Below are 54,160 nucleotides of genomic sequence, written 5' to 3'. Positions count from 1 at the left end.
AAGCAGACTCCTCAGCATCAGCCGCAAGCAGTTCAGCGTCAGCAGCGGATAGCTCAGCGACTAAAGCAGATTCATCAGCATCAGCCGCAATCAGTTCAGCGTCAGCAGCGGATAGCTCAGCGACTAAAGCAGATTCATCAGCATCAGCCGCAAGCAGTTCAGCGTCAGCAGCGGATAGCTCAGCGACTAAAGCAGATTCATCAGCATCAGCCGCAAGCAGTTCAGCCTCAGCCGCCGATAGTTCAGCAACTAAAGCAGATTCATCTGCATCAGCGGCAAGCAGCTCAGCCTCAGCCGCTGATAGTTCAGCGACTAAAGCAGACTCATCAGCGTCAGCCGCAGATAGCTCAGCAAGCAACGCTGCATCAAGCGCAACCGCAGCCGATAGTTCTGCGACATCAGCAAGCAATTCTGCGACGAGTGCAGCAAGTTCTGCAGAAGAGGCCAAACAATATGGCTGTCGTTCTGACGGTGGCGAAGAGGCCACAGCTTGTGGTAACGGTGCAACCGCAACCGGTGATAATTCAACGGCGGTAGGTCAGCATTCAACAGCAAGTGGTAATAATTCAACCGCAACAGGTCAAGGATCGCAAGCCACAGGGGCTAATTCAACAGCGAATGGTCAAGGTGCGACAGCGAGTGGAGACAACAGTACTGCGTTAGGTCAAGGTGCAACAGCAAGTGCAAGCAATTCAGTTGCTTTAGGTGCCAATTCTGTGGCCAATGAGGCGAATACCGTTTCTGTGGGCAGTGCAGGTAATGAACGCCGTATTACCAATGTAGCGGATGGCGTGAAAGCGACCGATGCGGTCAATAAAGGCCAGTTAGACAAAGTGTCTAGCGACTTACGCAGAACCGATCGCAAATTGCGTGCGGGTATTGCGGGTGCTGTTGCTGTAGCCAATATTCCACAAGTCACCAAACCAGGTGGTACGCTTGTTGGTGCGGGTGTTGGTAACTACAATGGACAAAGCGCTGTGGCAGTGGGATTATCCAAAGCCTCTGATAACAATAAAGTTATCTTCAAAATGAGCGCAGGCGCCACTACTCAAGGCGATTACAATGTGGGTGCTGGTATTGGTTATCAGTGGTAAGACTTTTTACTAACCCATAACATGAATTTCAGCTATACTTCGGTATGGCTGAAATTTTATCTATTAAGCACAGGAATAAAATATGGAACGCAAATATAAAGTGGGGATCACGTTTAATTTAGAATCAAAAGTGACTGATATTTGGGCCAATGGGGCCAATCAAAATGTGATCTTTCTCTATGAATTATTTAAACATTCTAAATTGGTCGAAGATCTTGTTTTGGTCTCATGGGGACCTGAAAAACGAACCACGCCACCAACAGGGTTTATGTTGGATGATTTAGACTTAAAATTTGCCTATATAGAAGATGTGATTGATGATCTTGATGTGTTAATTGAGGGAACCTTAAGTGTTGAACCACGCTTTAGAAACCGTATAAAAAACCATGGTGGCAAGGTCGTTTGTTATAAAATGGGCAATGACTATGTGATGGATATGGAATATTTCTTGTTTGATAAAAAAGCAGGACGGACATTGAATGGCATGGTTTTTGATGCCAACTGGATGATTCCACAACACAGCAATACTTGTACTTCGTATCTTACCATTATGAACCGTTGTCCAACCCATGAAGTTCCTGCTATTTGGTCACCGTTATTTTGTGATAAGGTCATCTCTAGGCTAGAAGAAAAGCACCATTTAACCTTTGGTTATCAGCCCAATACGGAGAAAACAGGCAAACGGATGGCCAGTTTTGAACCCAATATGTCGGTGCTAAAAAGTTGTTTTACGCCAGTGTTGATTTATGAACAATCCTATCGCACCGCACCAGAAAAAATTGAGCATGTGTATTTGTGCAACACCTATGAGAAAAAAGACAATCCGACATTTTTTAATTTTATCGGGCATACGGATTTGGTGAAAGATAAGGTGATGACTGTAGAAGGACGTTATCAAATGCCAGATTTCTTAACGCGTTATGTAGATGTCGTGGTGGCTCACCAATGGGAAAATGGCTTGAACTATGCTTATAATGATGCCTTATATGGGGGCTATCCATTTATACATAATTCTAAATTATTGCCGAAAGGGGTAGGGTATTATTACGATCAATTTGATGCCTTTGACGGTGCCAAAGTGTTGTTAGATGTCATAGAGAATCATGATAAACAACATGCTGACTATGTAAAACGTGCTAATGAATATTTGGATTCTTTGTTGCCAACAAATCCGATGAATATTTATTTATACGAGAAAGAATTGAAACGTTTGTTTGATGAATAAAAGGCTTAGTCATAGGAAAAAGTGCGGTAAAAAATACCGCACTTTTTTGTGATTACAGAATATCCAACAATTCTACCTCAAACACCAACACGCTAAATGGCGGAATGGATTGACCGGCACCACGTTCGCCGTAGGCTAAATTGTGCGGAATGGTTAAACGCCATTTGGAACCCACTGGCATTAATTGTAAGGCCTCTGTCCAACCCGCAATTACGCCACTGACAGGAAATTCTGCCGGTGTGCCACGGACCACAGAACTGTCAAAGGTCGTACCATCAATCAGTTTCCCCGTGTAATGCACACGGACTTTGCTGTCACGTTGTGGTTTGTCGCCTTTGCCCTCGTTGATAATTTCATATTGTAAACCGCTTTCCGTCACTTTTACGCCATCTTTTTTCGCATTTTCCACTAAAAACGCACGGCCTTCTTCTTCAATTTGTTGAAATTGCGCTTGCGCTGCAGCTTGGGCCTCTTGTTGAATTTGTTGTAAGGCTTTGCTCACTTCTTCTAAAGCAATGGCCGGCTTGTTTTGATTTAACACATCATAAATCCCTTTCGCCACGGCTTCAGCAGACACCTGCATACCGCTGTCAGCAAGCTGTTGGCCGATTTGTAAACCGATTCCGTAACCGCCTTTTTCTGCGGTGCTTTCTAATTTTACTGTATCAAAAATTGACATGATTTTTCCTTTTTGGTTAATAAATTATTTTTTGTAAGCCAACACTTGGCCGACTTGGGTGACCGTATCGACAGCTAAATTATCCGCTAAACGCACTTGATTGGCTTGGAATAAATTGATCACCGTTGAACCCAACTGGAAAGCGCCCATTTCTTGCCCTTTACGCAAAGTTGGCGCATTGTCGCCGGAATAATCCCAACTTTTCACTTCTTTTGCTCGGGGTGGATTAATCACGCCCGCCCAAGCGGTGCTAATACTGGCGGTGATGGTGGCGCCGACTAAGATTTGAATCATCTTGCCAAAGGCGGTATCAAACACACAAATTACCCGCTCATTGCGTGCTAACAAATTCGGCACATGGGTATTTAAAAATGGGTTGACCGAAAACAGCTCGCCTGGTACATAAATCATTTTGGTGAGCGTGCCATCACAAGGCATATGCACACGGTGATAATCCCGTGGCGACAAGTAAGTGGTGGCAAAGGTGCCATTTTTGAAATCAGCCACTAATGCCTGATCGCCTGCCAGTAAATCTTCAAGGCTGAAAAAATGCCCTTTGGCTTGTAATAATAAATTGTCGGCAATCTGCCCACATTGGCTAATTCGTCCGTCTGCGGGCAGACAAAGTGCGGTGCTTTCTTGATTAATTTTTCGAGCCTCCGCCTTTAATGGACGGATAAAGAATTCATTGAAACTGGCATAAGCGGTAAACGCTGTTTTTTCCGCTTCTTGCATATTCACCTGATATTTTTTCGCAAATAACTTAATGGCAAAATGCGTGATGGCGCCCCATTTTTGTTTGGCAAACCAACCCGCTAATTGGGTTAAATAAAGCTGTGGCATCACATATTGAAAGGCAATCTTGGTACGTTGCCAGTAGGTTAATTGTGCTGTCATATTGTCTTCCCTTTAAAATGAAAAGGAGGATTATAGCATTATCTTGGCGATTGGAGAAATGAAATCCGATGGTGTTATAGCGGTTAACGTCAGGCTTAATCTTTGTGTTGATAAGAATAGAATTTAAATCGCTATAGAAAGCTGATTGAGACCTTCTGGCATTTTTAGCTAATTCATTATCCAATGATTTAATTTGTTGCTCATTCATAATAAAAATACCTGTTTTTATTTATTATCTTCAGGAAATAGGTATTTACACAAATTTTGTTATAGGCTCGTGCTATTTCAGGAAAGTTTGCATATAATCTTCCCAACCCAATAAAAAAAGGAAAAAAATCATGCAACAAAAATCAATCTGTTTTATCGGCGGTGGCAATATGGCACAAGCTATCGTGTTTGGTTTGTTGAAAACAGGCTATCCGGCTAATTTGATTACGGTTTGTGATCGCAATGCACCGAAACGAGCCTTATTTGCTGAACAAGGCGTCTTGGTTTCGACGGATAATGTAAAAGCAGCGGCTGCAAGTGATGTGGTGGTGTTAGCGGTGAAACCGCAAGGTGCAGCGGAAGTGTGTTCTGCGTTAAGTGTGGTGGATTTTTCACAAAAATTAGTGATTTCCATTATGGCAGCCATTTCTGTGGAAAAAATCACCGCACTTTTACATCACGCCAACAATGTGGTACGAGTTATGCCGAATACGCCAGCTTTGGTGTCGCAAGGCATGTCAGGGTTATTTGCCCAAAACAGCGTGAAGGAGAATTTTAAAAAATTCGCCGATGATTTATTGCAAGCCGTAGGCAAAACCTGTTGGGTAAAAGATGAGCAAGATATGCACCTTGTTACTGCGGCGTCGGGTTCCAGTCCTGCGTATTTCTTTTTGTTTATGGAATCCATGCAACAAGCCTTGTTAAAGATGGGATTAACCGCAGAACAAGCCCGTTTATTGGTGCAACAATCTGCGTTGGGCGCAGCACAAATGGTGGTGGACAATCCTACTGTTGAGTTGGCGACGTTACGTCAAAATGTGACATCAAAAGGTGGCACCACGGCAGCTGCGTTAAATGTGTTTAATGAGAAACAGTTAGGGCAAATTGTGGAGCAAGCGATGTTGGCTTGTGTGGAGCGGTCGAAAGAGATGGAAAAATTGATGGGGTGACCCTCACCCCAACCCTCTCCCATAGGGAGAGGGGACTGTACAGAGGGAATGGTTAGATCGGCTATAATACCAAATATCGTTCCCTCTCCCTTTGGGAGAGGGCTAGGGTGAGGGTAAAAATTACTGCCGATATCCGTCCAAAAATCTCGCTAATCGACCCAACGCATCTTCCAACGTAGAAACATGCGGTAAGGTCACAATGCGAAAATGGTCAGGCGCATGCCAGTTGAAACCACGTCCATGCACTAACAACACTTTTTCTTGACGTAACAAATCCAATACCATTTTTTCATCATCATAAATATTGAATTTTTTAATGTCAATTTTCGGGAACATGTACATGGCGCCGTTCGGTTTAACGCAACTTACCCCAGGGATTTGGCTAATTAATTCATAGGCTTTGTTACGTTGTTCCAACAAACGCCCACCGGGTAAAATATACTCGTTAATGCTTTGATAACCGCCCAATGCCGTTTGAATGGCATGTTGCATTGGATGGTTGGCACACAAACGCATAGAGGCCAACATATCCAAGCCCTCAATATAGCCTTGCGCATGATTTTTCGGGCCGTTCAAAATCATCCAACCTTGACGGAAACCCGCCACTCGATAGGCTTTGGATAAACCGTTGAAAGTGATGGTTAATAAATCGGGAGCAAGGGCCGCAATATGATGATGAACCGCATTGTCGTACAAAATTTTGTCGTAGATTTCATCCGCAAAAATAATCAAACCATGTTGACGAGCCACGTCGACGATTTGTTCCAGTAATTCCTTACTGTATACGGCGCCTGTCGGGTTATTTGGATTAATCACTACAATGGCTTTGGTGCGGGCGGTGATTTTGCTTTTAATATCCTCAATATCAGGGAACCAATCAGAGGATTCATCACACACATAATGCACGGCTTTACCGCCTGCTAGCGTGGCTGCCGCCGTCCATAAGGGATAATCAGGCATCGGGATCAACACTTCATCACCGTTGTTTAACAAGGCTTGCAATGACATGGTGATTAATTCCGACACACCGTTACCAATGTAAACATCATCCACGGTGGCACCTAAAATATTTTTCGATTGGTAATATTGCACAATGGCTTTACGTGCAGAGTAAATGCCTTTGGAATCGCAATAACCTTGGGCAGAGGGAAGATTGCGTAAAATATCCACTAACACTTCATCCGGCGCCTCAAAGCCAAAAGGGGCGGGGTTTCCGATATTTAGTTTTAAAATTTTATTGCCTTCTTCTTCAAGGCGAAGTGCCTCTTTGTGTACGGGGCCACGAATGTCATAACAGACGTGTTCTAATTTGTCGGATTTTGGGAAAAAGTCCATATCATGTCCTTGGCTTGCTTAAAAATAACAGAAAATTAACCGCACTTTACCCTGATTTTGAACAGAATAAAAGATTTACTAAAAAAATTTTTTTATTTGCGGTAGAATAGACGCCATTTAACGGATATTTTACATAAATTTAATGGAAAACCTGTGTGCTGGCTTAATTGAGCAGATTCAAGCCCATCAATTATCAACACAAACGACGATTACGCATTTTGTTTCTGAGGCGACGGTTAGCGTGGCGTTATTGGCGTGGCTGAAAGGGCAACAACTGTACCCACAATTTTATTTTGCTTATCGTGATGAACCCGTATCGTTGGCTTGTGTAGGCAAGGTGCGGTGCTTTTCGGATGCGAATGTGGCGCAGCAGTTTGTTCAGCAACAGGATTTAGCGCTTGTGGGCGGCTTGACTTTTGATAAGCAAGCGATGTTTTGGTTGCCAAGATTGTTGTTGGAATGCGAGGGAGAGACCCTGTTTATTCATGTTTATTGGGATAATCAGCAAGATTTTGAGGCAGAACAACAGGCTTGTTTGCAAGCGGTGAAAACCTTGGAAAATATCACCGCACTTCAGACCACGAATCAAACCTTGTCGCAATCCGTACAACAGGCGGCACAGAAAGCAGATTTTGTGCAGTGGACGAATTGGGTCGGGCGTGCTTTGCAGGCGATTGAACAAGGGCAATTTAGCAAAGTGGTGTTGGCGAACCAAACGACGTTTTCCGCTGAACATGAGATTAACGCCTATGATTTTTTAGCGGAAAGCGAGCGGAAAAATATTGGCTGTTATCATTTTTTATTGGCGCAACAGCCCGAGCGTGTTTTTGTCGGTTCCAGTCCTGAGCGTTTATATGCACGTCAAGGGCGTCAACTTCAGACGGAAGCCTTGGCTGGTACGGCGACGATTAGTGAGAATGCAGTAGATAACCAACAACAAGCGGATTGGTTATTAAATGACAGCAAAAATGATCATGAAAATCGCCTAGTTGTGCAAGGAATTTGTGACAATTTACAGCCTTATATGAAACATCTTCAAGTCAGTGAGGTGGAACTGAAAAAATTGCGTCAAGTGCAACATTTACGCCGTTGCATTCAGGCAGAATTAACCCCACAGGCAACCGATGCAAACTGTTTACAAGCGATTCATCCTACGGCTGCCGTGTCTGGTTTGCCGCAGCAAAGTGCGGTGCAATTTTTGCAAAAAATGGAAAATTTTGACCGCACTTGGTATGCAGGCACCCTAGGTATGATGCGCCATACGCAGGCAGAATTTTGTGTTACGATTCGATCTGCGTTTATTGAACGCAATCAGCTATCGGTGTTTGCAGGCGCAGGGATTGTGGCGGGTTCTGAACCGTTGTTAGAATGGCAAGAAATCGAACGCAAAGCGTCGAGTTTGTTAAGTTTATTACGTATTGAAGAATAGAAAAGAGAACAAGAAATCATAAGAGAGAGCCTATGTCAGCCGTGAGTACCTTTAATCGTTGTTGGTCGAAAGTTATTTTAGAAACCCTTGTGCGTCAAGGCGTGCAACATTTTTGTATTGCACCGGGGTCACGCTCGACACCCTTGACGTTAGAGGCTGTGCGTTTACAAGAGCAAGGAAAGGCCTATTGTCATTCCCATTTTGATGAACGAGGATTAGCCTTTTTTGCCCTTGGTTTAGCCAAATCCACATTGGCGCCAGTGGCGGTGATTGTCACTTCTGGTACCGCCGCAGCGAATTTGTACCCAGCGATTGTTGAGGCTCGTCAAAGTGCGGTGAAATTGGTGATCCTAACCGCAGACCGACCCGATGAATTGCTAGAGTGCGGTGCAAATCAAGCCATTTTACAAGCCGATATGTTCGCCCCTTATCCTGTGGCAACCGTAAATTTACCTCGTCCAAGTCAAGACTATCCAGTGAAATGGTTGGTGTCTAGTTTAGATCAAGCAGGCTATCAACAGTACAAACAAGCGGGCGTGGTGCATATTAACGTTCCTTTCGCAGAACCCTTATACGATGCACAAATCAACGACATTGATAGCCATCCTTGGTTGGCGCCAGTGCAACGTTGGTTAACCCAAAGTAAACCTTGGGCGCAACATCAAGAGGTGCAACAAGAAGTGATGATGCACGAGCATTGGGATGATTGGCGCACCAAAAAAGGCATTGTGGTGGTGGGGCAGTTGCCACAAAAACAAGCCATGGGCATTCGCACTTGGGCGGATAACATGGGGTGGATTTTGTTAACTGATATCCAATCCAATGTAGAGCCAAGTTTACCTTATGCCGATATTTGGTTGGCGAATAAAACCGTGCGTGAAAAATTATTACATGCGGACATTGTGGTGCAATTTGGTTCACGTTTTGTGAGCAAACGTATTCATCAATTTTTAGCTAATTTCAACGGTGCATTTTGGGTTGTGGACGAACATGCCGAACGGGTGGATCCGCATCATCATCAGCAAACTCGTTTTCATGCCAAAGTGCATCATTGGTTGCGAGCGCACCCTGCGTTACGCCAAAAACCTTGGTTACTTGAGCCTTTAGCCTTGTCCAATTTCTGTGCCAGTTTTATAGAGCAGCAAGTGGGGGGGGGATTAAATGAGGCCGCCTTAGCGCATCATATTGAACGGATTTTACCGAAAAATTGCGCCTTGTTCCTTGGCAACAGCCTCTTTGTTCGTTTAGTCGATGCGTTGGCAAAATTATCTGACAGTTACCCTGTTTACACCAACCGTGGTGCCAGTGGCATTGACGGCTTATTAGCGACGGCTGCGGGTGTCGGTATTGGTGGCAACCAACCAGTGGCAGTGGTGTTAGGGGATATTTCAGCCTTGCATGATATTAATTCTTTGGCATTATTTAAGAAAGTTAATCAACCAACGGTGATTTTTATTATTAACAATAACGGTGGGGCGATTTTTGATATGTTGCCCGTGGATCAAGAGGTGAAAAATGCGTTCTATCGCTTGCCACATCAAGCCGAATTTGCGCAAGCCGCCGCCATGTTTGATTTAAAATATGCCCGTCCTTATACTTGGGCGGATCTCGGTTCGGTATTAAAACAAGCCTATTCACGCAAAGAAACCACGGTGATTGAAATTAAAGTCAATCCAAGTGATGGTAGCAATACTTATAAGCGTTTGATTGAGCAGATTAGTTATGCAGTGATTGGTGCCTAAATATTCATTGATAGATATTGGCATAATGGACAAAATGGTTGCTATTTAGCATTTTCTTTAACTGAATAGCAACTTTTCGGCATAGTAGACAAAATAGTTGGCACTTTTTTATACACTATGCTCTAGTAGACAAAATAGTTGGTTTTGGTTATTTTAAATAATTAGAATCAACTATATTTATTCAAAAAATCTTTTATAAACATAATCTTATTCTTTTTAGATAATCCGTGATGAACAATAAGTTTTTCTTTCAGTTTACCAAATAAATTTTCTATACGATTCGTTGTCTTATCCATATTTAATTCAGGATATTTCTCAAGGGTAAATAAATAATCTTATGACCTTTTTCTCTAAGACGATTGATTGCTACTGCGTAATATATGGCTTTCTCTGTTTTCACAATCTGATGATAAATTACTTTCTTCGTATGTGAGTCCATAAAGACCATTACACCAAACTTTCTACCAAAGAATGTCGTATCAATAATCAAGTTTAGATATTTGTTTTCGGCTGGATTTAATGAGGTTTTAGGTGATTTTAATAAATATCTTTGAATAGTTCTGACTGAACAATGATATTTTTCTGCTAATTGTTTATAGGATTGTATTCCAACAGTATAATCTTGCCAAATTCAGCTTAAAACGACATGAAAATGTCCTGTTTACTTTTGAGAAATATCCTGAACTAAAGATTGAAAAAACAACAAATCGGATTGAAGGGCTATTTAAAGAACTGAAGAAGAAATTAGCTACACATAGCGGTTTAAAAACAAAGAATAAGATCTTGTTTATACAGGATTTTTTAAATAAGAAAAGTTGCTATTTAGTTAAAGAAAATGCTAAATAGCAACCATTTTGTCCATTATGCCCAAAACCTCGTACGGTAGTACGAGGTTTTTTATACTAGGCTGTGATGGCACTAGAAAAGTGCGGTGGAAATAAGTCATTAAAACCGCTTACTTAACTCTAAATACACCTGATGTTTATCATAAGTATAGAACACATGGTTACTTTTAGTTTTGTGATAGCTGTAAGTTAAGCGTGGCGTGATGCCTTTGTAGTGGATGGCACGATGCCAGATAGAGAACGCCGCACCGTATTCTTTATTACGTTGGGTAATATTAAACACGGGTAATGGACCTTTATAATTTTTCTGACCGTAACTTAAATTGACTCGGGTCGATAAGCCTTTGCCCCATTCTTGCACCCAACCGAGATTGATTGCACGGCGCACATAGCTGTCGTCACTGTCACGAGTACTGGTGCGGTTGTAACTGAGGTTGAGATACCAATATTGCTGGGCATTGCGTAAATAGCTTAGGCCGCTAGAAATATAATGGGTGTTACCGTTTAAGTGTTTACGGTCAGTGTAGCGTTGTTCGCTATACTGATAATTTGCCCGCCATTGCCATTTTGGGTTGAGCCAATAGTTAAAAGCGAGGTCGCCACCGCCAGATTTGGAGAAACGTTTCAGGCTTTCACTGCCCTCACGCCCACCTGCGTAAAGGGTTTGTTCCCAAAATGGAATCAGGCTGAGATCAGATCGGCCAGTTTGGTAGCCAAGGCCAAGGCCTCCGTGCATGGTCATTTCATTGTATTTTTTATTGTTCCAGTAATATTTACCATACAGAGAGAGGTCTAACTGGTGGTAAAATCCATTGCCCCACGACCATTTTTTACTGGTGTCTAAGTTATAACCAAAACCTTGTGCAGACTGACGCTTAGGTGCGCTCCAGTTGCCGTAGGTGGTACCTGATTTGGGGGCATTGTTAATATTTGGATCGTTTAAATAAGTCAAGCCGCCACCAAAACTCCAACGGTCTTTCTGATGAATGGCGTTGATATAAGTATCAATTAAACGTGCGACTTCTGGGGCAACTTTTTCACTGCGCAATTTCTCAAATTGTCCTTCTGCGGCATCGTATTCTTTGTTTTCAAATAACACTGCTGCAAGCTGTAAACGTGCGGGTAAAACATCATTATGTTGCGCTAAAATTTCTCGATAAAGGCGGATGGATTCGCTGTAATGTTGTGCTTTACGAGCCAAAATAGCTTGTTGCCATTGGGTTAACAATGGATCTTGCCATTGCGTGTCGATTTTCTGATAAATAGGATATAAAATCGCCACCGTTTCCGCATTGCCTTGCGCCACGGCGGGCAGTAAGGCTCGGATCACCAATTCTGGCTGATGGACTAATTCTTCTTTGCTAATGGATAAGGAATGGCTATCCGTTTGTGGGAGCGCTTGTTTTTCTTGTTTTGCTTGCTTGGCTTGTAATTGATAGTCGGTGTCTTTGCTGTTCATGCGTTGATCGTCAAAATGACGATCAATTTCACGCTGTGCTTGCGAGGCTGAACCCTCTTCTGCGGCGAAAAGTGCGGTGGGAAAAACAGCAATTAATGCTAACGCTAGTGCGGAACGAGAAAATAAAGTCGGTGTCATTGTTTGTCCTGAATATATAATAATGAAAATAGTTTACATTTATTTAATTGTCAGTGCAAATGTAAAATCGCCCTGTTCATGCTTAAGCGTCGATTAACCCCGCATTTTGCAGAAAATGCGCAATGCCGTCTTGCTCAATATGGTCGGTGACAAAATCTGCCACCGCTTTTAATTCATCACAAGCGTTACCCATAGCCACGCCAACCCCAACGGTACTTAACATTTCCAAATCATTTAAGTCGTCACCAAAGGCCATCGCATTTTCTTTTTGTAAACCTAAGTGGCGCAATAAGTGCAAAATTCCCCGTGCTTTGGAACCTTGTACATCAAATAAATCCACCGATTGTTCATGCCAACGTACGGTTTTTAAACCTTGTAAAATGCCAGAATTTTGCACCAACTCGTCTTGGCTTTCATCATAAAATGGTAGAATTTGGAACACCTCGTGATGTTGATAGTAGTCTTTGTCAATATGATAAGCGGTTTTCAACGGATCAACCGCACTTCGCACTTGATCTGTAATGCGAGATACCGCCAAATGTTCATTAGATACAAAGGCATAATCAATCTGTTGTTGCTCAAAAAAGGCGACGACTTCGGCAATCTTTTGCGTCGGAATGGGTAATTTATCCACCACTTGACCCTGATGTACCACATATTGCCCGTTCATGGTGACAAAGGTATTCAGGCCAGTTTGTTGCACTAAGGCTTTTATTTTCGGTGGGAAACTGCAAGGCGAGCGACCGGTGGCAATGGCAGGAATAATGCCTTTTTGTTGTAATTGTTGAATCGTTGGCAATACGCTTTCTGGCAAATAATCTTTATCTTTGACAATCAATGTTTCATCAATATCAAAGAACACAATTTTAATTTCATCAGTTAAATGGGTTAAATCCATACAAAATCCTTGAACTCTTTTCGCTAATACGCCATTATTATGAATGAATTTCGTCTTCAGGTTAAGTATTATTCCATAAATTAAGGAGAAAAAATGAGTAACGTAACTTTAGCTGGCAATCCCATTGATGTGGCGGGTCATTTTCCCGGAGTGGGCGACACCCTTGAAAATTTAACGTTCACTAACAGCAAACTGGAATCCGTGTCTTTTGCTGATTTTGCGGGTAAACGTAAAATTCTGAATATTTTCCCGAGCATTGATACAGGGATTTGTGCGACGTCGGTACGCAAATTTAATCAACAGGCTGCAGATTTAAATAATACCGTGGTGTTGTGTATTTCCGCCGATTTGCCTTTTGCTCATGCTCGTTTTTGTGGTGCAGAGGGGATTGATAACGTGCAAACCCTGTCTACGTTCCGTGATAAATCGCTACATGAAAAATTGGGCGTGGATATTACTAGCAGTGGGTTGGCGGGATTAACTGCACGTTCGGTGATCGTGTTAGATGAAAATAACAAGGTGCTACATGCGGAATTGGTCAGCGAAACCAAAAGCGAACCCAACTATGAAAAAGCATTAGCCGTTCTATAAAAATGTAGGGCGGACCGATGTGTCCGCCCGATAGCATTTAATCCAACTGCCAAACCCCATTCACCGCAGTATTCACTACTTTGAAATCATGGGTAAACACAGTCAAGTTGGCAATTTTGCCCACTTCAATGGAACCTAATTTATCCGCCACACCAATGGCTCGAGCAGGGTAAAGGTTACACATTCTGAGGCTTTCTTCTAACGGAATGCCCACTTCTTTCACTGCATTTTCCACGCTTTCAATCATGGTAATGGAGGCGCCGCTTAAAATGCCGTTGGCATCTACGCATTTGCCATCACGCACATAAATGGTTTTACCTACAAAGGTAAATTCTTTAATGTCCGATCCTGCCGGTGCAATGGCATCAGTAACGATACAGAGTTTATCGCCTTTGGCCCGTTTCGCAATTTTGACGTTGCCGAACGCCACGTGTAAGCCGTCGACGATCACGCCCGTGTAAATGTCATCACTGTCCAACACCGCACCGACCACGCCCATATCTCGTCCAGAACTCACTGGCGACATGGCGTTGTGTAAGTGCGTGGCAAATGTAATACCTTTTTTGAACGAATCTTTCGCTTGCTCATAAGTGGCATTGGAATGCCCCAAGGACACAATGATCCCTGATTTCACAAAATCAGGCACATGTTCCACCGTTGGATTGTCGGCCGCTAAGGTTAATTTGGTGATCACATCTGCATTTTGACACAAGAAATCTTTCATTTCTGGCGAAATTTCACGGATATATTCTGGCTGATGGGTGCCTTTTTTCGCTACGCTGATATACGGCCCCTCCAAATGCAAGCCGAGGGCTTGATTTTGGTGTTTAGCCAAATATTCTCGCATAATTTTCACCGCACTTTTCATGTCTTCATCGGGTGAGGTGATAAAGGTCGGTAAAAAGCTAGTGGTACCAGAACGTACATTGGTTTCTTGCATGATTTCCAATGTTTCTACGCTCGTTTGGTCATTAAACATGACCCCGCCGCAACCATTAAGTTGCAGATCGATAAATCCAGCAGTGAGGTTATTACCTTTTAAATCAAGATGTTGAATGTCAGTAGGCACCTGTTCTTGACGAATAATATCAACGATTTTGTCATTTTCGACAATCACCGCATAGCCATAAAGTACGTCATGGCCCGTATAAATTACCGCATTGGTCAGTGCATATTTCATTTTCGTTTCCTTAGTTAATCATTCACCACGGAATGAATGGCACGAGATTCTAATTCCGTAAAATATTTCACGGTTTTTACTTTAAGCTCTTGAGTGGCCGGTTCGTCACACACCAAAATATAATGACGATGTTGCTGTAACGCACTGATGGTCCAGAAATGGTTGATTGAACCCTCCACACCTGCTTGTACCGCTTGGGCTTTTTGGTGACCAGTGGCGAGAATCATCACTTCCTCGGCATCTAATAATGTACCAACGCCAATAGTTAAGGCATATTTTGGTACTTTATTGACATCGTTATCGAAGAAACGAGAGTTAGCAATTAAGGTATCTTGTGTCAGCGTTTTAATTCTTGTACGAGAGGCTAAAGATGACGCTGGTTCATTGAACGCAATATGACCATCAATACCCACACCGCCCATAAATAGATTAATTTTGCCGTAAGATTTGATTTTTTCTTCGTAGCGGCGGCATTCTTCATCATGATCATCGGTATTGCCGTTTAAGATATTGATATTTTTTTCTTGGGCATCTACGTGATTGAAGAAATTAGTATACATAAAGCTGTGATAGCTTTCAGGGTGTTCTTTTGGTAAGCCCACATATTCATCCATATTGAATGTGACCACATGTTTAAAACTCACTTCGCCTGCTTGATAGAGTTTGATTAATTCTTTGTAAGTTTGTTGTGGGGTGCCGCCTGTTGGTAAGCCGAGGACAAAAGGACGATCTTCCGTTGGTTTGAATTGATTGATACGATCAACAATATGACGAGCAGACCATTTTGCCACTTGCTCAACACTTTGTAATGGAATTAAACGCATAGTATCTCCTTAAAATATTTTTAGTTTTTTGTACCGCAGTTTCTTTAACACGGTATTGAACTTTGTACTGAATACTGTATTGACACTGTAGGGGCGTATTGCATACGCCCTAATGAGTCGATCGTTTGATGCTTGGCTACAAGGGCGTATGTAATACGCCCCTACAGACATAACAAACATAAAACTAAGTAAAACTGCGGTGTTTTTTAATTATTTTTTACTTATTTAAGAAATTGCTCATACAATTCTTTCGCACGAGCCTCTTGAGCCGCAGTGGCTTTCGATGTCATCGGCTCACGGCAGTAACCCGCATCCACACCTTGTAATTTCAAGATTTCTTTGATGGTTAAGTATAAACCGTTACCTAAAATACCTTCGATTAAATCGTTGGTGACATGTTGAACTTTCAACGCCTCTTCAATTTTGCCCGCTTTGGTCAATTCAAAAATTTGTCTTGCACGGATACCGTTCACGTTAAAGGTTGAACCAATCGCACCATCGACACCAAGGCTTGATGCAGGTAACATCATTTCATCGAAACCAGCCCAAATTAAATGATTTGGATAGGCTTTTTTCACACGTTCAAGTAAGTAGAAGTCGCCCGCCGTGAATTTCACCCCGATGACTTTTGGATTTTTATAAAGTTCGCCAAACTGTTCTACGCCCAAATTCACTCCAGTTAAGAACGGAATGCTGTATACGATCATGTTATTGCCAGTTTCTGCAATAATAGTTTCGTAGTAGTGTTTGATTTCTGGGAAACTGAATTTGTAGTAGAACGGTGTCACGGCAGATAAGCTGTCATAACCTAATTCAGTGGCGTATTTACCTAATTCCACCGCCTCTTTTAAGTTGACGCTACCCACTTGAGCAATTAACGCAATTTGGTCTTTGGCCTCATCTTTCGCAATGCGGAAGATTTGTTTTTTCTCTTCGGTAGAAAGCATAAAGTTTTCACCGGTAGAGCCGCCGACATATAAGCCGTCCACTTTCATTTTATCAATGTTGTGGCGAATGATTTGGCGTAAGCCTTTTTCATTCACAGAACCGTCTTCGTTAAAAGACACCAATAACGCACTGAAAATACCTTTCAAGTTTTTCATAAAGAAATTTCTCCTATATTATTTATCACGTTGCTGCACAATGACATCAACAGTTTTTTGCTTAGATTGTGTTGCTTTTTCTTGTTCGGCTTGCACTAAAAGTGCATAAATTAGGTCAAGCACGAATAATTGGGTGATTTGTGTACCGACAGAGTCGCCCTGCAACTGCCCTTGGCGATTGCCGTTGTTAAGTACATAATCAGAAACTTTGGTAATCGGTGAACGCAAATTATGGGTAATCGCCACCGTGACCGCCCCCGCCTCTTTTGCAATTTCCAAGGCTTTGGTGGTTTCGGGTGAGGTGCCTGAATGGCTGATCCCGATGACCACATCGCCTTTGCGCATCAGCGAGGCTTGCATATACATAAAATGATTGTTGTTTTCAGCGTCTACCTGAAAACCAATACGCATTAATTTATTTTTTGCCCCATTGGCAATCACGCCCGAGGAGCCGACACCAAATAAGAAAATCCGTTTGGCTTGACGCATGGCTTTCACCACTTTATTCAATTCGTCAAAATCTAACAAATTAATGGTTTCGCCAACCACTCGATTAATCACATTTTGCAACTTGGTGGCAATTTGTCTGGGTTTGTCTTTCGGCCCAATATTGGTGTCTAATAACGCCACGGGTTGTTGGCTTTGGGTCGCAATTTCAATGGCAAAATCCAATTTAAAATCACTAAAGCCCTTAAAGCCAAGACTCCGACAAAAGCGAATAAAGGTCGCCTCACCAACGCTTAAGGTGCGTGCAATTTCCGATAAAGAGGATTGCGCCAATAATTCTGGTGTGGCCAAAATTTGTTCGGCAATCCGCTTTTCCGTTTTGGTGAGACTATTTTGTAACGCCCCGATGGTATCGAGGATTTTTCGACCGTCATTAGATTGAACCATAATATGTTCTCCCTAGATTAAGGTTGTTTCGCTAATTCCAATTCGCCCCAGTAGGCTGCACCAATTAAACCTGCATCACCGGCATATTTTGCGTTGGTTAACTCGCAGTGATAAAAATGCGGCATGGCTTGCACGTAGTGTTTGACCAAAGGCAAATAGCCTTCCGCTAACCCGACACTACCACCAATCACCACTTGTTGAATATCCAATGAAATCACCAAGTCTGCTACTAAATTGGCAATAGCGTTGGCGGAACGATGTATTAGTGCGGTGGCTTTTTCGTCATTTTTTCTAAAACGTTCAAACACTTCTTTTGGCGAACAAGGGTTATCCCATTTTTGCGCATCACGCTCAATGGCACGTCCTGCCGCCACCGCCTCCACGCAACCACGACGGCCACAACCGCACATTTCACCATGGGGATCGGCCAAACTATGTCCAATATGCCCCACCACGCCATTTGGCCCCGTTTGCAATTCACCGTTTAAGATGATACCGCCACCGACACCAGTAGAAACCACAATAAAGGCAAAATTTGGCACTTTTTTCGGATCCAATTCTTGGTATTCTGCACAAGCCGCCGCTTGTACATCATTGAGCAAGAAAATTGGTTTATCAGTATGACGAGCAATGCTGTCTTTTAACGGAAATTCCGCTAATCCGCCTAAATTTTTTGGATTAAGTGCGGTTAAAATGCCGTTATTAATAATGCCTGTGGAGGCCACTGAGACGAAATCAAATTGGCCAGCATATTGTTGCACCAACGAGCCTAAGGCCTCGTGCATGGCATTCACGGCATCATCTTGTGGGGTGACAATTTGCTGACGTTGTTGGATTTGGTTATTTTCCACTAACGCTGCTGCAATTTTTGTGCCACCAATATCGAGGGCTAAACAACGCATATAAGCTCCTTTTTTACCCTCACCCTAGCCCTCTCCCAAGGCGAGAGGGGATTGTTCTGAGGGAGTATAAAATTTAATTTACTTTTATTTATTCCCAGCACCCAATACCCCCTATTTCCGTCCCCTCTCCCTCTGGGAGAGGGCTAGGGTGAGGGTAAAATAGGGTGAGGGTTATCTTGCCGATTTCACCGCATTCGCAAACCAGCTCACAATATGTTCTAATCGGGTTAACGCCGAACCAACAGTCACAGCATCTGCGCCATTTTCAATGGCACTTTTAGCTAATTCAGGGGTGTTATAACGACCCTCCGCCATCACAAAACAGCCGGCTGCTTTTAAATCTTTAACTAATTGATAATCCGGTTCTTTGGGAATTTCACCGCCGGTGTAGCCTGACATGGTGCTGCCCACAATATCAAAACCGAGGCTTTGGCAATATAAACCCTCTTCTAAATTAGAGCAGTCTGCCATGGCTAAACAGCCACATTCATGGATTTTTTTCACCGCAGTTTCAATATCCACTGGACGTGGGCGGTTGGTACCGTCCACCGCAATAATGTCCGCACCCGCAGCCGCTAAGTCCTCAATATCATGTAAGAACGGAGTGATGCGCACAGGGCTGTCGGGTAAATCCCGTTTTTTAATGCCAATAATTGGAATGTTAACCAAAGGACGGGTCGCTTTTAGATTTTCCACGCCCTCAATTCGTAAACCAGACGCACCGCCATGTTGTGACGCAAGGGCCATGGCTGCCACAATTTCAGGTTTATCCATCGGGCCGTCATCAACAGGTTGGCAAGAAGAAATAAACCCTTTTTTGATTCGAGTAAGCACGTCGGCATGAGCTATTTTTGACATATATACTCCATATATTTTTATAATTAAGAATTAATACTTCATTTTTTTCGCTAGGTTACGCCCTAACAACAAAAATGGCAAGACCTTTTATCTTTCCTTTGCTGAAATTTATAGCAATCAAGCAAAAGGTGGTGAAATATGGCACTTATTATAGGACGAAAAAAAATAAAAAGTGGAGTAAAAATTCAAAATCAAACCAAGAATTTTTCAAATTTGTGATCTCTGTCACATTTTTGAAATTTTACTTCAAAAAACTATTTCTTTTTTGATTTTTTTGATCCAAAATGCAAAGCATATTAAAACCACATAGGTTTAATTAATCTCAACCCTAGAAATTCCGACAATCTTTTAAACAGGAGCGTACTATGAAATTCAACAAACTATTATTAGCTACATTTTGTGCTGGCGTTGCAGCCTCTGCATTCGCTACTTCTGCTTTCGCAGCGGATTATGATTTTAAATTCGGTATGAACGCAGGTACCAGCCAAAATGAATATAAAGCGGCGGAATTTTTCGCTAAAGAAGTAAAAGAAAAATCTGCGGGCAAAATTGAAGTGAAATTGTTCCCATCTAGCCAATTAGGTGACGACCGCACCATGATGAAACAATTAAAAGACGGTGCCTTAGACTTCACCTTTGCGGAATCTGCGCGTTTCCAAATTTTCTACCCTGAAGCAGAAATCTTTGCCTTACCTTATGTGGTACCAAGCATTGAATTCAGCAAAAAAGCCTTGTTAGAAACCAACTTCGGTAAAGAATTACTCCGTAAAGTACACGATGAACAAGGGATGACCTTATTATCTGTGGCGTATAACGGTACACGTCAAACCTCCTCTAACCGTCCAATTAATAGCATTGAAGATATGAAAGGCTTAAAACTTCGTGTGCCAAATGCGGCGACTAACTTAGCCTTTGCTAAATATGTAGGTGCAGCACCAACACCAATGGCATTCTCTGAAGTGTATCTTGCTTTACAAACTAACTCCGTAGATGGTCAAGAAAACCCATTACCAACCATCAAAGACCAAAAATTCTATGAAGTACAAAAATATTTAGCTTTAACTAATCACATCTTAAATGACCAACTTTATTTAGTCAGTAATGAAACCTTTGCGGATTTACCGGCAGACTTACAAAAAGTGGTGAAAGATGCGGCAGAAAAAGCAGCAGAGTATCACACTAAATTATTTAAAGATGGTGAAGCCAATGCCATTGCGTTCTTTGAAAGCAAAGGTGTAACCGTGACTAAACCAGATCTAGCCCCATTCAAAGCTGCATTAAAACCTTACTATGACGAATACTTGAAAAAAGTTGGCAAAGTGGGTCAAGATGCCTTTGATGAATTTTCAAAAATTAAATAATTAACACATTCTCGCCTTACTCTCATCTTCCTCTTATGAGGGTAAGGCGTTTTATCAAGTTTCTTTGTTTTACTCGACTATCGAGGTTGATTATGAAATTTTTTAACAAACTAGAAGAATGGGTCGGCGGAACGTTGTTGTTCGTTATTTTCTTAATTCTTCTTACCCAAGTTATCGCCCGTCAAATCTTTAATTCGCCATTAATTTGGTCAGAAGAATTAGCCAGATTGCTATTTATTTATGTGAGTATGTTTGGGATCAGTATGGCGGTGCGTAGCCAACAACATATTTATCTCGACTTTATCACCAATCTGATGCCGCCAAAAGTCAAAAGAGCGGTCAATACTTTTGTACAACTGTTGATTTTTGCTTGTATCATTATTTTCATTCATTTGGGTTTTAAAGTCTGGATCAGTGCCTCCTTTGAATTGGTAGCGTTAGAAATCAGTGATAAATGGTTATATGCCGCACAAGCCTTTATTTCCTTGCTCGTGCTTATCCGTTTCTTACAAGCCCAAACCGAAAACTTTACTAATCAAACCTCCTATTTATCTGCCACGGTGTTTGCCGTAGGTGCGGTGGTTTTATTGGCACTTTTATATTTCTCTCCAGACGTGTTTAAAGTGTTGCGTATTTCGCAATATGCAAAATTGGGCGACAATGCTGTGTATGTGGTGTTAGTGGTGTGGCTCGTGATTATGTTCTTAGGCACGCCAGTCGGTTGGTCATTATTTATTGCCACCTTGCTTTATTTCTCTATGACTCGTTGGAATATTGCCAACAGTGCCGCCAACAAATTAGTCGATAGTTTAAACAGTTTCTCATTATTAAGTGTACCGTTCTTTATCTTAACAGGGATTTTAATGAACGGCGGTGGTATCACTGAACGAATCTTTAACTTCGCCAAATCCTTATTAGGTCACTACACTGGCGGTATGGGCCATGTGAATATCGGGGCAAGTTTACTCTTCTCTGGTATGTCAGGCTCTGCTATTGCTGATGCGGGTGGGTTAGGTCAATTAGAAATTAAAGCCATGCGTGATGCAGGCTATGATGATGACATCAGTGGTGGTATCACTGCGGCATCTTGTATCATTGGCCCGTTGGTTCCACCGAGTATCTCCATGATTATTTATGGGGTGATTGCTAACCAATCCATTGCCAAGTTATTCGTAGCAGGTTTCGTACCAGGTGTATTGATTACCATTGCGTTAATGGTCATGAACTACTTCGTGTGTAAAAAACGTGGCTATCCAAGAACACCAAAAGCCACTATGCCAGAACTCTGTGCCGCATTTAAATCCAGTATCTGGGCCATTTTAACCCCAATCTTGATTATCGGCGGTATCTTCTCTGGCTTGTTCACCCCAACCGAAGCAGCGGTGGTGGCAGTGGCATACTCCATTATTGTCAGCCGTTTTGTGTACAAAGAATTAACCGTACAATTATTGTTCAAAAGCTGTGTCGAGGCGGTCGCAATCACTGGCGTAACCGTGTTAATGGTGATGACCGTGACATTCTTTGGCGACATGATCGCACGCGAACAAGTGGCCATGCGTTTAGCTGAAATGTTTATGGCGGTGGCTGATTCTCCATTAACCGTGCTAGTGATGATTAACTTACTGTTATTATTCTTGGGTATGTTTATTGATGCGTTAGCATTGCAATTCTTAGTATTGCCAATGTTAATTCCAATTGCACAACATTTTGGTATCGACTTAATCTTCTTTGGGGTGATGACCTTATTGAACATGATGATCGGTATCTTAACCCCACCAATGGGCATGGCGTTGTTCGTGGTGGCTCGTGTGGGAAATATGTCCGTATCTACCGTCACCAAAGGGGTGTTACCATTCTTGGTGCCAATCTTTGTGACCTTGATATTGATCACAATTTTCCCAGAAATTATAACCTTTATTCCGAATTTATTAATGCCAAATGGCTAACATTTAAACACACATAAGGAGTTCTACTATGAAATTCACTAAATCTTTATTAGCTGTATCCGTATTAGGTTTAACTGCTTTCGCAGCCCAAGCTGCACAATATCCAGATTTACCGGTGGGTATTAAAAGTGGTGCCGGTGCCTTAATTGGCGACACCGTTTATGTGGGCTTAGGTTCAGGCGGTGACAAATTCTACTCCCTTAACTTAAAAGAAAAAGGTGCGCAATGGCAAGAATTAGCCGCATTCCCAGGTGGTTCACGTAACCAACCAGTGGCTGCAGGCATTGACGGCAAACTTTATGTGTTCGGTGGTTTCCAAAACAACGACGTTGCTGACAACCAAGTAATCAACGATGCTTATTCTTATGATCCAGCCACTAACACTTGGACAAAATTAGACACACGTTCACCACGTGCAGCCGTGGGTGCAACTGGTGTAACAAATAACGGCAAAGTTTACTTTGTCGGTGGTATCAACCAAGAAATCTGGAACGGCTTATTCCAAGATGTGAAAAAAGCCTCTGCAGGTTTAGACAAAGAAAAAGATAAAGAAAAAATTGGCGCAGCAACTAAACCAATCTTTGATGCGTACTTCAACTTACGTGCACAAGACTTCTTCTTCTCATCAGAAATCGTCAGCTATGAACCTGCCACTAACACATGGCGTAACGAAGGTTACTTCCCATACTCAGGCCGTGCAGGTGCGTCAGTGGGCATTAACAATGGCAAATTGTTAGTGGTGAACGGTGAAATCAAAGCCGGCTTACGTACAGACGGCACTGCGCAAGGTACCATTGCCAAAGACGGCGTGAAAGACTGGAAAAAATTAGGCAACTTACCTGCACCGAAAGGCTATGAACAACAAGACGGTATTGCAGGCGGTATGGGTGGCTACACCAATGGTCATTTCATCGTAACGGGTGGTGCAAACTTCCCAGGTGCTCGTGCAAACTATGCCAAAGGCATCAACGATGCACACCGTACTGGTGGCTTGAAAAAAACTTATCATAGCGATTTCTATGCGTTAGATGCAAAACACGGCACATGGAAAATCATCGGTAACTACCCACACAACATCGCTTACGGTGTCGCTTTACCGTATGACAACAAAGTGTTATTCGTAGGTGGTGAAACCGATGGCGGTAAAGCCTTAACTGAAGTGCGTACCGTAAGCTATGACGGCAAAAAATTGGTGGTAGAAGAATAATCTCCCCCAAAAATAACCGCACTTTTGCCAAAACCAGATGCGACTGGGGGGAAAGTGCGGTGTGATTTCCTCTTATATTTTAACTGAACCAACAATGTTCCAGAGAATGTTGTTGGTTTTTTTGTGTGTCCAACTATAATTGATCTGTCCAACACTTACGTATAGGGTTAAGTATACACGATGCTCCGAATCTTGTTTATATGCGTCACCATATTTAGCAGTTTAGCCCTGCGCATAAGACAGGGAGAGGGTCTATAAATAATTCCACTTGACATTAACAGTCAAAAATTTAGACTTAATAATAATCCAACCTTTCGTGTTTCTATACAGGAAAAGAAAATGGACGTGATTATTAACAAAGCTAAATCAGCCACAAAGGAAACAAACATGATCCTCAAACTACATTATCTTGACCGTTCTCGTGCAATGCGAGTCACTTGGTTATTAGAACATATCGGCTTGCCTTATGAATTAATCCCGCATAAACGTCAAGAAAATATGCACGCACCAGATGAACTGAAAGCTATTCATCCTCTCGGCAAAGCGCCGTTATTGGAAATTGACGGAAAAGTCATGACTGAATCAGTGGCTATGGTAGAATGGATTATCGCCAACCACGCCCCACAACTTGCTCCAGCAGCCAATAGCCCTGAATATGCCGACTATTTACAATGGTTACAATTTAGCGAGAGTACCGCCATGATCCCCATGGTGCTAAAACTTATCACAAGTCGGGAACCGACACCTCCACAACAATCGCTAGCCTATGCCGATCATGAAATAGCACAAGTTTATGGCTTTATCGATCAACAGTTGTCAGATAAACGCTATATTATGGGCGAGCAACTCACTGGCGCAGATTTTGCCTTAGCTTTTCCATTAATGATGTTGAATATGGTTTATCAAGGGAAATTTGCCCATATTCAACGTTATTTAGCTGAGCTTGCTCAATTATCAAGTTGGCAAAAAGCCATGCAGATTGAACAGCAGGTGTTGCAAGGCTGATAAATAGATATAGCCCTAGACTAAAATCGGGGCTAATTTTATTGCCTGAATAGTCTGTTCTAATTCTTCTCTTGCCCCAACCGTGATCCGAATACAATTCTGCAATCCCAATGCTTTATGTTGATCACGCAAAATAATGCCTTGTTCCCAAAGGGATTTAAACACTTTTTCGCCATCTTGGAATTTCACCAAAACATAATTTGCTTTTGTTTCAAAAATTTGTACCACGGTTGGGATTTTGCTTAATTGTTCAATTAACCACGCACGATTGTTTAGCACATCATTAACCCGTTCTTGCATTTGTGTAATACCTTGTGGTTGCAAGGCTTGAGCAGCAATATCCGATACTGGCACAGGCAATGGATAGGGGGCGATCACTTTTTGCAATATGCCGATTAATTCCGCATTGGCAAGGGTAAAACCACAACGCAATCCTGCCAAGGCAAAGGCTTTGGAGAGCGTGCGGATAATGGCTAAATGCGGATAATTGGCGAGTTCATTCACAAGGCTTGCTTGTGGGCAAAACTCAATATAGGCTTCATCCACCACAACAATGGCTTTATTTCTGGTGATGTCGAGCAATTTGAGTAAATCCACACGGTTAACCAATGTGCCTGTCGGGTTGTTCGGACTGCATACAAACACGACTTTTACCCCATCAAGATTTCGCTCAATTTCTGTTAAATTCAGTTGAAAATCGGTGGTTAACGGGACGGTTTTTAATGCAATACCGCAAGTTTCTGCACTCACAGAATACATGCCATAGGTCGGTGGGCAATATAAAACATGGTCGTCTGGTTCACAAAATGCCCGAATAATCAGCTCAATACTTTCATCCCCGCCACGGGTGACAATCACATTTTCAGGTTTCACACCCGCATAATTCGCATAACCATTAATCACGGCTTCTGGTTGTGGTTCGGGATAGCGGTTAAAAGTACGGTGCAATAAATCAAAATTTGGTGAAGTAGGATATTCATTGGCATTCAGCCATACATCGCCCTTGCCACCTAAACGGCGAGCGGATTGATAGGGCGTAAGTGCCTGTACATTTTTTCGGGAAAGTGGTGAAATTGTCATGGTTTGTTCCTGTTTAATTTTCTTTTTTCAGCATGTGCATAATTAAGCGGATTAACGTTTCTTTTTGTTTCGGATCAGATTCTGCCACTAACAAGGTCAAGGCGGCTAATCCAGTTTGATTGATCACGGGTTGTCCCAGTTCATCATATAAACGTCCGTTACGATGTAAAAAATCCACAAATAAAAATGCCCCACTGCGTTTGTTACCGTCTGAAAATGGATGATTTTTTACAATAAAATACAGCAAATGTGCCGCTTTGGCTTCAATACTCGGATAAGCGGGTTCGCCGAAAACGGTTTGTTCCAAGTTGCCTAAAATAGCAGATAAACCGTCTTCACGCTCACGACCGAATAAATCCGATGCCTCGCCTCGAGCCATAAGTTGTTGCTTAAATTCTGCCAAACCTAAACGAGCTTGTTCAAGCGTAGGCAACGTGCCACCTTGTTGGGTTTTGGGTTCAATCAGCAAACCCTCGTCATATTGTTGCAACCATAAAAACGTTTGTGCATAACGGCTGACAATATCCACTAATCCACGCCCACTTTCTAAGGTCAATTCACTCGACTGAGCGGTTTTCTGAATTAGTGCAATGGCTTGTTCTAGCTCATTCGCATTTTGCTGTAAGCGTTTTTGATTAATGGCATAGCCTTTGACGAGGTAGTCTTTTAGGCGTTGGGTTGCCCAGCGACGAAATGAAATACCTTGTGGTGATTTTACTCTGTATCCCACGGAAATGATCATGTCTAAATCATAATGATCGATTTCACGATTAACTTGTCGCTGTCCTTCTTGGCGAACTATCCGGAATTTCCGGATAGTTGACGCTATCTCTAATTCGTCATCATCAAAGATATTTTGAACGTGTTCATTTATAGTACGAACATCTTTGCCAAATAAAGTGGCCATCTGTGCTTGCGACAACCACACCGTATCCTGCTCAAACCGCACTTCAACTTGCGTTTGTCCATCTTTAGTTTGGTATATTTCAATCGGGTTTTGCATAATTTTTTCCTTGTTAAATTTATATATACTGTATTTATATCACATAAATAAACTGAAAAATACTGTATACTAAAAATTTATTTTTGTTTTTTCAATTTTGCTAACCTTATACTCACCGCTTTTTTATGCGCTTCCAACTGTTCAGCTTGTGCCATCAACTCCACCGTTTTAGCTAAATCCTTAAATCCTTGTGGGGTGAGTTCTTGTACAGTCATACGTTTGCTAAAATCTGCCAACCCCAAACTTGACGTAGTTTTGGTGTAGCCATAGGTCGGTAAAACGTGATTGGTGCCACTGGCGTAGTCGCCCATGCTTTCGGGAGAATAAGCACCCAAGAAAATCGATCCTGCGTTATCTAACCGCGGTAATAAATCACGGGCATTTTCCACTTGCACCACTAAATGCTCTGGAGCATAATCATTACTGATTTCAATGGCTTGAGTAATGTTTTCCGCAATAAAGGTACGACTATGGCTTAACGCTTTGCGAGCGGTGTCGGCTCTTGGTAATTGATTTAATTGACGCTCGATAGCAAGTGCGGTGTATTCTGCCTGAGTTTCGCTGTTGGTGACTAAAATTACTTGGCTGTCCGCACCATGTTCTGCCTGAGAAAGTAAATCGCTTGCCACAAATTCAGGATCGGCGTTTTCATCGGCTAACACCAACACTTCCGAGGGGCCAGCCTGCATATCGATTGCCGCACCGTTGACCGTTTGGCTCACTTGGCGTTTGGCTTCGGTCACAAAGCTGTTACCCGGTCCGAAAATTTTATCCACTTTGGCGACTGTTTCCGTACCAAATGCCATCGCCACAATGGCTTGTGCGCCCCCCACCGCATAAATCGTTTCCACTCCACAAAGATCCGCTGCATATAAAATCGCATCAGCAATCGGTGGCGGTGAACATAGCACGATTTTTTTACAGCCTGCAATTTTAGCAGGAATGGCAAGCATTAACACGGTAGAAAATAACGGAGCAGACCCCCCTGGGATATACAATCCAACCCGATTAATCGGGCGTGTCACCACCTGACAACGCACGCCTGCTTGGGTTTCAATATCCACAGGCTGTGGAATTTGTGCCTGATGGAATTTTTCAATATTGGCTTTGGCGTTTTGAATCGCTTGTTTTAGCTCATCGGGCAAACGAGCGGTGGCTTGTTCAATTTGCTGTTTGGAAACGTTTAAACTGTCTAATTTTACCTTGTCGAATTTCTCGCTTAACTCAAATAATGCTCTATCGCCATTGGCTAACACATTTTCACGAATCTCATTAACTGCCTGTTGAATATTGGCAGATGAACTGATCGCTGGACGAGTGAGAGCTTGTTTTTTCTCACTTTCTGATAAATCTTTCCAAATTAAGGTTTGCATCATGTTATTTTCCCCTAAGCCAACATTTTCTCTATCGGTAATACCAACACGGAACTTGCCCCCATTTCTTTCAACTGTTCCATGGTTTCCCAAAATAAATTTTCCTGACTGACCACGTGCATGGCGACTTTGCTGTTATCGTGAGCCAATGGCAGAATGGTCGGATTTTCCACCCCCGGTAAAAGTGCGGTGATTTCTTCCAATTTATTTTTCGGGGCGTGCAACATAATATATTTGCTTTCCGCCGCCTGTTGTACCCCTTGAATGCGGGTTAATAATTTTTCCACCAGTGCTTGTTTTTCATCAGATAAGGGTTCGGCACGTTGAATTAGGCAAGCCTTTGATTTATAAATGACCTCCACTTCTTTTAAACCATTGGCTTCCAAGGTTGCCCCTGATGACACCAAATCACAAATGGCATTGGCTAAATTTGCGGTCGGGGCGACTTCTACTGAACCATTTAAAAAACAGTTTTTATAGGATACACCTTTGGCAGCCATATAGCGTTTCAGCAAATTCGGGTACGAAGTAGCAATACGTTTATTGTGCAAATCCTGCACGCCGTGATATTGCTCGTCACGATCCACTGCAATAGATAAACGGCAGCCACCAAAATCCAAGGTGCGGAGTTTTTTATATTCCACCGTTTCCCCTGCATTTTGACGACCCAGTTCTTCTTCTTCCAACACATTTTCGCCGATAATGCCCAGATCCACCACGCCGTCAAATACTAAACCCGGAATATCGTCATCACGCACGCGTAAAATATCAATCGGCATATTTTCCGAATAGGCAATCAAACGTTGTTCGTTCCAGTTGATTTTTACCCCACATTGTTTAAGCAATTCGTTACATTCTTTGCTTAAACGCCCTTTTTTTTGTAATGCAATGCGTAATCTTTTGCTGTTTGACATTGTTATTTCCTTAGGTCAACAGACCCTATTAAATGTATAAAAAAACCTTTCGAAAGTTGACTTCCGAAAGGTTTATATTGCTGATTCGCCGCACTTATTTGCCACTTCGGAAGTTTTATCTTCCGAGTAGCACCATCCGCCCGAAAGATTAGGTTCGGTGATGGTGATGATGAAACGTAAAAGTGCGGTTGAAATTCATTGTATTTTCCTAAAGTGGATTTTTGCTTGCCTTTTAAAATACTGAAATCTACTTTATCTTGCAAGCGTTTTTTTGTTTATTTTTTCTTTTATTTGGGGGAATAATATTTTTCAAGGGTTTTTTGAACATAATCTTGTGCAAAATTGAGGTGTAATTTCGCCAAAATGGGGCGAATAGGAGCAATATCAATGGAATAATAAGATCCTTTCGGAATAGATTGATAAAGTGCGGTGATTTTTGTGATATTTTCTAACATCATGGCAATATTTTGCACATTGATCATCTTATCCGTGGCAACATTAATGATCTGATTGGTAAACAAAGGATTGGCTAGGATTTCATTTAAAATCGTGACCACGTCATCAATATCAATTAAATTCCGATAACTTTCTTGCCATAGGGTAAAAGGTTGCTGATGAATAATGGCTTGATAGAGGAAATTCACGATAGTTGGGCTAGTGGCATTACCCACGACTTGTGGTAAACGCACAATTAAGTATTGCTGGGCTAATCGTTGCACTTGCTGTTCCATATTCTGTTTATGTTGCACATAAGACGAATTTTGTAGGGACGGATCGTAGAGACTACAAGTGCTAAAATAAACTAATTTTTGGTCGGGATGGTGTAAAATCGTTTGTTCAAGTAATTGGCTCTCTCTGGTAAATAAAGTGCGGTCTTTTTCTTGTGAATTTGATACGCCACTGGCAAAAATAATATGCTTAGGATCTTCTGCATAAGCAGAAAATGCCTTTGCCATCATGCCATTACCGACAATCATGGGACTTTTCTCGCTTTCACGAACAGTAACACAGGGCGATGTTGTAAATCTTTAAATTCTGCTTGCCATTCAGGCTGATCGGCTAACATGGGTTCTGCCATTTGTTCAATTTGAAAGCCTGTTTCGATAAGCCCATTGATAATGGTTGCGGTGGTTCTATGATAGGTTTGAAAGGGTTGTTGAAACCAGCTTCGATCTCGCTCACCTTCATCTCGATAATAATTTAAACGATAGGCAACCTGTTCTTTTTGTTCATTTTTCTCCCAGCGTTCACCGCCTTGGTAAGCGGTGACGATGGGGTGTTCTTGGGAAAAAATAAGCCAGCCATTGGGCTTTAATTTGCGATAAATTTGGCTTAATAGTTGGCGAAAATCTTGCACGTAATGAAAGGCAAAAGAACTGGTAATCACATCAAAATCCGTTTCGTTGAGTTGATCTAATTGTTCCATTGCCAAGGGATAAAGGGAAAAGTGCGGTGTAAAATCGGCAAGATTTTTTTCTGCCTGTTGTAACATTGCCAAAGACAGATCTATGCCAACCACAAAATCGGCTTTACGAGCTAAATATAACGCCAAATGTTCGCCCGTACCACAACCGAGATCCAGCAGCTTTTTGCCTGTTAAATCAGGCAATAAAGACAACATTGTGGGTTTTTCCACAATGTTGTTTAAACTGATTGGATTTGCACGAAGTTTTTGATAAAGCTCAAAAAAGTTTTCTTTATCATAAACGGAGGTTTGCATAAAGGTTAGCCTTTAAAATCCGCAATCCAGCCAAATTGGCTACCGAGTTTAGCCACGATATTTAAAATCGCAAATAGGAAAATAAAGTAAATCATAAAGTTACCACCGAATGCGGTATATTTACTTTGACCAAATCGCTCACGGCTGGCTTTGGCTAATAAGGCTGGCACAATCCCTGCCCATACGGTGGCGGCTAAACCCGCATAACCGATAGCGATCACAAAGCCATAAGGGAATAGGAGGCTTAATAATAATGGCGGTAGGAACACTACTAATGCCGTTTTGGCACGCCCTAATCCGCTGTCGTCAAATTTAAACAAGTCAGCGATATAGTCAAATAAACCGAGCGTCACCCCTAAGAAAGAGCTGGCAATCGCCATATAAGCGAAGAAACTCAGAGCGAGGGCAATGTAATCGGTTTGCATATATTGATGTAACGCATCGAGTAACGCTGCAATGTCGCCACCTTTTGCAATCACAGGGGCAAATTCACTGCGAGGTAAATTGCCTTGCACCGCATATTGCCACAACACATAAATCACTAACGCTGTTGCGGTGCCTAACACCACGGATTTTACCACTTTAGCTGCGTTGCGATCATAGTATTTCACAAGGCTAGGTACATTTTGATGAAAACCAAAGGACACTAAACACACAGGCAACGCCACCATAGCGTAAGGTAAATAAACGGTATCCGCTGGGGCAAGTTGATCCAATAGAATTTCAGGTTTGGCGGAGGAAATTAAACTGGCGACAGACAGGAAAAACGCAATCGCCATACCTGCGATTAATACCGTACTAAAGCGATCCACGGCTTTGGTGGAGAACCAGACGAACAAAGCTAATACCACAGCAAAGATTAACGATCCCGAAGTTCGTCCAATTTCCACCGCACTTTGTTCGCTGCTTAACAGCTGATTAATAAAGCCTTCGGTAATACCACCGCCTGAGGTAATGTAGGCATAGGTTAAAATGTACATGACAAAGGCAAGGGATAAGCCATTGAGGACGTTCCAACCATTGCCGAGTAAGTCTTTGACAATGGTATTAAAACTCGATCCCGTCGGGTAGTGTAAATTGGCTTCTAATAACATTAAACCTGATGAAGTCATACAAAACCAAGTATAAAGCAAAATCAGCAATGAGCCAGTAAACCAAACACCTGCGGTGGAAATCGGGTTGGCGAGCATGCCCGCACCAATGGTGCCACCGGCGATAATCATTATACCGCCTAACAAGGACGGTTGTTTTTGTGTTGTCATGAGGAAATCCTTACAAAAATAAAGTTGCACTATTATAATAGTACGAAGATGAAATAACAAGATAGGCTGAGAAATCTTTGTTGTTAAATTTTATGCTAGACGACTTTCCCTAGATTTCGTTATAATCCTCCCATTTATTTTATCTATAACCTGTAGTTAAGGAAATTTATCAATGTTTAACATTAAAAACCTATTTATTTTTATCACGACGCTTTTTATTGGGATATCACAAGGCTATGCGGAATTAGATGTCGATCAGTTGCCGCAGCCTAAATATGATCCTGAACATGCCGCTATATCAGCCGAAGTAGCGAAACCTTATAAAGACATGATTAAAAATGAAACGAAAATCAAAGTGGCGGGCCATTTCCATTATGTTTGTAAAAAACAAATTAACGAGGTAGGGGAAATGGTTCCAATTTGGATGTGTGAATCCGTAAAAACAAAGTATGGTTATATGGGGGAGTATCGATTTGATCTCAGTTATGTATCAGATACTAAAGATAAAGTCTATCGTGATGATATTGTTATTCTATTAGGTTTTAAACATCTTATGTTGGTTAATTTGGTTCACGTTAATAAACATACAATAAGGATAGAAGCTGGGAGTATGACAGAGGCGTTTGAATTATATCATGCTAATGACATCATCCCCATTTTTCAGAAATATGGTTTAGATCCCTATAATGACGGCGAATGCCACTATGAACAAAATCCTGATTGTGCAGCGTAGTGTGTATTGATGTGGCTAGGGTATAAAGCGAGCAATGATAAAATTTCTTCTCGACTGCTCGACTTGTTTTCGTTATAATTCGCCAGTTTATTTTTATTCGCCTTAGCGAACGGCTAAGTATTCATTCATATTTAAAGGAAAAGAACAATGTCAACTATTGAAACAACGCAAGGTTTAGAACGTCGTGTCAGTATCACGGTGCCAGCAGAAACAGTAAAAAATGCAGTACGTGAAGAAACCAAACGTGCCGCCAAAAATGTCCGTGTAGACGGTTTCCGTAAAGGCCATGTCCCTGCTCAAATCGTAGAAAAACGCTTTGGTGCCTCTATTCGTCAAGATGTGTTAAATGATTTATTACCTCGTCATTTCTTTGATTTAATGTTCAAAGAAAAAGTGAACCTTGCCGGCCGCCCAACCTTTGCCATTGAAAAATTTGAAGATGGCCAAGATTTAGTGTTCACGGCGACTTTTGAAGTGTACCCAGAAGTGACATTAAAAGGCTTAGAAAATATCAAGGTTGAAAAACCCACTGTTGACATCACCGAAGCTGATGTAGATAACATGGTGAACGTATTACGTAAACAACAAGCCACTTGGGCAGAAAGCAAAGATGCCGCCAAAGCGGAAGATCGTGTGACCATTGACTTCGTTGGTTCCGTCGACGGTGAAGAATTTGAGGGCGGTAAAGCCACTGATTTCGCTTTAGCCATGGGCCAAGGTCGTATGATCCCAGGTTTTGAAGAGGGTATCGTCGGCCACAAAGCGGGTGAGCAGTTTGATATTGATGTGACGTTCCCTGCAGAATATCATTCAGAAAACTTAAAAGGCAAAGCAGCGAAATTTGCGATTACCTTGAAAAAAGTCGAAATTCAAGTATTGCCAGAATTAACTGACGAGTTCGTGAAAAAATTTGGTCCAAACACCAAAACCGTTGAGGATTTACGTGCCGAAATTAAGAAAAACATGCAACGTGAATTGAAAAATGCCTTAGTCGCTAAAGTGAAACAACAAGTGATTGACGGCTTAATTGCTGAAAATACCATTGATGTACCAGTCTCTGCGGTAGATGAAGAAATTGAAGTGTTACGCAAACAAGCGGCACAACGTTTCGGTGGCAACGAGCAACAAGCGGCACAATTACCACGTGAATTGTTTGAAGAACAAGCGAAACGCCGTGTACAAGTGGGCTTATTATTCTCTGCAGTCATCAAAGAAAACGAGTTAAAAGCGGACGAAGATCGTGCGAAAGCCATGATTGCGGATATTGCCTCAGCTTATGAACAACCTGCGGAAGTGGTTGAATATTACAGCAAAAACAATGAATTAATGAATAACGTGCGTAATGTGGTATTAGAAGAACAAGCGGTAGACGCTGTGTTAGCGAAAGCTCAAGTGACGGAAAAAGTGTCATCTTTTGATGAAATTATGAATCCGAAAGCCTAATCTCACTTAAGGTTTTGAAGTGCGGTCAATTTTTGATGAATTTTATTATTCGTTAAAAAATGACCGCACTTTTGTTTATTTTGTTTAGTCAAACCTATTTTTCAGGTAGAATAGACAGATTATTATATTGAAATATGTTGGAGAACCTTATGTCCGTGATTCCTATGGTCGTAGAGCAAAGTGCAAGAGGCGAGCGTGCTTACGATATTTATTCACGTTTATTAAAAGAACGTGTGATTTTTTTAAGCGGTGAAGTAGAAGACAATATGGCCAATTTGATTGTGGCTCAATTATTATTTTTAGAATCCGAAAATCCAGATAAAGATATTAACATTTATATTAACAGCCCCGGTGGTTCCGTCACCGCAGGCATGGCGATTTATGACACCATGCAATTTATCAAGCCCGACGTGCGTACCTTATGTATCGGACAGGCGTGTTCCATGGGCGCCTTTTTATTAGCAGGTGGCACCGCCGGTAAGCGTGCGGTATTGCCCAATGCGCGGGTGATGATCCATCAACCCTTAGGCGGTTTCCGTGGGCAAGCCTCAGATATTCAAATTCATGCGCAAGAAATTTTGAAAATTAAACATACCTTAAATGAACGTTTAGCCTTTCACACGGGGCAACCTTTGGAAAAAATTGAACGAGATACTGACCGTGATAATTTTATGTCGGCGGAGCAAGCGAGAGAGTACGGTCTCGTAGACAGCGTGTTAGTGAAACGTTAAGAACAGAGAATTGGAAAGTAAACATGGCAAATGAAAAAGAAAACTGCTGTTCTTTTTGTGGTAAAGCACAAGATGAAGTCGGCAGATTAATTGCGGGTACTTCTGGCTATATTTGTGGCGATTGTATTGAACTTTGCCACAATTTATTGCAAGAAGAAAATACCTCGGCGGAAGAACCGCAAGAGGCGGAGAACGTAGAAGAAACCAAATTACCCACCCCACACGAAATCCGTGCTAACTTAGATGATTATGTGATTGGCCAAGATTACGCCAAAAAAGTGTTAGCGGTGGCGTTATATAATCATTACAAACGCTTACGCTCCAATCATCAAACCGATGAAGTGGAATTGGCCAAAAGTAATGTGTTATTAATCGGCCCAACGGGGAGCGGTAAAACCCTGTTGGCACAAACTTTGGCCCGTATGTTAAATGTGCCTTTTGCCATGGCAGATGCCACCACCTTAACTGAGGCTGGTTATGTGGGCGAGGACGTGGAAAATGTCATCCAAAAATTGCTCCAAAATTGCGATTACAACACCGAAAAAGCTGAGCAAGGCATTATTTATATTGATGAAATTGATAAAATTACCCGTAAATCAGAAAACCCGTCTATTACCCGTGATGTGTCTGGTGAGGGCGTGCAACAGGCCTTGTTAAAACTGATAGAGGGAACCGTTGCCTCTGTGCCACCTCAGGGTGGGCGTAAACATCCGCAACAAGATATGTTGCGAGTGGATACCTCAAAAATCCTGTTTATTTGTGGCGGTGCCTTTGCCGGTTTAGATAAAATTGTGCAAAAACGGGTTCATGTGGGCAGTGGCATTGGCTTTGGTGCAGAAGTGAAAGGAGAGCAAGATGAATTAAGCCTGTCCGAATTGTTCCAACAAATTGAAACGGAAGATTTAATTAAATTCGGTATGATCCCCGAATTTGTCGGTCGTTTGCCGATTGTGGCACCGTTAAGCGAATTAGACGAAGACGCTTTAATTCAAATTTTAACAGAGCCGAAAAATGCCTTAGTAAAACAATATCAAGCCCTGTTTAGTTTGGAAGAAGTGGTGTTAGAATTTACCCAAGAGGCCTTGCAAGCCATGGCGAAAAAAGCCTTAGCCCGAAAAACGGGCGCACGGGGGTTACGTTCGATTGTCGAGGGCGTGTTATTGGATACCATGTATGACTTGCCATCCTTAGACAATCTGGCGAAAGTTGTGGTGGATGAAAGTGTGATTAATGACGATACCAAACCGACATTAATTTATAAATAGTGTTTTTATCTCAACAAAGTGCGGTGAATTCCACCGCACTTTTTGCTTATCCACCTTGAACTTCGCCTTGATTAACCTTATATTAACTGTTATGCAACTGAATTTGAGAAAAAGAGAAATAAGATGAACGCAGAACAAGATCAATCCCGTAATATTCCCGCCCTCCCGTTGCGTGATGTGGTGATTTTTCCCTATATGGTCATGCCATTATTTGTTGGCCGTGAGAAATCGATTCGCAGCCTTGAGTTGGCGATGGAAACCGACAAGCAATTATTATTAGTGTCACAAAAAGTGCCAGAAGTGGAAGAACCCGAAATCGAAGATTTATTTGATGTGGGTACCGTGGTCAATATTATTCAATTATTAAAACTCCCTGATGGTACGGTGAAAGTGTTGGTGGAGGGGCAACAGCGTGCCAACATTAATAAGATCACAGATAACGGCTATTTTTCTGCCAACATTAATGTGATGGCGACGAGCTATGGTGCGGAAAAAGAAATGCAAGTGTTGCGTGATGTGATGCTGAATGAGTTCGAGCAATTTGCCAAACAGAACAAGAAAATCCAGCCAGAAATGGTGAACGCCTTAAGCAGCATCACTGAATTTGATCGTTTTGCCGATACCTTAGCGGCGCATTTGCCGATTGCCTTACGCCATAAACAAGCGGTGTTGGAACAGCCGAATATTCAAGCACGGATGGAATATTTGCTCGGTGCGATGGAAAGCGAAACGGACTTAATGCAAGTGGAAAAACGCATTCGCAGCAAAGTCAAAGAGCAAATGGAAAAAACGCAACGCAATTATTATTTGAACGAACAAATCAAAGCTATTCGCAAAGAATTGGGCAAAGATGATGAAAGTGCGGATGATAGCGAAATTGATTTGCTGACCAAACAATTAGAAGAGGCAAAATTACCGAAAGACGCCAAAGAAAAAGTGGAATCGGAGCTAAAAAAACTCAAAATGATGTCGCCGATGTCTTCTGAGGCGACAGTGATTCGCGCTTATGTGGACTGGATGTTGCAAGTGCCTTGGCACAAAACCACCAAAGTGAAAAAAGACTTAGCCAAAGCGCAGGAAGTATTGGATGCGGATCATTTTGGTTTGGAACGCGTGAAAGAACGTATTTTAGAATATCTTGCGGTACAAACGCGCTTGAACAAATTAAAAGGCCCGATTCTTTGTTTAGTGGGACCACCAGGGGTGGGAAAAACCTCCCTCGGGCAATCTATTGCCAATGCCACGGGGCGTAAATATGTGCGTATGGCCTTAGGTGGCGTGCGTGATGAGGCGGAAATTCGTGGCCATCGCAAAACCTATATCGGCTCATTACCAGGTAAATTGATTCAAAAAATGGCCAAAGTGGGCGTCAAAAATCCGCTGTTTTTGTTAGATGAAATTGACAAAATGGCCATGGATAACCGAGGCGATCCCGCCTCTGCCTTGTTGGAAGTGTTAGATCCAGAACAAAACACCAAATTCAACGATCACTATTTAGAAGTGGATTATGATTTGTCGGATGTGATGTTTGTGGCCACCTCCAATTCCATGAATATTCCTGCGCCGTTATTGGATCGTATGGAAGTGATTCGTCTGTCTGGTTATACCGAAGACGAAAAACTGAATATTGCGACGGGTCATTTGATGGCAAAACAAATGGAACGCAACGGCTTAAAAGCGGGCGAATTAGTCATTGAAGACAGTGCGATTTTAGATATTATTCGTTATTACACTCGTGAGGCCGGTGTCCGTAGCTTGGAGCGTGAAATTTCTAAAATTTGCCGTAAAGCCGTGAAGCATTTATTGCTTGATAAAAAACGTAAATCCTTGACGGTGAACGCCGATAATTTACATGATTATCTTGGTGTAAAACGCTTTGATTTCGGTCTTGCCGATACCCAAAATCGAGTGGGCGAAGTTACAGGCTTGGCATGGACAGAAGTGGGCGGTGACTTACTCACTATTGAAACCGCCTCCGTTCTGGGTAAAGGAAAACTCACCTTTACTGGCTCGCTCGGTGATGTGATGAAAGAAAGTATTCAAGCCGCCATGACGGTAGTACGAGCCCGTGCGGAAAAATTAGGCATTGCCAATGATTTCCATGAAAAACGGGATCTTCATATTCACGTACCCGACGGCGCCACCCCGAAAGATGGCCCAAGTGCAGGGATTGCCATGTGTACCGCTTTGGTGTCTTGCCTAACGGGTAATCCAGTGCGTGCCGATGTGGCCATGACGGGAGAGATTAGTTTGCGTGGTAAAGTGTTGCCGATTGGTGGACTCAAAGAAAAATTATTGGCCGCACATCGTGGTGGGATTAAAACCGTGATTATTCCAAAAGAAAATGTGAAAGATTTGGAAGAGATCCCAGACAATGCCAAAAATAATTTAACCATTCATGCGGTGGAAACCATTGACGAGGTGTTAACCATTGCCTTACAAAATCCGCCAGAGGGCGTGGAAATGGTTAAACTGTCACCGGTCAATGTTGTCAAGGTGCCACGCAGCCGAAAAACGAGCAAGATTGCGCCAACGGTGAATTAATTTTACGTTATTGAACCGCACTTTATGAAAAAGTGCGGTTTTTTTAGGAGTTTTTTTTCACAGCGGTTTCGTTTATAATTCATAAAATTTTTAGATAACAATAGGATTAATGCCCATGTTCATGGAAAAAATGCACCACGCCTCAAACAGCGGTGTGGCAAAGGCTATTATGGCGGTGATCGCCATTTCATTCGTTATTACAGGTATGTACGGCTATCTCGGGGCCACCACAGACACCTCTGCGGTGAAAGTGAACGGTGAAGAAGTGTCACAACAGCAGTTCCAACAGCAATATAATGATGAATATCAACGCATGAGTAATCAGTTGGGTGCCGAATTTGCTGCGGTGGCCGACACCCCAGAATTTACCCAAGGATTACGCACTAACGTGTTAAATCGTTTAATTGATCAGCAATTATTAAGCCAATATGTGAGCGATTTAAATTTAACCGTCAGCGATGAACGGATTAAACACGAAATCGTCAAAACCCCGATGTTCCAAATTGACGGCAAATTCAGCAATGACGCTTATCAGCAAGTATTGCGTAATAACGGTATGAATGCGGATATGTATGCGCAATATTTGCGTGAAGCCTTGCGTTTAGAACAATTACAAAGTGGCTTGGCGGAAACCGAATTTTTATTACCTAAAACCCAAGCAGACTTTGCCCAATTATTTTTCCAACAACGTCAAGTGCGTTTAGCTCACTTATCTTTAGCGGATGAACTGAAGAAACAAACTGTCACAGAACAAGAAGTCGCAGATTATTACAATGCGAATAAATCTGCCTTTATTGTGCCAGAATTGGTCAAAGTGCAATATGTGGATTTAACTAAAGCCACCATAGAAAAAAGTGTTAGCGTGACGGATACGGAAATTCAGCAATATTATCAAGACAATAAAGAACAATTCAGTACCCAAGCGCAACAACATTTGGCGCATATTCAATTTGCCAATGAAAAAGATGCACTAGATGCCTATGAGGCTTTACAACAGGGTGAAGATTTTGCGGCACTGGCAAAAGCAAAATCCACCGATAAATTATCAGGTGAAAAAGGCGGGGATTTAGGTTGGCTAAATAATGGCGATTTACCGAAAGATTTTGAAGATGCCGCTACCCTTGTAGAAGTGGGTAAATACAGCACACCGATTAAAGTAGACGGCAATTACCATATTGTGAAAGTCGAAGCTCGCAAAGCTGCGACGGTGTTGCCATTGGAACAAGTGAAAGACAAAGTGATCGCACAAGTACGCCAAGAGTTATTAAACACCCAATTCTACACCCTAGAGAAAAAAGTGGCTGAAAAAGCCTTTGAAGATCAAAGCTCGTTGAAATCCGCTGCGGCAGTGATTGGCGCAGACATTCAAGAAACCGATTATTTCCCACGTAATGCCTTACCCAAAGCATTGAATTTCCCTGTGGTCATCAGTGCGATTTTTGATGGTGAAATTTCACAAGGCAACATGAACTCTGAACCGATGAACGTGGGCGATCAACATTCTATCGTGGTACGTGTACTTGATCACAAAGCTCAAGGCACCAAAACCTTAGACGAGGCCAAAGCAGAAATTACCACATTCTTAACACGCCAAAAAGCGGAACAAGCTGTGTTAGCACAAGCTGAAAATGCAGTGAAAGCCTTAACGGCAAACGGTACCTTGCCAGATAATGTGAAATTTGGTGAGCAAGAAACTTGGGTTTATGCCGAAAATAAAGATCCCGCCTTAAATGACGTGATTTTTGCCATGAAAGCCGAGGAGGGTAAAAAAGCCTATCAAGCGGCCAAAACCAACAAGGGTGACGTAGTGATTGTGGCGTTGGATAACATTGAAAATGCCAAGGTTGAGGAGGCCGTACGCCGTCAGTTTGATCTGCAAGTGGCACGTAATAAAGCCACCGATGTACAGGTGAATTTACTCAAATCCTTGCGTGCCAAAGCCAAAATTGAAATCAATGAAGATTTCATGAAACAGCAACGTGATGAATAACTTCGCCACGCATTTAGTATAATCCCCAGAGCCTATTGTTGTGTTATTGACAATAGGCTTTTATTTTGCCGATTTTTGTAAAATTAACTGGTTTTCCACCGCAGTTTATGGTATAAATTGCACCGCTATTTTTTCCCCTAATCCGTAGGAAACAAAGTAGCATTATTTTTTATTAACAATACACACACAGACCCTATACAGTAAATCGGGGTGCCAAACGGTCGGTTTACTTGGTATGTGGAGGCTCAACCCCAATTAAAAGGAAAAAATATTATGGCACAAGTTTCAATGCGTGAAATGATTGACGCAGGCGTACATTTCGGTCACCAAACTCGTTACTGGAATCCAAAAATGAAACCTTTCATTTTCGGTGCTCGTAACGGCGTTCATATCGTAAATCTTGAAAAAACCCTTCCGTTATTCAATGAAGCATTAGCTGAATTAACACGCATCGCAAGCAACAACGGTAAAATCTTATTCGTGGGCACCAAACGTGCAGCAAGCGAAGCCGTTCAAGCTGCAGCATTAGACTGTCAACAATATTATGTAAATCACCGTTGGTTAGGTGGTATGTTGACTAACTGGAAAACAGTTCGTCAATCAATCAAACGTTTAAAAGATTTTGAAACCCAATCTCAAGACGGTACATTTGATAAATTAACCAAAAAAGAAGCATTAGATCGTACGCGTGAAATGCAAAAATTGGAATTAAGTCTTGGCGGTATCAAAGATATGGCTGGTCTTCCAGATGCGGTTTTCGTTATCGGTGCAGACTATGAACATATTGCTGTAAAAGAAGCCAACAACCTTGGTATTCCTGTTTTTGCTATCGTCGATACCAATGCAACACCAGACGGCGTTGATTTCATTATCCCTGGTAATGATGATGCAACACGTGCAATCCAATTATATTTAACTGCGGCTGCCACTGCGATCAAAGAAGGTCGTCAAGCAGAAACTGTGGTTGAAGAAAAATTTGCTGAAGAAGTAGCAGCAGAGTAATCTGGATAAATAAGGCGTAAGCCCTATAAAAACAGGGGGCAACAGTTCCCTGTTTTAACAAATTCCCAAAAGTGCGGTGTTTTTTAATCTCTTTTTTGAACATCGTCTTTCCATTCAAGAATCATTAGAGGACAATAAAAATGGCTGAAATTACAGCATCATTAGTAAAAGAACTTCGTGATCGTACTGGTGCAGGTATGATGGAATGTAAAAAAGCATTGGTTGAAGCGAATGGTGATATCGAATTAGCCATCGACAACATGCGTAAATCAGGTCAAGCGAAAGCCGCTAAAAAAGCGGGTCGTGTGGCTGCTGAAGGCGTGATCATTGCACGTGTTGCCAATGGTTTCGGTGTGTTAGTGGAAATGAACTGCGAAACTGACTTCGTTGCAAAAGATGCAGGTTTCTTAGGTTTAGCTAATGAAGTGGCTGACTATGCCGTAGCTAACAAAGGTATTTCAATCGAAGATTTAGCTAAACACTTTGAAGAAAAACGTGCAGCGTTAGTGGCGAAAATCGGTGAAAACATGACAATTCGCCGTGTGCAATTCTTAGATAACGTAAAAGCCTCTTACTTACATGGGGCGAAAATTGGTGTATTAGTAGCTTCAGGCTGTGGTGCAGAATGTGCTTGTGATGAAGATATCTTCAAAAAAGTCGCAATGCACGTTGCCGCAAGCCGTCCTGACTTTGTTAACCCTGAAGATGTACCAGCCGCAGTCGTAGCTCACGAACGTGAAATTCAAGTTGACATTGCAATGCAATCTGGCAAACCACGTGAAATTGCTGAGAAAATGGTTGAAGGCCGCATGAAAAAATTCACTGGCGAAGTGTCTTTAACAGGTCAACCATTTGTTATGGATCCGTCACAAACTGTAGGCGATTTCTTAAAAGCGAACAAAACTTCTGTTTCTGGTTTCATTCGTTTTGAAGTGGGCGAAGGTATTGAGAAAAAAGAAGAAGATTTTGCGGCTGAAGTAGCGAAAATCACTGGTGGAAACGCTTAATTCGTTTTTTCTGAACCATAAAAAAACAGGCTTTTAGCCTGTTTTTTGTTTGTGCTATTTCATGGGGAGCACTATCGCAGGATCATCTTCCGCCTCAATCTTATCGATAATCTGTTTTAATCCATAATCATCAGGATCGGGTTGTGGGCTAAATAAATCCTGTTTTGGATCCAACAGTGGATTACTCATTCCAATCCAATTTGCAATATCGTTGGTAAAATTCAAACCTGATTTAAACGCCTTATATTCATGGCGTTGATTGTCATCACTGGAAATCTTAAACAACGGAATATCATAATGACGTTTGCTTTTCCCCGCACTATTATGAATGTTGATTTCATTTGGGGTGATTTGATGGGCTAAACCATGATCAGAAAAGTAAATCATCGAAAAAGTGCGGTGATTTTTTTGTTGATTTTGAGTGAGCTGTTCATATACTCGTTTAAGCATGTCATCGGTTTTCTTAATGGAAGAAATATAGCAGTTGACATTCAGGTATTTTTTCTCAATTTGATTATCGTCCATGATTTTTGGGTAGTCGGTCAGACGATCACAGCTAATCGGGTGCGAACCATATAAATGCAACACAATAAAGCGTTTGCCGACTTGCGGTTGTGCTAATACCTGTTGTAATTTTGGCAATAAATCAAAGTCGCTGCTGTTTTTCGATTGAAAGCTATTGCCAGATTTTAGGAAAATCCGTTCATCACTGCGATTGGCAATGGCAGAAATTGGGGTGTCAAATTCACCAAAATAACCTTGATTAGAAAGCCAATAGGTTTTGATACCGGCTGATTTGATCATGTCGATCATATTTAAAGAATAATTTCCCTCCCAGTTTTGGGTATCGGGTTGGGTTAACATTAACTTCAGTGATGCAATGGTGTTGGTGCCACCCGATGTAAAACCATCAATTAACACCCCATTTGCACTAGACATAAATGGTGTATTTTGCACTGGATAACCATAGGCGTGATGATAGTCTTTTCTGGCACTTTCGCCGATAATCAATACATAATCATCATATTTAGATGATGTTAGCTGAGATTTACCCCATTGGCTTTCTATCGTAAAACGATTTAATTGGGCGAGTTCATTTTTCACTTTTATACTAGCAGTATAGGTTTCCGTGATAAATTTTAATGGTGCCTGATCCCATAGGAAAAACACAGCAAGTACGGCAAGCAAGGCCTTATTTTTGTAAAGAGACAGCTTGCCCTGTTGGCTGAAATAGCGAAATAGAATGAATAATCCAATAATGACAATAGGATAGGTACAGTTGAGCCATGATAATTGGGCAAAAAATTCTTTGCTTTCTTCAAGATCGGTGGCAAACACGGACGCAATATATTGATAAGATGGTGGGCCAAAGGTGATGCCAATCGGTGCATAGAGTGCGTGCAAAATAATAATAGGAAATAGGATGAAGTAAAAAATCTTTTTGGACGCATTGAATAGTAGGACTAATCCAGCCAATAATAAAATTTCACGTAAGCTAGGTTGCGGATAGAATCCAGTACCGATTAATAATAATTTACTGGCAAAAAACAGACAAACTAACGCAAAAATCACCGCAGTGAGTTGTTTGAATGATGGAGATAACACAATAAATTCCCTTTTTACAAAAAAGCATGGCGACATTTTAGCGAATTTTAAATAGATCTGCTATGCCTATTTCCTGAAGCCTCATGTTGCTTTATAATAGCAAGCATTTTATGTCGAGTATAAGGGATAGAAAAAATGAGCAAACCAATTTACAAACGTGTGTTGTTAAAATTAAGTGGTGAGGCCTTGCAAGGTGTCGAGGGCTTTGGTATCGATCCGTCTATTTTGGATAGAATGGCTATTGAGATTAAAGAACTCGTGGCAATGGGCGTGGAAGTCGGTGTGGTATTAGGCGGTGGTAACCTGTTCCGTGGGGCGAAATTAGCCAAAGCCGGTATGAATCGTGTTGTCGGCGACCACATGGGCATGTTGGCCACGGTGATGAACGGCTTGGCCATGCGTGATGCGTTGCACCGTGCAGATGTCAATGCGAAATTGATGTCAGCGTTTCAATTAAACGGTATTTGTGATACTTATAACTGGTCTGAAGCCATTAAAATGTTGCGTGAAAAACGGGTGGTGATTTTCTCTGCCGGTACAGGCAGCCCGTTCTTTACTACGGATTCCGCAGCGTGCTTGCGTGGCATTGAAATTGAGGCGGATGTAGTGTTAAAAGCCACCAAAGTGGATGGTGTTTACGATTGCGATCCTGCCAAAAACCCTGACGCTCATTTATTCCAAAAACTTACTTTTGCGGAAGTCATTGAGAAAGAATTGCAAGTCATGGATTTAGCCGCTTTTACCCTTGCTCGTGACCATGGTATTCCAATTCGGGTATTTAATATGGGTAAACCTGGAGCATTACGTCAAGTGATTTTGGGCGAAAGCGAAGGCACGACCATTTCGGGTTAGTATTTCAGATTAAGATTTAAATTACATAAGGAAAAACAATGATTAACGAGATTAAAAAAGACGCACAAGAGCGTATGGAAAAAAGCCTTGAGGCGTTAAAAGGACATATTGCAAAAATTCGTACAGGGCGTGCGCAACCGTCTTTATTAGATGCGATTCAAGTTGAATATTATGGTTCTGCTACACCATTACGCCAATTAGCCAACGTAGTGGCAGAAGATGCACGTACCTTAGCGGTAACGGTTTTTGACCGTTCATTGATTCAAGCAGTAGAAAAAGCGATTTTAACCTCTGATTTAGGCTTAAATCCCTCTTCTGCGGGGACCACCATTCGTGTGCCATTGCCTCCGTTAACTGAAGAACGTCGTCGTGATTTGATTAAATTAGTCAAAGGCGAGGGCGAGCAAGGTAAAGTGGCGGTGCGTAATGTACGCCGTGATGCGAATGATAAAATCAAAGCCTTGTTAAAAGACAAAGAAATTAGCGAAAATGATCAACGTAAAGCGGAAGAAGAAATCCAAAAACTGACCGACAGTTTCATTAAAAAAGTGGATGAAGTGTTAGCCGATAAAGAAAAAGAGTTAATGGATTTCTAATATTTTGTAGGGGCGTATTGCATACGCCCTTGCCATTAACGGAGCGTAAAATAGGGCGTATGTAATACGCCCCTACAATGTATGCAAAACGATCAATTCCGCCCCCTAAAAATGCAAATCCAACGCCGTATTTCAGCTTGTTTACAATTAGCCGAAACCCATTTCCAACGCCCATTTCCCATGCCAACGGTCAGCTATGAAGTGCGAGGTGTCAAAGCCGGCGTGGCCTATTTGCAACAAAACGTCATCAAATTAAACCGCACTTTATTGCTCGAAAACCCACAAGCATTTATTCAACAAGTGGTGCCGCACGAATTAGCCCATTTATTGGTTTATCAAGTTTTTGGACGAGTGAAACCGCACGGCAAAGAATGGCAAGTGATTATGCAACATCTCTTTCAACTGCCCGCCGATACCTGTCATCAATTTGATGTGCAATCGGTGCAAGGTAAAACCTATGCGTATCAATGCGGTTGCCAAATTCATCAACTTAGTCAACGTCGGCATAACAAAATTGTGAGGGAAAGTGCGGTGTATTTATGTCGAATTTGTGGCGGGAAATTAGAATTTTGTGATGAAGATCACATTTTTGCATAGAATTAGTGATTTCTCTTGTATATAAGGTTATACTAAACAAGCAGTTATGCTTAATTAGAGAGGATTTTATTATGAAAAAAACAGCATTAGCCCTGATTATTGGTGCATTAGCCGTCGCTACATCTGCCAACGCAACAAACTGGTATGTACAAGGTGATTTAGGTTATTCCAAAAATAAATTTACATCTTATCCAGAGATAGATAAAAGTAAGTTTGAACCACGTTTAAGCGTCGGCTATGATTTTGGTGATTTCCGTTTAGCTGTGGATTATACCCATTATGGTAAATTTAGTGGCACTGATGGATATGGTGATTATACTTCTTCAAAAATTTATGGTATTGGTTTCTCTGGTATTTATGATTTTGAAATTAATTCTGATATTAAACCTTATGTAGGTGTTCGTTTAGCGTCAAATGTTTTCAAAACTGATAACTCATCAGGTGGTTTTTTTGAAAGCAAAACCCAAACTAAATTTGGTTATGGTGCACTCGTAGGAGCACAGTATAAATTGGATGCAAATTGGGCTGTAAACGGTGGCATTGAATACAACCGTTTGGGTTCATTTGAAGATACCAAAGTGAATAACTATGGTGCCAAAGTGGGTATTCGTTACAACTTTTAATTTTATTTAGCCACAGTGTGGCGTAATATGCCTAGCCCCGTATGAAAGTACGGGGTTTTTTGTTCCTACACTTTAACTTTTTCTCCTATTAAAACTTGAAATTTCCATTTTCAACCTAATCTATCTAAGCATACTTTATTTAACTAATTCAATATAAGGAAAATAAAATGAGCAAAAATCAAGAAACTCGTGGCTTTCAATCGGAAATGAAACAACTTTTACATCTGATGATTCACTCACTTTATTCAAATAAAGAAATCTTTTTACGTGAGTTAATCTCCAATGCATCAGATGCGGCAGATAAATTACGCTTTAAAGCCCTGTCAGCACCCGAATTATATGAAGGCGAAGGCGATTTGCACGTTCGCATTCAATTTGACGAAAGCAAAGGCACCTTGACCATTAGTGATAATGGGATTGGGATGAATCGTGAGCAGATTATTGATAACCTCGGCACCGTGGCAAAATCAGGCACCAAAGAATTTTTAACCGCGTTGGGGCAAGATCAGGCAAAAAATAGTCAATTAATTGGTCAATTTGGGGTCGGTTTCTATTCTGCCTTTATCGTAGCAGACAAAGTTGAAGTGCGTAGCCGTGCTGCAGGGGAATCTGCGGAAAATGGGGTGCTTTGGATTTCCGCTGGCGAAGGCGAATATACCGTTGAAGATATTGAGAAAAAACAACGGGGTACAGAAATTACTTTATTCTTGCGTGAAGATGAAAAAGAATTTTTAAATGACTGGCGCTTACGTGAAATTATCGGCAAATATTCCGATCATATCGGTTTGCCGGTGGAAATTTTAGCCAAAGAATACGATGATGAGGGCAAAGAAACGGGCGTAAAATGGGAAAAAATCAATAAAGCCCAAGCCTTGTGGACAAGATCCAAAGGCGAGATTTCTGATGAAGAATACAAAGAATTTTATAAACATTTAAGCCACGATTTTGCCGATCCATTGTTGTGGCAACATAATAAGGTCGAGGGAAATCAAGAATATACTAGCCTGTTGTATGTGCCAAGCAAAGCCCCGTGGGATTTATTTAATCGTGAACAAAAACACGGTTTGAAACTCTATGTACAACGCGTGTTTATTATGGACGATGCAGAAGTGTTTATGCCAAATTACTTGCGTTTTATGAAAGGGTTGTTAGATAGCAACGACTTGCCATTAAACGTTTCTCGTGAGATTTTGCAAGATAACAAAACCACGGCAGCCTTGCGTAAAGCCTTGACCAAACGTTCGTTACAGATGTTGGAAAAATTAGCCAAAGATGACAGCGAAAAATATTTATCGTTCTGGAAAGAATTTGGCTTAGTGTTAAAAGAGGGCGTGGCAGAAGATTTTGCCAACAAAGAACAGATTGCCAAACTCTATCGTTTTGCGTCCAGTAAACATGACAGTTCTGAGCAAAATGTGTCTTTTGACGATTATATTGCTCGCATGAAAGAGGGGCAAAAAGCCATTTACTACATCACGGCAGATAGCTACACCGCAGCGAAAAACAGTCCGCATTTAGAATTGTTCAACAAAAAAGACATTGAAGTGTTGTTGCTCTCCGACCGCATTGACGAATGGATGCTCAGTTATTTAACCGAATTTAACGGCAAACCATTACAACCAATCACTAAAGCCGATTTGGATTTAGGCGATTTGGCAGACAAAGAAGATGAAAGCCAAAAAGAAGCCGAAAAAGAGCTAGGTTCGTTTGTGGAGCGTGTCAAAACCTTATTGGGCGAACGTGTTAAAGATGTGCGTTTAACCCATCGTTTGACCGATACACCAGCAGTGGTGTCCACCGATAACGATCAAATGACCACCCAAATGGCAAAACTTTTTGCCATGAGCGGTCAGCCGGTGCCTGAAGTGAAATATACTTTTGAGCTCAATCCTGAGCACAGTTTAGTGAAAAAAGTCGCTGATTTGGCAGATGAAAGCGAATTTGCTAACTGGGTGGAATTATTGCTCGAACAAGCGATGTTTGCGGAACGGGGTACGTTGGAAAATCCAACGGCGTTTATTAAACGGATGAATGGGTTGTTGAAATAATTCTATCATTACCCTCACCCTAGCCCTCTCCCAGTGGGAGAGGGGATTATTTAGGGATTTTTAGGGAAAGTTATGTCAACGTTAATTGCTTATGCCAATATTCATCAACCATTTCCAATGGATTTGGCGTTAGGTTGTGGGCAAAACAAACTCAATCCTCGGGTTCAACAACGTTATCATTGCCGACAACTGGCGCAATTTCTGTTAACTGAACTTTGCAAAAAAGCTCAAATTAACACTGCACTTTTAGGGCAAATTTACCGTACTGCAAGTGGTCGCCCGCAATTTCCCGTAGACAATATTGATTTTAATATTAGCCATTCAGGGGATTGGGTGGCGGTGATATTAAATGTGGCAGAAAATGAAAAAAGTGCGGTGGGAATTGATATCGAATTTCCTCAAAAACAACGAGATTATACCGCACTTTTACGTCATTTTGCCTCACCTTTAGAACAACAATGGTTCGCTCAACAATCCCATCCCGAAAAGGCATTTTATCGTATTTGGTGTTTGCGTGAGGCTATCTTGAAATCACAAGGCGTTGGCATTGTGAAATTGAACGAAGTGCAACATGATCCTGTGGCACAAACCTTATATTCTGCTTATTGTCCACAAGGTCAATTAACTTTTACTGCCGAATTCCCTTTCTATCTTGCCGTGTTTGCCGAACAAAGTGCGGTGCAAAATGCGCAATATTTTTATTGGCACGAAGATAAATTACAGCCCAAACTGTTACAAAATTGTCTGAATTATGCTGTTAATTCATCAAAATAAAAAAATTTTTGTGACCAACTTCAAATTATTAAAAAATTTTTGAAACTTTATTTCCTTTTTTTAGTATCCTAATGCGAGTTTATTTTTAAGTATTAGGAAGATGTATGATGCCTAACATTACGCAATTTAGCCAAAAAGATATTGAAATTGTAGATGAAACCTTATTATATAAAGGGTTCTTCAAGTTAAAGAAAATTCAGTTTCGACATAAATTATTCGCTGGCGGTACCAGTGGCATTGTCACCCGAGAGTTATTGGTCAAAGGCGCAGCCTCTGCGGTGATTGCCTATGATCCCGAGCGAGATACGGTGGTATTGGTGGAGCAAGTGCGTATCGGTGCTTATAATCCAGCGTTGCCGAATTCCCCTTGGTTATTGGAACTCATTGCGGGCATGGTGGAGGAGGGCGAAACGCCTGAATCGGTGGCGTTGCGAGAAAGCGAGGAAGAGGCGGGCGTAGCAGTCACCCATTTACAACATGCGTTGAGCGTTTGGGACAGCCCTGGTGGCGTGATTGAGCGTATTCATTTATTTGCGGGCAAAGTGGATAGTCGCCAAGCGAAAGGGTTACATGGATTGGCCGAGGAAAATGAGGACATCAAAGTCCATGTGGTGAGCCGTGAGATGGCCTATCAATGGTTGCAACAGGGCAAAATTGATAACGGTATTGCCGTCATGGGATTGCAATGGCTACAACTCAATTACCTCCGTTTACAACAACAATGGCGATAGTTCAAGCAAGAGGATGGTCACCATGGTAGAAAGTATTAATCAAAACGAGGATGAGCTAATTCGGTTCATTCAAATAACGGATCCTCATCTGTTTAAAGAGAAAACGGGGGAGTTGCTCGGTATTAATACTTATCGTAGTTTTCAGCAGGTATTAACCGAAATTCAACAAACCAAAACGGATTATCAATTTGTCTTAGCCACGGGCGATCTTGTGCAAGACGCCAGTGAGGCGGGGTATTTGACCTTTAGCCAAGCGGTAGAGGTGCTGAATAAGCCCGTGTATTGGATCCCCGGTAATCATGATTTTCAGCCCGTGCTGGAAAAAGTGTTCAGCCAACAACCCCATATTCATGCGGATAAGCATTTGTTATTAGGGGAAAAATGGCAGATTTTATTATTAGACAGTCAGGTGTATGGCGTACCTCATGGCGAATTAAGTCAGTACCAACTGGATTGGCTTGATGAAAAATTGCAAGAATATCAAGAACGTTATTCTTTGGTGGTGCTACATCATCATTTATTATCCACACGTTCGGCATGGTTAGATCAGCATAATTTGCGTAATGCCCACCAATTATTGCAAATTTTGACAAAATACGAAAATGTACGAGCGATTTTGCATGGCCATATTCATCAACAAGTGGATGATGTATGGAACGGCTATCAATTAATGTGTACGCCGGCCACCAGTGTGCAATTTCAGCCAGATAATAATGCGTTCACCTTAGATACCTTGCAACCCGGTTGGCGAGAAATTACACTGTTGCCAGATGGTGGGATTAAAACGCAAGTTCGCCGTATTCAACAAGCGGAATTTTTACCGAATATGCACGAATTAGGTTATTAATTGATTGCATTTTTTGATTTTGCGGTTAGAATAAGCACTTCCTTGTCATCGCTGAATTAGAGATCGGCGAATGATGTATGATTAACATTCTCTTTAGGAGTAAAAAATGTCTCTAAGCGTAGAAAAAAAAGCCGCTATCGTGGCAGAATTTGGTCGTGATGCCAAAGATACGGGTTCATCTGAAGTGCAAATTGCCTTATTAACTGCACAGATCAACCACTTACAAGCTCACTTTGCTGAACACAAAAAAGACCACCACGGTCGTCGTGGCTTATTAGGTATGGTTTCTCGTCGTCGTAAATTATTAGACTACTTAAAACGTACAGATTTAGCAAAATATCAAGATACTATCGCACGTTTAGGTTTACGTCGTTAATTTTTGATAAATTGATGTTAGGCGTCCAAGTTGGACGCTTTTTTATTCACCAAAATCTGTGGAAAAGCAATACAAAAAGTGCAGTGAAAATTGAGATTGTTTTAAAAAACAGCAAACAAACCAAAAATTGAATTTTGATTCTTGACAGCTAATTAAATAGCCCGTATTATACGCCCCACAACTGCGGAGGAATGGTCGAGCGGTTGAAGGCACCGGTCTTGAAAACCGGCGAGGGTTTACGCCCTCCGTGAGTTCGAATCTCACTTCCTCCGCCACTCAACTTTTAGAAAAGTCGTTATCTTAGGGTAACGACTTTTTACTTTTTTCCCCTTTCAAAAAATTTATCTTTATTGATATTTAATCTATTGATAATAAATTATTTATTTATTTATTTATTTATTTATTTATTTAGGGTGATCGTGTAAAATATATACAACACAATTTTAAAAAGAATAAATCTATTTATTCTATTCTCTAGCGACGGTGCGGTGTCGCCGTTGTCCTCCCATACTTAGGAAAACCACCATGAACAGAATTTTTAAAGTCATTTGGAATCGTAGCACACAATCTTTATGTGTCGTTTCTGAACTCGCAAAAGCAAATGTAAAATCTTCATCCGAACAATCTTTTTCACCCATATCTATTGGCTTATCTGCCCTGTTAGTAGGTGGGCTGATATTGATGTCGCCACCAGCGTTCTCTGCGTCAACCGCTAGCTCAGGTGCTACGGCAAGTGGTAGTAATGCAGCTGCTTATGGTATTAATGCTAACGCATCAGGTGCTCAGGGGACTGCATTAGGTTCAGGTGCAAAAGCCAGTGGCAATCAAGCGACTGCGGTGGGGGCAGATTCAGTGGCTACTGGCTATGCGGCCATTGCTATTGGTGGCGATGATATTGATCAGGCACGACCAGCTTTAGCCAAGCTACCAGAATTTAATGGTTCCGTGAATATGTTATATTCTAATGGTAGCACGGCGACATATGTGCCAACCATTGCATCTGGCCATGTTGCGACGGCTATTGGTGTGGCGGCACAAGCCAGTGGATTAGCTTCAAATGCTTATGGGATCAATGCATGGGCGACTGGTACATCTGGGATTGCTTTTGGGACGTTAGCTCGTCAGTCGGGTGATAACTCAATTGCTATTGGTACCACAGCGAATGCCCAAGCGGATGATGCGGTAGCATTATCTCCAAAAGCCAACGCCACAGGCGTGAAATCTTTAGCGATAGGCTATAATGCCTCAGCGAACCAAGAAAATGCCACAGCTATTGGTACTAATGCACAGGCCACCCACATTGGGTCCGTTGCGTTAGGCACAGATTCCGTGACTAAAGCGTACACTAATGGTAAGGCCGAGACTGCAACTTCATGGAAAGCACCCACTGATAATAGTGGGGTAGGTGGAACAACTGGGACATCGGGTTCTCAAGTACTCGAATTTGCAGGGGCAAAATCAACGACAAATGTGTTATCTGTGGGGGATAGTGGTAAAGAACGCCAAATCGTCAACGTGGCTCCTGGCCAACTTACGGCGACAAGTACGGATGCAGTTAATGGCTCTCAACTCTATGCTGTAGCCACTTATACTGGGCATAATATTCAAGCCAATGGTGCTAACACATCACGTATTAACAATAATGGTGTGGTAAATTATGCGGACGGTACTTATACTACAGCAAAAGTCACAGACGGTGATAATAAGGCAACGGTTAGTATTGATCTTGTTACACAAGCGATTACGAGTAATACGGAAGGAAATGTAAGTACCAGTGGAACACAGGGGGTAGCGGTCACTTCAAATGTGGTGGATGCGATCAACAAATCAGGTTGGAACTTAAAAACGGCAAATATCACTGGTGGTACGGCATCCGGTACGACGTCCAAAGCCGAATTGATTAATCCAGCAGATGAGGTCACTTTACAGGCGGGGAGCGGCTTAAATGTAGACCGCTCGGGAAGTACAGTGACGTATGCGGTAAACGTGGATAATGATACGATTAAAGTGAATGATAATGGCCAGATCTATGCGGATGTAACCGATACCAACACCCAATCTTCGGTGTCTTCAGCCAATAACGAATATATCACGGTGACAGATACTGAGGTTAATGCTGACAAAGAAACAAACTATCAAATTGATCTTTCGACTGCGGCTAAAACAAATTTAACCTTGGCGAGTACCGCAGTACAAAACTTCACGACCTCGGTCAATGGCCAAGCGGTAGAAACTGTAGACCAAAGTAACCGAGATATTGGTTTTGTGAATGGCA

47 protein-coding genes, 1 tRNA gene and 1 other annotated feature are annotated in these 54,160 nt (G+C 41.8%); of the genes, 29 read left to right on the top strand and 19 right to left on the bottom strand.

The window, feature by feature from the left end; translation table 11 throughout:
• Together ACTG7Q_RS10000 and ACTG7Q_RS09995 are read left to right on the top strand one after the other, a co-directional pair.
• Window positions 1-1,094: YadA family autotransporter adhesin (locus ACTG7Q_RS10000; protein ID WP_439243387.1), on the top strand; the 1,094-nt coding region annotated here is incomplete at its 5' end.
• Window positions 1,095-1,176: 82 nt separating this feature from the next.
• Complete coding sequence (locus tag ACTG7Q_RS09995; protein ID WP_439243385.1) at window positions 1,177-2,319, top strand: DUF2827 family protein; 1,143 nt, start codon at window positions 1,177-1,179, stop codon at window positions 2,317-2,319.
• Window positions 2,320-2,371: 52 nt separating this feature from the next.
• On the opposite strand, the gene ACTG7Q_RS09990 is transcribed toward ACTG7Q_RS09995, so the two are convergent.
• Window positions 2,372-2,998 carry an FKBP-type peptidyl-prolyl cis-trans isomerase gene (locus tag ACTG7Q_RS09990; protein ID WP_439243383.1) on the bottom strand — a complete coding sequence of 209 codons (627 nt, stop codon included), beginning with the start codon at window positions 2,996-2,998 and terminating at the stop codon, window positions 2,372-2,374.
• A gap of 24 nt (window positions 2,999-3,022) precedes the next feature.
• Window positions 3,023-3,895, bottom strand: coding sequence for an archaetidylserine decarboxylase (gene asd / locus ACTG7Q_RS09985; RefSeq protein WP_439243381.1), 873 nt, complete (start codon window positions 3,893-3,895; stop codon window positions 3,023-3,025).
• 338 nt (window positions 3,896-4,233) lie between these two features.
• On the opposite strand from asd, the gene proC reads away from it, so the two are divergent.
• Window positions 4,234-5,052, top strand: a complete 819-nt coding sequence (proC, locus tag ACTG7Q_RS09980) for a pyrroline-5-carboxylate reductase (RefSeq protein ID WP_439243379.1) — start codon at window positions 4,234-4,236, stop codon at window positions 5,050-5,052.
• 120 nt (window positions 5,053-5,172) lie between these two features.
• On the opposite strand, the gene ACTG7Q_RS09975 is transcribed toward proC, so the two are convergent.
• Window positions 5,173-6,387, bottom strand: a complete 1,215-nt coding sequence (locus tag ACTG7Q_RS09975) for a pyridoxal phosphate-dependent aminotransferase (protein WP_439243377.1) — start codon at window positions 6,385-6,387, stop codon at window positions 5,173-5,175.
• A 133-nt stretch (window positions 6,388-6,520) separates the two neighbouring features.
• On the opposite strand from ACTG7Q_RS09975, the gene ACTG7Q_RS09970 reads away from it, so the two are divergent.
• Both ACTG7Q_RS09970 and menD read left to right on the top strand, forming a co-directional pair.
• A complete protein-coding gene (locus tag ACTG7Q_RS09970) occupies window positions 6,521-7,816 on the top strand; it encodes an isochorismate synthase (RefSeq protein ID WP_439243396.1) in 1,296 nt (431 codons plus the stop codon).
• Between the two features lie 32 nt (window positions 7,817-7,848).
• Window positions 7,849-9,558, top strand: coding sequence for a 2-succinyl-5-enolpyruvyl-6-hydroxy-3-cyclohexene-1-carboxylic-acid synthase (gene menD, locus ACTG7Q_RS09965; RefSeq protein WP_439243375.1), 1,710 nt, complete (start codon window positions 7,849-7,851; stop codon window positions 9,556-9,558).
• Between the two features lie 945 nt (window positions 9,559-10,503).
• On the opposite strand, the gene ACTG7Q_RS09960 is transcribed toward menD, so the two are convergent.
• Both ACTG7Q_RS09960 and ACTG7Q_RS09955 read right to left on the bottom strand, forming a co-directional pair.
• Window positions 10,504-12,000 carry a surface lipoprotein assembly modifier gene (locus ACTG7Q_RS09960; RefSeq protein WP_439243373.1) on the bottom strand — a complete coding sequence of 499 codons (1,497 nt, stop codon included), beginning with the start codon at window positions 11,998-12,000 and terminating at the stop codon, window positions 10,504-10,506.
• 82 nt (window positions 12,001-12,082) lie between these two features.
• On the bottom strand, window positions 12,083-12,898 hold the full coding sequence (locus ACTG7Q_RS09955) for a Cof-type HAD-IIB family hydrolase (RefSeq protein ID WP_439243371.1): 816 nt from the start codon (window positions 12,896-12,898) through the stop codon (window positions 12,083-12,085).
• Between the two features lie 93 nt (window positions 12,899-12,991).
• Between ACTG7Q_RS09955 and tpx the strand changes: the two genes are divergently transcribed.
• The gene (gene tpx / locus ACTG7Q_RS09950) at window positions 12,992-13,489 is read left to right on the top strand and encodes a thiol peroxidase (RefSeq protein ID WP_439243369.1); all 498 of its coding nucleotides are present in this window, start codon (window positions 12,992-12,994) and stop codon (window positions 13,487-13,489) included.
• Window positions 13,490-13,526: 37 nt separating this feature from the next.
• Here tpx and nagA read toward each other — a convergent pair whose 3' ends face one another.
• The 6 genes from nagA to ACTG7Q_RS09920 all read right to left on the bottom strand — a co-directional run bounded on the left by nagA (window position 13,527) and on the right by ACTG7Q_RS09920 (window position 19,250).
• The gene (gene nagA, locus ACTG7Q_RS09945) at window positions 13,527-14,669 is read right to left on the bottom strand and encodes an N-acetylglucosamine-6-phosphate deacetylase (protein WP_439243367.1); all 1,143 of its coding nucleotides are present in this window, start codon (window positions 14,667-14,669) and stop codon (window positions 13,527-13,529) included.
• A gap of 14 nt (window positions 14,670-14,683) precedes the next feature.
• Window positions 14,684-15,493: a glucosamine-6-phosphate deaminase gene (nagB, locus tag ACTG7Q_RS09940; protein ID WP_439243365.1), complete on the bottom strand. Its 810-nt coding sequence runs from the start codon at window positions 15,491-15,493 to the stop codon at window positions 14,684-14,686.
• A gap of 221 nt (window positions 15,494-15,714) precedes the next feature.
• Window positions 15,715-16,596, bottom strand: coding sequence for an N-acetylneuraminate lyase (nanA, locus tag ACTG7Q_RS09935; protein ID WP_439243363.1), 882 nt, complete (start codon window positions 16,594-16,596; stop codon window positions 15,715-15,717).
• Window positions 16,597-16,614: 18 nt separating this feature from the next.
• On the bottom strand, window positions 16,615-17,490 hold the full coding sequence (locus tag ACTG7Q_RS09930; protein WP_439243361.1) for a MurR/RpiR family transcriptional regulator: 876 nt from the start codon (window positions 17,488-17,490) through the stop codon (window positions 16,615-16,617).
• Window positions 17,491-17,507: 17 nt separating this feature from the next.
• Window positions 17,508-18,392: an N-acetylmannosamine kinase gene (locus tag ACTG7Q_RS09925; RefSeq protein WP_439243359.1), complete on the bottom strand. Its 885-nt coding sequence runs from the start codon at window positions 18,390-18,392 to the stop codon at window positions 17,508-17,510.
• Window positions 18,393-18,563: 171 nt separating this feature from the next.
• Window positions 18,564-19,250: an N-acetylmannosamine-6-phosphate 2-epimerase gene (locus tag ACTG7Q_RS09920; RefSeq protein WP_439243357.1), complete on the bottom strand. Its 687-nt coding sequence runs from the start codon at window positions 19,248-19,250 to the stop codon at window positions 18,564-18,566.
• 365 nt (window positions 19,251-19,615) lie between these two features.
• Here ACTG7Q_RS09920 and ACTG7Q_RS09915 point away from each other — a divergent pair, with 365 nt between their 5' ends.
• From ACTG7Q_RS09915 to ACTG7Q_RS09900, 4 genes are all read left to right on the top strand, one after another.
• Complete coding sequence (locus tag ACTG7Q_RS09915; RefSeq protein WP_439243355.1) at window positions 19,616-20,611, top strand: sialic acid TRAP transporter substrate-binding protein SiaP; 996 nt, start codon at window positions 19,616-19,618, stop codon at window positions 20,609-20,611.
• Between the two features lie 92 nt (window positions 20,612-20,703).
• Window positions 20,704-22,557 carry a TRAP transporter large permease gene (locus ACTG7Q_RS09910; RefSeq protein WP_439243353.1) on the top strand — a complete coding sequence of 618 codons (1,854 nt, stop codon included), beginning with the start codon at window positions 20,704-20,706 and terminating at the stop codon, window positions 22,555-22,557.
• Window positions 22,558-22,585: 28 nt separating this feature from the next.
• Window positions 22,586-23,764 (top strand): N-acetylneuraminate epimerase, encoded by a 1,179-nt coding sequence (locus ACTG7Q_RS09905; RefSeq protein WP_439243351.1) that lies wholly within the window; start codon window positions 22,586-22,588, stop codon window positions 23,762-23,764.
• Window positions 23,765-24,151: 387 nt separating this feature from the next.
• On the top strand, window positions 24,152-24,769 hold the full coding sequence (locus ACTG7Q_RS09900; RefSeq protein WP_439243349.1) for a glutathione S-transferase family protein: 618 nt from the start codon (window positions 24,152-24,154) through the stop codon (window positions 24,767-24,769).
• A 15-nt stretch (window positions 24,770-24,784) separates the two neighbouring features.
• Here the strand turns inward: ACTG7Q_RS09900 and hisC are convergent, their stop codons facing one another.
• The 7 genes from hisC to ACTG7Q_RS09865 all read right to left on the bottom strand — a co-directional run bounded on the left by hisC (window position 24,785) and on the right by ACTG7Q_RS09865 (window position 32,121).
• A complete protein-coding gene (gene hisC / locus ACTG7Q_RS09895; RefSeq protein WP_439243347.1) occupies window positions 24,785-25,849 on the bottom strand; it encodes a histidinol-phosphate transaminase in 1,065 nt (354 codons plus the stop codon).
• A gap of 13 nt (window positions 25,850-25,862) precedes the next feature.
• Window positions 25,863-26,852: a RhuM family protein gene (gene rhuM, locus ACTG7Q_RS09890; protein ID WP_439243345.1), complete on the bottom strand. Its 990-nt coding sequence runs from the start codon at window positions 26,850-26,852 to the stop codon at window positions 25,863-25,865.
• Window positions 26,853-26,929: 77 nt separating this feature from the next.
• Window positions 26,930-28,225 (bottom strand): histidinol dehydrogenase, encoded by a 1,296-nt coding sequence (gene hisD, locus ACTG7Q_RS09885; protein ID WP_439243394.1) that lies wholly within the window; start codon window positions 28,223-28,225, stop codon window positions 26,930-26,932.
• Window positions 28,226-28,239: 14 nt separating this feature from the next.
• Window positions 28,240-29,139, bottom strand: coding sequence for an ATP phosphoribosyltransferase (gene hisG / locus ACTG7Q_RS09880; RefSeq protein WP_439243343.1), 900 nt, complete (start codon window positions 29,137-29,139; stop codon window positions 28,240-28,242).
• 37 nt (window positions 29,140-29,176) lie between these two features.
• Window positions 29,177-29,312: a sequence feature (His leader region), on the bottom strand.
• Window positions 29,313-29,426: 114 nt separating this feature from the next.
• A complete protein-coding gene (locus ACTG7Q_RS09875) occupies window positions 29,427-30,116 on the bottom strand; it encodes an NAD-dependent epimerase/dehydratase family protein (protein WP_439243341.1) in 690 nt (229 codons plus the stop codon).
• Entirely contained in the window at window positions 30,113-30,859 is a 747-nt protein-coding gene (locus tag ACTG7Q_RS09870; RefSeq protein WP_439243339.1) for a class I SAM-dependent methyltransferase, read from the bottom strand. The genes ACTG7Q_RS09875 and ACTG7Q_RS09870 overlap by 4 nt, the downstream gene beginning before the upstream one ends.
• 5 nt (window positions 30,860-30,864) lie before the next feature.
• Entirely contained in the window at window positions 30,865-32,121 is a 1,257-nt protein-coding gene (locus tag ACTG7Q_RS09865) for an aromatic amino acid transporter (protein ID WP_439243337.1), read from the bottom strand.
• A 172-nt stretch (window positions 32,122-32,293) separates the two neighbouring features.
• On the opposite strand from ACTG7Q_RS09865, the gene ACTG7Q_RS09860 reads away from it, so the two are divergent.
• From ACTG7Q_RS09860 to tsf, 8 genes are all read left to right on the top strand, one after another.
• Window positions 32,294-32,854: a hypothetical protein gene (locus ACTG7Q_RS09860; protein ID WP_439243335.1), complete on the top strand. Its 561-nt coding sequence runs from the start codon at window positions 32,294-32,296 to the stop codon at window positions 32,852-32,854.
• 147 nt (window positions 32,855-33,001) lie between these two features.
• Window positions 33,002-34,297, top strand: coding sequence for a trigger factor (gene tig / locus ACTG7Q_RS09855; RefSeq protein WP_439243333.1), 1,296 nt, complete (start codon window positions 33,002-33,004; stop codon window positions 34,295-34,297).
• A gap of 149 nt (window positions 34,298-34,446) precedes the next feature.
• Entirely contained in the window at window positions 34,447-35,028 is a 582-nt protein-coding gene (gene clpP / locus ACTG7Q_RS09850; protein WP_439243331.1) for an ATP-dependent Clp endopeptidase proteolytic subunit ClpP, read from the top strand.
• Window positions 35,029-35,051: 23 nt separating this feature from the next.
• Complete coding sequence (clpX, locus tag ACTG7Q_RS09845; protein ID WP_439243329.1) at window positions 35,052-36,293, top strand: ATP-dependent protease ATP-binding subunit ClpX; 1,242 nt, start codon at window positions 35,052-35,054, stop codon at window positions 36,291-36,293.
• A 123-nt stretch (window positions 36,294-36,416) separates the two neighbouring features.
• Window positions 36,417-38,837, top strand: a complete 2,421-nt coding sequence (gene lon, locus ACTG7Q_RS09840; protein WP_439243327.1) for an endopeptidase La — start codon at window positions 36,417-36,419, stop codon at window positions 38,835-38,837.
• Between the two features lie 115 nt (window positions 38,838-38,952).
• Window positions 38,953-40,827, top strand: a complete 1,875-nt coding sequence (ppiD, locus tag ACTG7Q_RS09835) for a peptidylprolyl isomerase (protein WP_439243325.1) — start codon at window positions 38,953-38,955, stop codon at window positions 40,825-40,827.
• A gap of 273 nt (window positions 40,828-41,100) precedes the next feature.
• Window positions 41,101-41,829 (top strand): 30S ribosomal protein S2, encoded by a 729-nt coding sequence (rpsB, locus tag ACTG7Q_RS09830; protein ID WP_439243323.1) that lies wholly within the window; start codon window positions 41,101-41,103, stop codon window positions 41,827-41,829.
• A 140-nt stretch (window positions 41,830-41,969) separates the two neighbouring features.
• A complete protein-coding gene (tsf, locus tag ACTG7Q_RS09825; RefSeq protein ID WP_439243321.1) occupies window positions 41,970-42,836 on the top strand; it encodes a translation elongation factor Ts in 867 nt (288 codons plus the stop codon).
• A 54-nt stretch (window positions 42,837-42,890) separates the two neighbouring features.
• Here tsf and ACTG7Q_RS09820 read toward each other — a convergent pair whose 3' ends face one another.
• On the bottom strand, window positions 42,891-44,444 hold the full coding sequence (locus ACTG7Q_RS09820; protein WP_439243392.1) for a phosphoethanolamine transferase: 1,554 nt from the start codon (window positions 44,442-44,444) through the stop codon (window positions 42,891-42,893).
• A 132-nt stretch (window positions 44,445-44,576) separates the two neighbouring features.
• Between ACTG7Q_RS09820 and pyrH the strand changes: the two genes are divergently transcribed.
• From pyrH to ACTG7Q_RS09765, 11 genes are all read left to right on the top strand, one after another.
• Window positions 44,577-45,293 (top strand): UMP kinase, encoded by a 717-nt coding sequence (gene pyrH / locus ACTG7Q_RS09815; protein ID WP_439243319.1) that lies wholly within the window; start codon window positions 44,577-44,579, stop codon window positions 45,291-45,293.
• Between the two features lie 38 nt (window positions 45,294-45,331).
• A complete protein-coding gene (frr, locus tag ACTG7Q_RS09810; RefSeq protein WP_439243317.1) occupies window positions 45,332-45,889 on the top strand; it encodes a ribosome recycling factor in 558 nt (185 codons plus the stop codon).
• An 81-nt stretch (window positions 45,890-45,970) separates the two neighbouring features.
• Window positions 45,971-46,486 (top strand): SprT family zinc-dependent metalloprotease, encoded by a 516-nt coding sequence (locus tag ACTG7Q_RS09805; protein WP_439243315.1) that lies wholly within the window; start codon window positions 45,971-45,973, stop codon window positions 46,484-46,486.
• A gap of 71 nt (window positions 46,487-46,557) precedes the next feature.
• Window positions 46,558-47,109, top strand: a complete 552-nt coding sequence (locus tag ACTG7Q_RS09800; RefSeq protein ID WP_439243313.1) for an OmpW family outer membrane protein — start codon at window positions 46,558-46,560, stop codon at window positions 47,107-47,109.
• A 167-nt stretch (window positions 47,110-47,276) separates the two neighbouring features.
• A complete protein-coding gene (htpG, locus tag ACTG7Q_RS09795; protein ID WP_439243311.1) occupies window positions 47,277-49,157 on the top strand; it encodes a molecular chaperone HtpG in 1,881 nt (626 codons plus the stop codon).
• Between the two features lie 72 nt (window positions 49,158-49,229).
• Complete coding sequence (locus ACTG7Q_RS09790; protein WP_439243309.1) at window positions 49,230-49,931, top strand: 4'-phosphopantetheinyl transferase family protein; 702 nt, start codon at window positions 49,230-49,232, stop codon at window positions 49,929-49,931.
• Between the two features lie 107 nt (window positions 49,932-50,038).
• Complete coding sequence (nudF, locus tag ACTG7Q_RS09785; RefSeq protein ID WP_439243389.1) at window positions 50,039-50,662, top strand: ADP-ribose diphosphatase; 624 nt, start codon at window positions 50,039-50,041, stop codon at window positions 50,660-50,662.
• A 22-nt stretch (window positions 50,663-50,684) separates the two neighbouring features.
• A complete protein-coding gene (cpdA, locus tag ACTG7Q_RS09780) occupies window positions 50,685-51,509 on the top strand; it encodes a 3',5'-cyclic-AMP phosphodiesterase (protein WP_439243307.1) in 825 nt (274 codons plus the stop codon).
• A gap of 106 nt (window positions 51,510-51,615) precedes the next feature.
• Window positions 51,616-51,885 (top strand): 30S ribosomal protein S15, encoded by a 270-nt coding sequence (gene rpsO / locus ACTG7Q_RS09775; RefSeq protein ID WP_439243305.1) that lies wholly within the window; start codon window positions 51,616-51,618, stop codon window positions 51,883-51,885.
• A 185-nt stretch (window positions 51,886-52,070) separates the two neighbouring features.
• Window positions 52,071-52,160, top strand: a tRNA-Ser gene (locus ACTG7Q_RS09770).
• Window positions 52,161-52,410: 250 nt separating this feature from the next.
• A partial coding sequence (locus ACTG7Q_RS09765; protein ID WP_439243303.1) for an ESPR-type extended signal peptide-containing protein occupies window positions 52,411-54,160 on the top strand: 1,750 nt, incomplete at its 3' end.

It is taken from the genome of Lonepinella sp. BR2474 (assembly GCF_051851555.1).
Taxonomy (GTDB): Bacteria; Pseudomonadota; Gammaproteobacteria; order Enterobacterales; family Pasteurellaceae; genus Lonepinella.
This window is presented reverse-complemented; position numbering and strand designations above follow the sequence as displayed.

Excerpts from the sequence above, each read along its gene's own strand:
- ACTG7Q_RS09995 (WP_439243385.1), top strand. The coding sequence starts at position 1,177 with ATGGAACGCAAATATAAAGTGGGGATCACGTTTAATTTAGAATCAAAA.
- ACTG7Q_RS09990 (WP_439243383.1), bottom strand. The coding sequence starts at position 2,998 with ATGTCAATTTTTGATACAGTAAAATTAGAAAGCACCGCAGAAAAAGGC.
- asd (WP_439243381.1), bottom strand. The coding sequence starts at position 3,895 with ATGACAGCACAATTAACCTACTGGCAACGTACCAAGATTGCCTTTCAA.
- proC (WP_439243379.1), top strand. The coding sequence starts at position 4,234 with ATGCAACAAAAATCAATCTGTTTTATCGGCGGTGGCAATATGGCACAA.
- ACTG7Q_RS09975 (WP_439243377.1), bottom strand. The coding sequence starts at position 6,387 with ATGGACTTTTTCCCAAAATCCGACAAATTAGAACACGTCTGTTATGAC.
- menD (WP_439243375.1), top strand. The coding sequence starts at position 7,849 with ATGTCAGCCGTGAGTACCTTTAATCGTTGTTGGTCGAAAGTTATTTTA.
- ACTG7Q_RS09960 (WP_439243373.1), bottom strand. The coding sequence starts at position 12,000 with ATGACACCGACTTTATTTTCTCGTTCCGCACTAGCGTTAGCATTAATT.
- ACTG7Q_RS09955 (WP_439243371.1), bottom strand. The coding sequence starts at position 12,898 with ATGGATTTAACCCATTTAACTGATGAAATTAAAATTGTGTTCTTTGAT.
- tpx (WP_439243369.1), top strand. The coding sequence starts at position 12,992 with ATGAGTAACGTAACTTTAGCTGGCAATCCCATTGATGTGGCGGGTCAT.
- nagA (WP_439243367.1), bottom strand. The coding sequence starts at position 14,669 with ATGAAATATGCACTGACCAATGCGGTAATTTATACGGGCCATGACGTA.
- nagB (WP_439243365.1), bottom strand. The coding sequence starts at position 15,493 with ATGCGTTTAATTCCATTACAAAGTGTTGAGCAAGTGGCAAAATGGTCT.
- nanA (WP_439243363.1), bottom strand. The coding sequence starts at position 16,596 with ATGAAAAACTTGAAAGGTATTTTCAGTGCGTTATTGGTGTCTTTTAAC.
- ACTG7Q_RS09930 (WP_439243361.1), bottom strand. The coding sequence starts at position 17,490 with ATGGTTCAATCTAATGACGGTCGAAAAATCCTCGATACCATCGGGGCG.
- ACTG7Q_RS09925 (WP_439243359.1), bottom strand. The coding sequence starts at position 18,392 with ATGCGTTGTTTAGCCCTCGATATTGGTGGCACAAAAATTGCAGCAGCG.
- ACTG7Q_RS09920 (WP_439243357.1), bottom strand. The coding sequence starts at position 19,250 with ATGTCAAAAATAGCTCATGCCGACGTGCTTACTCGAATCAAAAAAGGG.
- ACTG7Q_RS09915 (WP_439243355.1), top strand. The coding sequence starts at position 19,616 with ATGAAATTCAACAAACTATTATTAGCTACATTTTGTGCTGGCGTTGCA.
- ACTG7Q_RS09910 (WP_439243353.1), top strand. The coding sequence starts at position 20,704 with ATGAAATTTTTTAACAAACTAGAAGAATGGGTCGGCGGAACGTTGTTG.
- ACTG7Q_RS09905 (WP_439243351.1), top strand. The coding sequence starts at position 22,586 with ATGAAATTCACTAAATCTTTATTAGCTGTATCCGTATTAGGTTTAACT.
- ACTG7Q_RS09900 (WP_439243349.1), top strand. The coding sequence starts at position 24,152 with ATGATCCTCAAACTACATTATCTTGACCGTTCTCGTGCAATGCGAGTC.
- hisC (WP_439243347.1), bottom strand. The coding sequence starts at position 25,849 with ATGACAATTTCACCACTTTCCCGAAAAAATGTACAGGCACTTACGCCC.
- rhuM (WP_439243345.1), bottom strand. The coding sequence starts at position 26,852 with ATGCAAAACCCGATTGAAATATACCAAACTAAAGATGGACAAACGCAA.
- hisD (WP_439243394.1), bottom strand. The coding sequence starts at position 28,225 with ATGCAAACCTTAATTTGGAAAGATTTATCAGAAAGTGAGAAAAAACAA.
- hisG (WP_439243343.1), bottom strand. The coding sequence starts at position 29,139 with ATGTCAAACAGCAAAAGATTACGCATTGCATTACAAAAAAAAGGGCGT.
- ACTG7Q_RS09875 (WP_439243341.1), bottom strand. The coding sequence starts at position 30,116 with ATGATTGTCGGTAATGGCATGATGGCAAAGGCATTTTCTGCTTATGCA.
- ACTG7Q_RS09870 (WP_439243339.1), bottom strand. The coding sequence starts at position 30,859 with ATGCAAACCTCCGTTTATGATAAAGAAAACTTTTTTGAGCTTTATCAA.
- ACTG7Q_RS09865 (WP_439243337.1), bottom strand. The coding sequence starts at position 32,121 with ATGACAACACAAAAACAACCGTCCTTGTTAGGCGGTATAATGATTATC.
- ACTG7Q_RS09860 (WP_439243335.1), top strand. The coding sequence starts at position 32,294 with ATGTTTAACATTAAAAACCTATTTATTTTTATCACGACGCTTTTTATT.
- tig (WP_439243333.1), top strand. The coding sequence starts at position 33,002 with ATGTCAACTATTGAAACAACGCAAGGTTTAGAACGTCGTGTCAGTATC.
- clpP (WP_439243331.1), top strand. The coding sequence starts at position 34,447 with ATGTCCGTGATTCCTATGGTCGTAGAGCAAAGTGCAAGAGGCGAGCGT.
- clpX (WP_439243329.1), top strand. The coding sequence starts at position 35,052 with ATGGCAAATGAAAAAGAAAACTGCTGTTCTTTTTGTGGTAAAGCACAA.
- lon (WP_439243327.1), top strand. The coding sequence starts at position 36,417 with ATGAACGCAGAACAAGATCAATCCCGTAATATTCCCGCCCTCCCGTTG.
- ppiD (WP_439243325.1), top strand. The coding sequence starts at position 38,953 with ATGTTCATGGAAAAAATGCACCACGCCTCAAACAGCGGTGTGGCAAAG.
- rpsB (WP_439243323.1), top strand. The coding sequence starts at position 41,101 with ATGGCACAAGTTTCAATGCGTGAAATGATTGACGCAGGCGTACATTTC.
- tsf (WP_439243321.1), top strand. The coding sequence starts at position 41,970 with ATGGCTGAAATTACAGCATCATTAGTAAAAGAACTTCGTGATCGTACT.
- pyrH (WP_439243319.1), top strand. The coding sequence starts at position 44,577 with ATGAGCAAACCAATTTACAAACGTGTGTTGTTAAAATTAAGTGGTGAG.
- frr (WP_439243317.1), top strand. The coding sequence starts at position 45,332 with ATGATTAACGAGATTAAAAAAGACGCACAAGAGCGTATGGAAAAAAGC.
- ACTG7Q_RS09805 (WP_439243315.1), top strand. The coding sequence starts at position 45,971 with ATGCAAAACGATCAATTCCGCCCCCTAAAAATGCAAATCCAACGCCGT.
- ACTG7Q_RS09800 (WP_439243313.1), top strand. The coding sequence starts at position 46,558 with ATGAAAAAAACAGCATTAGCCCTGATTATTGGTGCATTAGCCGTCGCT.
- htpG (WP_439243311.1), top strand. The coding sequence starts at position 47,277 with ATGAGCAAAAATCAAGAAACTCGTGGCTTTCAATCGGAAATGAAACAA.
- ACTG7Q_RS09790 (WP_439243309.1), top strand. The coding sequence starts at position 49,230 with ATGTCAACGTTAATTGCTTATGCCAATATTCATCAACCATTTCCAATG.
- nudF (WP_439243389.1), top strand. The coding sequence starts at position 50,039 with ATGCCTAACATTACGCAATTTAGCCAAAAAGATATTGAAATTGTAGAT.
- cpdA (WP_439243307.1), top strand. The coding sequence starts at position 50,685 with ATGGTAGAAAGTATTAATCAAAACGAGGATGAGCTAATTCGGTTCATT.
- rpsO (WP_439243305.1), top strand. The coding sequence starts at position 51,616 with ATGTCTCTAAGCGTAGAAAAAAAAGCCGCTATCGTGGCAGAATTTGGT.